At 65.3% G+C, this 52561-nt stretch carries 49 protein-coding genes and 1 pseudogene (1 of these 50 running past the window's edge); 36 read left to right on the forward strand and 14 right to left on the reverse strand.

The genetic code is table 11. The annotated features are described in order from the left end of the window. The 8 genes in view from ABEA18_RS18425 to ABEA18_RS18455 are tightly spaced (at most 12 nt apart) and all read left to right on the forward strand, a layout consistent with a single transcriptional unit that may run on beyond the window. Nucleotides 1-726, forward strand: the final stretch of a protein-coding gene (locus ABEA18_RS18425; protein ID WP_345451526.1) for a nickel-dependent hydrogenase large subunit. Its footprint begins 1050 nt before the window's first position; only the last 726 of its 1776 coding nucleotides appear in the window; its start codon lies beyond the left edge, outside the window; its stop codon occupies nucleotides 724-726. A gap of 7 nt (nucleotides 727-733) precedes the next feature. Then, on the forward strand, nucleotides 734-1681 hold the full coding sequence (locus ABEA18_RS18430) for a NifU family protein (protein ID WP_345451528.1): 948 nt from the start codon (nucleotides 734-736) through the stop codon (nucleotides 1679-1681). Nucleotide 1682: 1 nt separating this feature from the next. Next, entirely contained in the window at nucleotides 1683-2381 is a 699-nt protein-coding gene (locus ABEA18_RS18435; protein ID WP_345451530.1) for a DUF5947 family protein, read from the forward strand. Then, nucleotides 2378-3031, forward strand: a complete 654-nt coding sequence (locus tag ABEA18_RS18440; RefSeq protein ID WP_345451532.1) for a DUF6084 family protein — start codon at nucleotides 2378-2380, stop codon at nucleotides 3029-3031. Before ABEA18_RS18435 ends, ABEA18_RS18440 begins: the two co-directional genes overlap by 4 nt. Beyond that, a complete protein-coding gene (locus tag ABEA18_RS18445) occupies nucleotides 3028-4509 on the forward strand; it encodes a hypothetical protein (protein ID WP_345451534.1) in 1482 nt (493 codons plus the stop codon). Before ABEA18_RS18440 ends, ABEA18_RS18445 begins: the two co-directional genes overlap by 4 nt. Then, on the forward strand, nucleotides 4509-4628 hold the full coding sequence (locus ABEA18_RS24710; protein WP_028265800.1) for a DUF6893 family small protein: 120 nt from the start codon (nucleotides 4509-4511) through the stop codon (nucleotides 4626-4628). The genes ABEA18_RS18445 and ABEA18_RS24710 overlap by 1 nt, the downstream gene beginning before the upstream one ends. Further along, nucleotides 4625-5200, forward strand: a complete 576-nt coding sequence (locus ABEA18_RS18450; protein ID WP_345451536.1) for a hydrogenase maturation protease — start codon at nucleotides 4625-4627, stop codon at nucleotides 5198-5200. The genes ABEA18_RS24710 and ABEA18_RS18450 overlap by 4 nt, the downstream gene beginning before the upstream one ends. Before the next feature lie 12 nt (nucleotides 5201-5212). Next, a complete protein-coding gene (locus tag ABEA18_RS18455; RefSeq protein ID WP_345451538.1) occupies nucleotides 5213-5503 on the forward strand; it encodes a HypC/HybG/HupF family hydrogenase formation chaperone in 291 nt (96 codons plus the stop codon). Nucleotides 5504-5519: 16 nt separating this feature from the next. Here ABEA18_RS18455 and ABEA18_RS18460 read toward each other — a convergent pair whose 3' ends face one another. After that, nucleotides 5520-6293: a DUF6390 family protein gene (locus ABEA18_RS18460; protein WP_345451540.1), complete on the reverse strand. Its 774-nt coding sequence runs from the start codon at nucleotides 6291-6293 to the stop codon at nucleotides 5520-5522. Nucleotides 6294-6296: 3 nt separating this feature from the next. Between ABEA18_RS18460 and ABEA18_RS18465 the strand changes: the two genes are divergently transcribed. Genes ABEA18_RS18465 through ABEA18_RS18475 form a run of 3 tightly spaced genes read left to right on the forward strand, consistent with a single transcriptional unit; the run spans nucleotide 6297 to nucleotide 9505 of the window. Further along, on the forward strand, nucleotides 6297-7586 hold the full coding sequence (locus ABEA18_RS18465) for an ABC transporter substrate-binding protein (RefSeq protein WP_345451542.1): 1290 nt from the start codon (nucleotides 6297-6299) through the stop codon (nucleotides 7584-7586). After that, nucleotides 7579-8736: a FecCD family ABC transporter permease gene (locus ABEA18_RS18470; RefSeq protein WP_345451544.1), complete on the forward strand. Its 1158-nt coding sequence runs from the start codon at nucleotides 7579-7581 to the stop codon at nucleotides 8734-8736. Before ABEA18_RS18465 ends, ABEA18_RS18470 begins: the two co-directional genes overlap by 8 nt. Next, nucleotides 8729-9505 (forward strand): ABC transporter ATP-binding protein, encoded by a 777-nt coding sequence (locus ABEA18_RS18475; RefSeq protein WP_345451546.1) that lies wholly within the window; start codon nucleotides 8729-8731, stop codon nucleotides 9503-9505. Before ABEA18_RS18470 ends, ABEA18_RS18475 begins: the two co-directional genes overlap by 8 nt. Nucleotides 9506-9673: 168 nt before the next feature. On the opposite strand, the gene ppc is transcribed toward ABEA18_RS18475, so the two are convergent. Further along, nucleotides 9674-12472: a phosphoenolpyruvate carboxylase gene (gene ppc, locus ABEA18_RS18480; RefSeq protein ID WP_345451548.1), complete on the reverse strand. Its 2799-nt coding sequence runs from the start codon at nucleotides 12470-12472 to the stop codon at nucleotides 9674-9676. Nucleotides 12473-12770: 298 nt separating this feature from the next. On the opposite strand from ppc, the gene ABEA18_RS18485 reads away from it, so the two are divergent. Continuing rightward, nucleotides 12771-13607, forward strand: coding sequence for a DUF1684 domain-containing protein (locus tag ABEA18_RS18485; protein WP_345451550.1), 837 nt, complete (start codon nucleotides 12771-12773; stop codon nucleotides 13605-13607). A gap of 120 nt (nucleotides 13608-13727) precedes the next feature. Continuing rightward, nucleotides 13728-15800, forward strand: a complete 2073-nt coding sequence (locus ABEA18_RS18490; RefSeq protein WP_345451552.1) for a DUF6807 family protein — start codon at nucleotides 13728-13730, stop codon at nucleotides 15798-15800. 63 nt (nucleotides 15801-15863) lie between these two features. Here the strand turns inward: ABEA18_RS18490 and ABEA18_RS18495 are convergent, their stop codons facing one another. From ABEA18_RS18495 to ABEA18_RS18505, 3 genes are read right to left on the reverse strand one after another with little or no spacing between them, the layout of a single operon-like run. After that, entirely contained in the window at nucleotides 15864-16703 is an 840-nt protein-coding gene (locus ABEA18_RS18495) for a sugar phosphate isomerase/epimerase family protein (RefSeq protein ID WP_345451623.1), read from the reverse strand. A gap of 14 nt (nucleotides 16704-16717) precedes the next feature. Continuing rightward, nucleotides 16718-17932 carry a dihydrodipicolinate synthase family protein gene (locus ABEA18_RS18500; RefSeq protein ID WP_345451554.1) on the reverse strand — a complete coding sequence of 405 codons (1215 nt, stop codon included), beginning with the start codon at nucleotides 17930-17932 and terminating at the stop codon, nucleotides 16718-16720. Beyond that, nucleotides 17932-19101, reverse strand: a complete 1170-nt coding sequence (locus ABEA18_RS18505) for a Gfo/Idh/MocA family protein (protein ID WP_345451555.1) — start codon at nucleotides 19099-19101, stop codon at nucleotides 17932-17934. The genes ABEA18_RS18500 and ABEA18_RS18505 overlap by 1 nt, the downstream gene beginning before the upstream one ends. 170 nt (nucleotides 19102-19271) lie before the next feature. Between ABEA18_RS18505 and ABEA18_RS18510 the strand changes: the two genes are divergently transcribed. From ABEA18_RS18510 to ABEA18_RS18520, 3 genes are all read left to right on the forward strand, one after another. After that, nucleotides 19272-20327 carry a LacI family DNA-binding transcriptional regulator gene (locus tag ABEA18_RS18510; RefSeq protein WP_345451557.1) on the forward strand — a complete coding sequence of 352 codons (1056 nt, stop codon included), beginning with the start codon at nucleotides 19272-19274 and terminating at the stop codon, nucleotides 20325-20327. Between the two features lie 263 nt (nucleotides 20328-20590). Then, on the forward strand, nucleotides 20591-21985 hold the full coding sequence (locus ABEA18_RS18515; RefSeq protein WP_345451559.1) for an MFS transporter: 1395 nt from the start codon (nucleotides 20591-20593) through the stop codon (nucleotides 21983-21985). A gap of 65 nt (nucleotides 21986-22050) precedes the next feature. Beyond that, complete coding sequence (locus ABEA18_RS18520; RefSeq protein WP_345451625.1) at nucleotides 22051-22383, forward strand: L-rhamnose mutarotase; 333 nt, start codon at nucleotides 22051-22053, stop codon at nucleotides 22381-22383. 10 nt (nucleotides 22384-22393) lie between these two features. Here the strand turns inward: ABEA18_RS18520 and ABEA18_RS18525 are convergent, their stop codons facing one another. Together ABEA18_RS18525 and ABEA18_RS18530 are read right to left on the reverse strand one after the other, a co-directional pair. Beyond that, nucleotides 22394-23656, reverse strand: coding sequence for an acyl-CoA dehydrogenase family protein (locus ABEA18_RS18525; protein ID WP_345451561.1), 1263 nt, complete (start codon nucleotides 23654-23656; stop codon nucleotides 22394-22396). After that, complete coding sequence (locus tag ABEA18_RS18530; RefSeq protein WP_345451562.1) at nucleotides 23653-24444, reverse strand: SDR family NAD(P)-dependent oxidoreductase; 792 nt, start codon at nucleotides 24442-24444, stop codon at nucleotides 23653-23655. Before ABEA18_RS18530 ends, ABEA18_RS18525 begins: the two co-directional genes overlap by 4 nt. A 110-nt stretch (nucleotides 24445-24554) precedes the next feature. On the opposite strand from ABEA18_RS18530, the gene ABEA18_RS18535 reads away from it, so the two are divergent. Together ABEA18_RS18535 and ABEA18_RS18540 are read left to right on the forward strand one after the other, a co-directional pair. Beyond that, the gene (locus tag ABEA18_RS18535; protein WP_345451564.1) at nucleotides 24555-25766 is read left to right on the forward strand and encodes a glycoside hydrolase family 76 protein; all 1212 of its coding nucleotides are present in this window, start codon (nucleotides 24555-24557) and stop codon (nucleotides 25764-25766) included. Then, entirely contained in the window at nucleotides 25763-26272 is a 510-nt protein-coding gene (locus ABEA18_RS18540; protein WP_345451566.1) for a hypothetical protein, read from the forward strand. Before ABEA18_RS18535 ends, ABEA18_RS18540 begins: the two co-directional genes overlap by 4 nt. 10 nt (nucleotides 26273-26282) lie before the next feature. Here ABEA18_RS18540 and ABEA18_RS18545 read toward each other — a convergent pair whose 3' ends face one another. Further along, entirely contained in the window at nucleotides 26283-26885 is a 603-nt protein-coding gene (locus ABEA18_RS18545; RefSeq protein WP_345451568.1) for a YdeI/OmpD-associated family protein, read from the reverse strand. Between the two features lie 292 nt (nucleotides 26886-27177). Between ABEA18_RS18545 and ABEA18_RS18550 the strand changes: the two genes are divergently transcribed. The 4 genes from ABEA18_RS18550 (at nucleotide 27178) to tgt (ending at nucleotide 31035) form a co-directional block, all read left to right on the forward strand. Further along, a complete protein-coding gene (locus tag ABEA18_RS18550; RefSeq protein ID WP_059388553.1) occupies nucleotides 27178-27717 on the forward strand; it encodes an NUDIX hydrolase family protein in 540 nt (179 codons plus the stop codon). 89 nt (nucleotides 27718-27806) lie between these two features. Beyond that, nucleotides 27807-28862 carry a DUF6707 family protein gene (locus ABEA18_RS18555; RefSeq protein ID WP_345451570.1) on the forward strand — a complete coding sequence of 352 codons (1056 nt, stop codon included), beginning with the start codon at nucleotides 27807-27809 and terminating at the stop codon, nucleotides 28860-28862. Between the two features lie 61 nt (nucleotides 28863-28923). Beyond that, nucleotides 28924-29649 (forward strand): SRPBCC family protein, encoded by a 726-nt coding sequence (locus ABEA18_RS18560; protein WP_345451572.1) that lies wholly within the window; start codon nucleotides 28924-28926, stop codon nucleotides 29647-29649. Between the two features lie 51 nt (nucleotides 29650-29700). Continuing rightward, on the forward strand, nucleotides 29701-31035 hold the full coding sequence (gene tgt / locus ABEA18_RS18565) for a tRNA guanosine(34) transglycosylase Tgt (protein WP_345451627.1): 1335 nt from the start codon (nucleotides 29701-29703) through the stop codon (nucleotides 31033-31035). A gap of 63 nt (nucleotides 31036-31098) precedes the next feature. Here the strand turns inward: tgt and ABEA18_RS18570 are convergent, their stop codons facing one another. From ABEA18_RS18570 to ABEA18_RS18580, 3 genes are all read right to left on the reverse strand, one after another. Further along, entirely contained in the window at nucleotides 31099-32625 is a 1527-nt protein-coding gene (locus ABEA18_RS18570) for a DUF6297 family protein (protein ID WP_345451628.1), read from the reverse strand. 2 nt (nucleotides 32626-32627) lie between these two features. Beyond that, nucleotides 32628-33314, reverse strand: a complete 687-nt coding sequence (locus ABEA18_RS18575; RefSeq protein ID WP_345451574.1) for an ABC transporter ATP-binding protein — start codon at nucleotides 33312-33314, stop codon at nucleotides 32628-32630. A 187-nt stretch (nucleotides 33315-33501) separates the two neighbouring features. Then, entirely contained in the window at nucleotides 33502-34203 is a 702-nt protein-coding gene (locus tag ABEA18_RS18580; RefSeq protein ID WP_078106703.1) for a queuosine precursor transporter, read from the reverse strand. Nucleotides 34204-34441: 238 nt separating this feature from the next. Between ABEA18_RS18580 and ABEA18_RS18585 the strand changes: the two genes are divergently transcribed. The 3 genes from ABEA18_RS18585 to ABEA18_RS18595 are packed head-to-tail and all read left to right on the forward strand — an operon-like array spanning nucleotide 34442 to nucleotide 35949. Further along, nucleotides 34442-34738 carry an iron chaperone gene (locus ABEA18_RS18585; protein WP_345451577.1) on the forward strand — a complete coding sequence of 99 codons (297 nt, stop codon included), beginning with the start codon at nucleotides 34442-34444 and terminating at the stop codon, nucleotides 34736-34738. 31 nt (nucleotides 34739-34769) lie between these two features. After that, nucleotides 34770-35303 carry a DUF6036 family nucleotidyltransferase gene (locus ABEA18_RS18590; protein WP_345451579.1) on the forward strand — a complete coding sequence of 178 codons (534 nt, stop codon included), beginning with the start codon at nucleotides 34770-34772 and terminating at the stop codon, nucleotides 35301-35303. A gap of 52 nt (nucleotides 35304-35355) precedes the next feature. After that, the gene (locus ABEA18_RS18595) at nucleotides 35356-35949 is read left to right on the forward strand and encodes a dihydrofolate reductase family protein (RefSeq protein WP_345451581.1); all 594 of its coding nucleotides are present in this window, start codon (nucleotides 35356-35358) and stop codon (nucleotides 35947-35949) included. 22 nt (nucleotides 35950-35971) lie between these two features. Here ABEA18_RS18595 and ABEA18_RS18600 read toward each other — a convergent pair whose 3' ends face one another. Beyond that, nucleotides 35972-37483, reverse strand: a complete 1512-nt coding sequence (locus ABEA18_RS18600) for a helix-turn-helix domain-containing protein (RefSeq protein WP_345451583.1) — start codon at nucleotides 37481-37483, stop codon at nucleotides 35972-35974. 156 nt (nucleotides 37484-37639) lie between these two features. Between ABEA18_RS18600 and aceA the strand changes: the two genes are divergently transcribed. Both aceA and aceB read left to right on the forward strand, forming a co-directional pair. Then, the gene (aceA, locus tag ABEA18_RS18605; protein ID WP_345451585.1) at nucleotides 37640-38971 is read left to right on the forward strand and encodes an isocitrate lyase; all 1332 of its coding nucleotides are present in this window, start codon (nucleotides 37640-37642) and stop codon (nucleotides 38969-38971) included. A gap of 385 nt (nucleotides 38972-39356) precedes the next feature. After that, entirely contained in the window at nucleotides 39357-41009 is a 1653-nt protein-coding gene (gene aceB / locus ABEA18_RS18610; RefSeq protein WP_345451587.1) for a malate synthase A, read from the forward strand. A gap of 200 nt (nucleotides 41010-41209) precedes the next feature. Here the strand turns inward: aceB and ABEA18_RS18615 are convergent, their stop codons facing one another. Next, entirely contained in the window at nucleotides 41210-42406 is a 1197-nt protein-coding gene (locus ABEA18_RS18615; RefSeq protein WP_345451588.1) for an MFS transporter, read from the reverse strand. Nucleotides 42407-42552: 146 nt separating this feature from the next. Then, a complete protein-coding gene (locus ABEA18_RS18620) occupies nucleotides 42553-43773 on the reverse strand; it encodes an ROK family transcriptional regulator (protein ID WP_345451589.1) in 1221 nt (406 codons plus the stop codon). A 177-nt stretch (nucleotides 43774-43950) separates the two neighbouring features. Between ABEA18_RS18620 and ABEA18_RS18625 the strand changes: the two genes are divergently transcribed. The 9 genes and pseudogenes from ABEA18_RS18625 to ABEA18_RS18665 form a co-directional block, all read left to right on the forward strand. Beyond that, on the forward strand, nucleotides 43951-45036 hold the full coding sequence (locus ABEA18_RS18625; protein ID WP_345451591.1) for a Gfo/Idh/MocA family protein: 1086 nt from the start codon (nucleotides 43951-43953) through the stop codon (nucleotides 45034-45036). Next, complete coding sequence (locus ABEA18_RS18630) at nucleotides 45033-45833, forward strand: hypothetical protein (protein ID WP_345451593.1); 801 nt, start codon at nucleotides 45033-45035, stop codon at nucleotides 45831-45833. The genes ABEA18_RS18625 and ABEA18_RS18630 overlap by 4 nt, the downstream gene beginning before the upstream one ends. Before the next feature lie 133 nt (nucleotides 45834-45966). Beyond that, complete coding sequence (locus tag ABEA18_RS18635; protein WP_345451595.1) at nucleotides 45967-47283, forward strand: ABC transporter substrate-binding protein; 1317 nt, start codon at nucleotides 45967-45969, stop codon at nucleotides 47281-47283. Nucleotides 47284-47293: 10 nt separating this feature from the next. Then, a complete protein-coding gene (locus ABEA18_RS18640) occupies nucleotides 47294-48256 on the forward strand; it encodes a carbohydrate ABC transporter permease (protein WP_345451597.1) in 963 nt (320 codons plus the stop codon). After that, nucleotides 48256-49149, forward strand: a complete 894-nt coding sequence (locus ABEA18_RS18645; protein WP_345451599.1) for a carbohydrate ABC transporter permease — start codon at nucleotides 48256-48258, stop codon at nucleotides 49147-49149. Before ABEA18_RS18640 ends, ABEA18_RS18645 begins: the two co-directional genes overlap by 1 nt. Nucleotides 49150-49197: 48 nt before the next feature. Further along, the gene (locus tag ABEA18_RS18650) at nucleotides 49198-49947 is read left to right on the forward strand and encodes a sugar phosphate isomerase/epimerase family protein (RefSeq protein WP_345451601.1); all 750 of its coding nucleotides are present in this window, start codon (nucleotides 49198-49200) and stop codon (nucleotides 49945-49947) included. Continuing rightward, on the forward strand, nucleotides 49944-51080 hold the full coding sequence (locus ABEA18_RS18655; protein ID WP_345451603.1) for a Gfo/Idh/MocA family protein: 1137 nt from the start codon (nucleotides 49944-49946) through the stop codon (nucleotides 51078-51080). Before ABEA18_RS18650 ends, ABEA18_RS18655 begins: the two co-directional genes overlap by 4 nt. A gap of 9 nt (nucleotides 51081-51089) precedes the next feature. Next, nucleotides 51090-52274: a Gfo/Idh/MocA family protein gene (locus ABEA18_RS18660; protein ID WP_345451605.1), complete on the forward strand. Its 1185-nt coding sequence runs from the start codon at nucleotides 51090-51092 to the stop codon at nucleotides 52272-52274. 47 nt (nucleotides 52275-52321) lie between these two features. After that, a pseudogene (locus tag ABEA18_RS18665) lies at nucleotides 52322-52561 on the forward strand (sugar phosphate isomerase/epimerase); the annotation flags it as partial.

The following is a 52561-nucleotide window of genomic DNA, read 5'->3' on the forward strand; positions in this document are numbered from 1 at the left end:
CCGAGGCCGCAAAAGCGGGACCTTTCGGAGAAGTACAGCTGGGTCATGTCTCCGCGCTGGTTCGACGGCCAGGACAACCTGGCACTCGACACGGGCGGCGGACCGCTGGCCCGCCTCTGGGCAACGGCGCTGGCCGGGCTGGTTGACATCGGCTACATCAAATCCACCGGAAAGAGCGTGCAGATCAACTTGCCGAAGACCGCGTTGAAGGGCCCTGTGTCCTTCGAATGGAACATCCCGCAGTGGAGCAACACCATCGAGCGCAACCGCGCCCGCACGTATTTCCAGGCTTATGCCGCCGCTGCCGCCCTGCACTTCGCGGAGAAGGCCTTGGAAGAGATCCGCGCAGGCCGGACCAAGACGTGGGAAACCTTCACGGTCCCGGACGAAGCCATCAGCTGCGGCTTCACCGAAGCGGTGCGGGGTGTCCTGTCCCACCACATGGTGATCCGGGACGGCAAGATCGCCAACTACCACCCGTATCCCCCGACACCCTGGAACGCGAGCCCCACGGACTCCTCCGGAACCGCAGGCCCGTACGAGGACGCCGTCCAAGGACAGCCGATCTTCGAGGAGAACGACCGGGAACACTTCAAAGGCATCGACATCATGCGCACGGTCCGCAGCTTCGACCCGTGCCTTCCGTGCGGTGTCCATATGTATTTGGGCAACGGCCAGACCTTGGACAAGCTGCACTCCCCCACCCAAACACTGACTGGAGAGTAAGAACGCCATGCACGGCGGGGACCGGGCGCAGCAGGCGGGCGACAGAATCAGCACACTCCTCGATGCCCTTGGCGCCGGCGGAGCAGTTGCCCGCGGACGCGCCGAGGACCTCGTGCGCGAGGTGACAGATCTCTACGGCGCCGGACTCGAGCGGATCCTGGAAATCCTCGACGACCAGGGAAAGCTCGACGACGGCACTCTCGGCGCGCTGGCAGCGGACGAACTCGTCGCCGGCCTCCTGATCATCCACGGTTTGCACCCGCAAAACTTGGAAGAACGGGTGGCCGCCGCGCTCGACAGCGTCCGGCCGTACCTCGGTTCGCATGGCGGCGACGTGGAGTTGCTGGACATCAGCTCCGAGGGCGTGGTGCGGCTGAAGCTGCTCGGCACCTGCCAGGGCTGCCCGTCGTCGTCGGTCACGCTCAAGTACGCCGTCGAGGAGGCGATCGAAACCGCAGCACCGGAAGTGACCTCGATCGAAGTGGTAGAAGAGGAAAAGCACGCCGCCACACCGGCGCTCATCCCCGTGGAGGCGCTGTTGGTGCGCGTCGCCGATCACGGGCCTGCCGCCGTCGGGCACGGAGCACACCACGAGCTTTCCGGCTCGTGGGAGCCGGTGCCCGAAATCGCGGGCCTTGAGCCCGGCGAGGTTGCCGGCTTCCTGGTGGGCGATTACGCGGTCCTGGCCTGCCGGACGGGCCAGGATGTCTACGCCTACAGGGACTATTGCCCACGGTGCATGGGCCCCATGAAAGGGGCGGCCCTTCAGCGCGCGCTCGCGGCACCCACCGGCGGAGGCCTGTTGCGTTGCCCCACGTGCCGCGGCCACTACGACGTGCGTCGCGCGGGCGCCTGCCTTGAAGACAAGTCCCTGCACCTGGATCCCCTGCCGCTATTGGTCCGCGACGGCGTGATGTCAGTGGCTGTCCCGGCGACCTCCGGGCATGGGGGCTGACATGGCCGGCACGAGCGCGAATGGCTTGCCGGTTGCCCTGCTGCGAAAAATCTCCTCCGTGAGGCCGGCTCCGGTGGTCGGCGAGCGCTGCGAGATGTGCGGGGAGCCTATCCCCGACGAGCATCAGCACGTGGTGGACATCGAGAGCCATGCCATGATGTGCACCTGCCGCCCCTGTTATCTCCTCTTCACCGACAGCACCGCCCACTTGCGCTACCGTTCCGTCCCGGACAGGTACCTCTCCTTCCCCGACTTCGAATTGGGTCCGGGTCAATGGGATGAGCTGGAGATCCCCGTAGGGTTGGCGTTCTTTTTCCGGAGTTCCAAGCTTGACCGGACAGTCGCCTTCTATCCCGGTCCCGCGGGCGCCACGGAATCCGAGCTTCCCCTCAACGCCTGGGACGCGGTACTGGCCCGCAATCCCGCGCTTTCCGCGGCGGCTCCAGACACCGAGGCACTCCTTATCCGCGGCCCCGGCCCCGATCGTCCGCGGGCCGACTGCCATCTGGTCCCCGTGGACGCGTGCTACGAACTGGTCGGGCACCTGCGGCGCGTCTGGCGGGGGTTCGACGGCGGACAAGAGGCCCGCGAGCAACTCGCCGGTTTCTTCGAGCGGGTCGGCTCGCGCAGCAAGCCCCTCCGCGAGGACAACCGCGGGCGCGACGGCAACCGCGTGTCCGTGCCGGGAGGCCCGCAATGACGGACCTCGCCTTCACCGTGCTGGACCTCCAGCCCGAGCCCTACGCCGCCGCCCCGCAATTGACGGCCCGGCTGCGGGTGACGGAATCCACGGGGGCCGAGGTGCATGCCATCGCCCTGCGCTGCCAAGTGCGCATCCTCCCCCAGCGCCGTGGCTACACACCGGAGGAGGAACCGGGGCTGCTCGATCTGTTCGGCGAGCGCGGCCGGTGGCCCACCACGCTGAAGTCTTTCCTGTGGCTGCAGTGCAGCACCCTGGTGCAGGGATTCACGGGTACCGCGGACGTCGACCTCGCACTTCCGTGCACGTTTGACTTCGACGTCGCGGCCTCAAAGTACCTCCACGCCCTGCGCGACGGCGAGATCCCGCTCGAGTTCCTGTTCTCCGGCACCGTGTTCACGAAGGGCCTGACGGGATTCGGCGTGGAACAGGTGCCGTGGGACCTTGAGGCGTCCTACCGATTGCCGGTCGCCGCATGGCGCCAGTTGATGAACTTGTATTTCCCCAACACGGGGTGGATCCGCCTGGACCGGGAGGTGCTGGCGGCCCTGTCGCACTACAAATCGGTGCGGGGCCTGACCTCGTGGGACGCCACGGTGGAGTCCTTGCTCTCCGGCAACGCGGCGGTGGCGGGAGAACCTCTGACATGAACATGAGCCTGAGCCTTGCACGCGCCGTCGCGGACGCGGTCCTCTACGAGGGCTACCTTCTGTATCCCTACCGCGCATCCTCGCAGAAGAACCAGTCGCGCTGGCAGTTCGGGATCCTCGGGCCTCCCGGGGCCGCGCTGGCCGGGACGGGCGAAGAACCGGACATGTTCGCTGACTGCCTCCTCAGACCCGGTCAGCACGCCGCAGTGGAGGTCCACCTCCGCTTCCTGCAGCTTCAGACCCGTACGGCGGAAAAAGCGGACGACGGCGGAGGGTTCCGTCCCGTGGACGAGCTCACCATCGGGTCCAAGCGTTGGCTGAGCTGGGACGAGGCGATCGAGCACGAAGTCGCTCTTGGGCCGTTTTCCGTGGCCGGTCTAATCGGCGAGCCCTTGGTTCTGCCGGTCGAGATCGAGGGTGGCATCGACCTCGTGGATTTGGACGCTTCCGGGGTGGAAGGCGCGGCGCCGCTCGCAGGTCGCCTGGTGCGCCGCCGTCGTGCGCTCCACGGCGAAGTCCGGCTGGCGGCCACCGAGGTCGGGAACGGATTCTTGCGGTTGCGGGTGACCGCGGTCAACACCGCTGGCGCGCTGCCGGAGCCCATAGGCAAACAGGACGCCATAGCCGTCTCGTTTATCGGAACCCACCTGCTGCTGAGCGCCCATGATTCCGATTTCGTTTCGCTGCTCGATCCCCCTGACGAGGCACTCCAGGCTGCAAGGTCGTGCTCACAACACCGGGGCTGGCCCGTGCTCGCTGGTCCGGATGGGCAGCGCGATGTACTGCTGGTCTCGCCGATCATTCTTTATGACCACCCAGCGGTGGCCCCTGAAAGTTCGGTCGCCTTGTACGACTCCACAGAGATCGATGAAATCCTGACCCTCCGGGTGCTGACCCTCACGGAAGAAGAAAAGGCCGAGGCCCGGGCCACCGACCCGCGCGCGGCGGCGATCATCGACCGCTGTGAAGCGATGTCCCCGGAAGAACTGCAGCAGCTCCACGGAATCCTGCGCAATCCACATTCCCTGGCCGAACCGTCGCTCGCGGAACCCTCCTCTGGCGAGCCGCTCTTCGATTGGCCGGAGGCCAGGACCCTGGAAAGCTCCGTTGCTCCCGATGCCGCCGAGGACCTCGCGTGGTGGGAGCCCGAGGCTGAGGCAAGAGTCCAGCCGGAAGCGGACGCCGTCATGATCAAGGGTGTTCCGGTGGCGCGGGGTAGCCGGGTGCGGGTCAACCCCCGGAGGCGGGCCGATGCGCAGGACCTGTTTTTCGCCGGCCAAACCGGCAGGGTCACGAGCGTACATTTCGACGTCGACGGCAGCACCCACGTGGGTTTGGTGCTCGAGCAGGATCCCGCCGCGGACCTCCATGAAGGCTATGGCAGGTCCTTCTACTACGCGCCCGATGAGCTTGAACCGCTTGGACCGCTGCCGTCCGGCAGCTATCCCGAAACGCAGGAGGGAAAGGAAGGCCCGTGATGAGGGTTATTGGAATGGCCACCGTCTGGCTGCTGGCCGCTGTGGGTCTTGGCGCGGTCTATGTGGGACTTCGTTCGATCCCTGATATCCAGCGCTACATGAAGGTGCGCCGGATGTGAACCAAGTGCCCCCTGAAGCGTTGGCCGCGCCTGCGCCGCAGGCGGCAGCCCGGGTCCTGGTAGCGGGCGTGGGCAATATTTTCCTGCGCGACGACGGGTTCGGCCCCGAGGTGGCACGGCGGCTGGCGTCCGAGTCCAGGCTGTTGACGTCCGATGTACGAGTGGTGGACTACGGCATTCGCGGAATGCATTTGGCCTACGACTTGCTCGACCATGTGGACGTCCTGGTCCTGGTTGACGCGGTGCCGTCTGAGCCTGCGCCGTCCTTGGAAGACCCGGGGCAGTCGGGTTCCGCGGCTGGAAGTATCCGCGTGATGAGAATCCGTGCTGAAGATCTTGACGGCCGCGCGGCGTTGGACCCGCATGGCATGAACCCCGCGGCCGTGCTCGGGCGGCTTCGCACGCTTGGCGGCGAATTGCCCACCACCTACGTCGTGGGCTGCGTGCCCGCAGATGTGAGCGAGGGGATTGGATTGTCGGACCCCGTGTCGGCGGCCGTGCCAGAGGCCGTTTCCGCCGTCGTATCCCTCCTCGCACGTCACGCGCCCGTCAATCCATCCGTCGCTGCTTGAGGAGTACCCACCATGTGCCTCGGAATACCTGGCCAGGTCATCGAGCTTCTTGAAGGCTACGGCAACCAGCTCGCCCTTGTGGATGTCGCTGGCGTGCAACGGAAGATCAACATCGGGCTCTTGGACGAGGGCCCGCTGGAACCGGGGACTTGGGTCCTCATCCACATGGGATTTGCCTTGGAGCGCGTGGATGCCGCGGGCGCGGAACGTGCCCTCAGCGGCCTGGAACTGATGGGCCAGCCGCGGGAGCCTCAAGCGGAAGCCAGCACGGCGGAAGCCAGACGGGCCGCCGTCGAGGGCTGAACGTTAAATTCTGCATCTAGTGTTCGAGGGCGATCGCCGCGCCGCGGTGTTCAACGCCGGTGTTGGCGATCTTGAGATGGCGTGCCGTGAAGTGTTTCAGCTGCTGGAGCTGGTGCGGCGCGAGCCGGTCGCACACCCAGTCCCAGTGCAGCGAGACGGTGTCGCCGACGCTTAGTCCGGCGATAAACCCGCTTCCATTGACGGCGAACTTGGCCGACTCCACCACGGGTTCACCAACGCCCAGCGCCAAACCGTCCCATACGAGCGGCCTCGAACTGACCACGGCTTCGTCGCCGGTGATGGCCAGGACCTCGCCCCAGCGGATCCGGCACCGGTCAAGCACGTTCAAAGCGGTTGCGTAGCGTCGCTCGTCGCGGAGCAGGCCAAGCCACGGATAGATCTCGAAGACGTGGAAGCTGTGGTGCGGCACTCCGCCTGCCAGGACGCCTTCAACCAAGTGCGGGAACTGCAGGCCAGTGCGGGCCCGGAACCGGTCTTCCATCGAGTTGCCGATGTTCGTGATGCCGACGGAATCCAACAGGCTGTTGCCCACCCAATAAGCCTCCACAACGCGTGCATCAAGTGGATCAGCTATCCCGGTGGAACCCGCGATCAACTCAAGGTACGGCCACGCTCCCGCGAAGCCCTTGGCGAGCTGCCGCAGTCCTTGATCAGTGACGCCTGATTGGCCATAGTGAAGCAGCGCGTCGCTGTCCGGGGGCCCGCAACTGCCCCGGGCATTCGGCGGATAAGCGTAGCGGACGAACAACTGCGCACCATCGACGATCATCGCGTGGCCACCTTCTACAAGGGTCCCTTGAAAGTAGCACCGGGGCAGACCCGGAACAAGGGATTCGCGGTCCTTCGCGGCCCCAAAATCGTTGACACCCAAACCCTACGAGCGGATGCTGTGAAGACCGACGCACAGAGGGGTCAGACCATGGGAACCTCCGAGCTAGACCGCCGCACAGCCCTCCAGATCCTCATGGCTGGCGGCTCCGCCACGGTCCTCGCCGGATGCAGCAGCCCAGCCGGCTCCGCGTCGCCGTCGTCGGCTTCTGCAGTGTTGTCCGCATCGAGCATCAGCGTCACCGACCAGCGCGGCAAGACTGCGATCTTTGCCCGTCCCGTGACGCGGGTGGTCACGATCCCGATGCCGGCGGCATCGCTGCTGGTCGCCGTCGACCAAAGCTCGGATCACTTGGCCGCGATGCACAACGTTTCGTGGGTGGCCATGCGCGACGGCGTCATGGGAACCATGTTTCCGCGCGCCCTGGACATCCCGCACGATATCGCCGCGCAGGACTTCACTCCGAACGTGGAGAGCGTGCGCGCCCTGAATCCCGATGTCGTGATCCAGTGGTCGGATGCGCAACTCGTCGAGCCGCTTGAGAAAGCCGGCCTCACTGTCATTGGACTGAAGAACACAGGCACCCAGCAGGATGTGGACGCCTGGATCGCGATGTTCGCCGCAATGCTGGGAAAACCCGAGCGTGCCGTGCAGATCAAGGCCCGGAGCGATCAAGAACTGGCCGACATCAAGTCTCAGGCAGCCGCACGGACCAGCAAAGGGCCTAGCGTACTGTATTTCAACAGGTTCATGGGCGGCCTCAAAGTCGCGGGTGCCAACAGCTACAACGACTTCTACATCAAGCTCATCGGGGCCACCAACCCTGCTACCGGAAAGGACCCGCTGCCTGGCTCCGGGATGATCGGCCTGGACGTGGAACAGGTGCTCAAGTGGGACCCTGAGGTCATTCTGCTGGGCAATTTCGACAATGCGATGCCCAAAGACATCTACTCCGACCCCGTATGGCAGAACGTTTCCGCCGTGCGCTCGCGCAGGGTCTACAAAGTGCCGCTTGGCGGGTACCGCTGGGATCCCCCCGGGCAGGAATCGCCGCTCATGTGGCATTGGCTCGCCGATATCGCCTTCCCCCAGGACAAATCTCCGCTCCGGAGCAAGGTCGGCGACTACTTCCGCTTCCTGTACAACCACGAGCCTACGGCGGACGAACTGAACAAAATCCTCTGGACTTCCAACAACAGCGTCTCCGCCAACTACCAGCAATTCAATGCTTGATGAAACCAGCCCTCCCCGCCTGCGTCACCACCCCAGGCAACGCGGCCTGAACCGCAGCGGCCCAGGCCTCGAGCGCCGTCGTACTCCTCCCGCGCGCGCAGGAACCGGGCTGGCACCGCGCGACCAGCGGCGCGAACCCGCCGTCGTCGTCCCCATCGGCCTGGCGGCCCTGTTCCTCGTCGCGGCAGCGCTGGTCGCGCTCGCGGTGGGCCGCTACAGCGTTCCGCTGGGACACGTCGTCGAGATTCTGGCCTCCCGTCTGGCCCCATTCCCCAACGATGCGAGCGGCACGGAGCAGAACGTCGTGTTGCTTGTCCGGATGCCCCGGATCCTCCTCGCCGCACTGGTGGGCGGCGGACTGGCGCTCGGCGGCGCAGCCCTGCAGGCCGTTTTCCGTAACCCGCTGGTCAGCCCGGAAATCATCGGCGTCTCGGCCGGAGCCTCGTTCGGTGGGGCGCTCGCGTTGCTCCTGGGCCTGGAGTCCGCGCTCCTGGTCACAGGCTCTTTCGCGTTCGGCCTGCTCGCCCTCGCGACCCTGTTCCTGATCACCTCGGGCCGTGGAGGTACGCCGATGCTGATGGTCGTGCTGGGCGGCGTGGTCACGGGATCGTTCTTCTCGGCCCTCGTCGCGTTGGTGACATATGTCGCGGATCCCAACACCACCCTGCCCGCCATCGTTTTCTGGCTGCTCGGCAGCGTGGCCACAGCGACCTACACCAAAGTGTTGGTGGCCGTGATCCCCATCCTGGCTGGCGCCGTCGTACTCCTCGCCCTGCGCTGGCGGATCAATGTGCTGTCATTGGGCGACGACGACGCCGCGGCCCTGGGCGTGCGGCCGCGGTCACTGCGTTGGGTGGTGCTGCTTGCGGTGGCCCTGATCGTGGCCGGAGCCGTCGCCGTCAGCGGCGCGGTGAGCTGGGTGGGCCTCGTGATTCCGCACCTTGCCCGCATGTGGGTGGGGCCCGACCACCGGGTGCTGCTTCCAGTCTCGTTCCTGCTCGGCGCCGCCTACATCGTCTTGGTGGATACCGTGGCCCGCACGGCGACCGCCGGAGAGATCCCCCTGGGCGTCCTCACTGCGCTGATCGGCGCACCCGTGTTCTTCCTGCTCCTTCGCCGCAACCGGGAGAGGATCTGGGAGAGTGCTTGAGCTGGACCAGGTGGGCTTTGGCTACAACCCGCGGAACTGGGTCTTTCGGGAGGTGAGCTTCACGGTGTCCCCGGGCACCGCCACCGCAGTTCTCGGACCGAACGGAAGCGGCAAGACCACCTTGGTCCGGTGTGCTGCCGGACTGCTGGCACCTGTGGAAGGTGTGGTTCTTCGGGAGCAGAGCGCGGGGTTCGTGCCCCAGGCACATGGCAGCGCCTTCGCCTACCGCGCCCTCGACATGGTGCTCATGGGGCGCGCGAAGCATGTCGGAGTCTTCCGCACGCCGGGCAATGCCGATCGCGCGGCAGCCTTCGAAGCAATGGAACGGGTGGGCACCGCCGAGCTGCAAGACAGGCTCTTCCCCACCCTGAGCGGCGGAGAGCAGCAGCTGGTCCTGATCGCCCGCGCCATCGCCGCGGGCTCACCCCTCCTGGTCCTCGACGAGCCGGTCACCGGGCTCGACCTGAAGAACCAGGTGAGGGTCTTGACGCTGCTGCGCGAACTCATGGCCGACGGCATGGCGTTGCTCCTGAGCACGCATCATCCGGATCACGCGATGCACCTTGCCAGCCAAGTGGTCCTCTTGGGCCGGACCGGCGCGCGCGCCGGTGGCGCCGCAGAGCTGCTGACCGACGTCGAGCTCTCGCGCCTCTATGGCGTTCCGGTCAGCACCCTGTCGTATTCCGACGACGGCGTGGCCCGCATGACGATCGTGGTGGATTACGGACCAGATGTGAGCGAGCGTTCCGCTGAACGCCCGCATAAGTGAGCGAGCGTCGGACACCCCGGACGCTCGCTCACAAACAAGCCCTCCCGGCCGGACGCCCGCTCACAAACAAGCCCTCCCGGCCCGACGCTCGCTCACATGATGTGAGCGAGCGTGCGCCAAAAGACCCACATAAGTGAGCGAGCGTCGGAAGGGACTGGAGGGAACTGGCTATCCGGTGTTGCGGAGGCCGGCGGCCACGCCGTTGACGGTGATGAGCATGGCCCGCTGGAGGCGTTCGTCGATCTCGGCACCGGAAATGGAAGCTTCACGGACGCGGCGCAACAACTCCACCTGCAGGTAACTGATGGGGTCGAGGTATTGGTCGCGGATTTCGAGGGAACGCTTGAGCGTCGGCTGGGCTTCCAAGAGCTCGGTTTCGCCGCTCAGGAGTTCCACCTCGGCAACCGTGAGATCGTACTCAGCGCGGATTGCCTTGAACAGGTGATGCAGCTCTTCCGGAACCAGCGAAGACACGTAGTGCCCGGCGATGTCCATGTCCGTCTTGGCCAGCGTCATCTCCACGTTGGAAATCACGGACTGGAAGAAGTGCCAGCGCTTCATCATCTCTGCAAGCTCGGCGGTGTTGCCTGCCTCGCGCGCGGCCTTCAAGCCTGAGCCCACGCCGAACCAGCCCGGAACGATCTGCCGCGACTGGGTCCAACCGAACACCCACGGGATAGCCCGAAGACCGCCCAGTCCGGCACCGGAATCAGGACGCTTGGACGGCCGCGAGCCGATGTTCAAGGATCCGAGCTGCTCCACAGGCGTCGAAGCCAGGAAATACGCGGGCAGGTCCGGATCGTCGATCAGAGAACGGTACTGGGCAAACGCGGCGTCGGAAATGATCTCCATGACGTGTCCGTAGCGCTCACGCTCGTCGTCGGAAGTGCGCGGGGTGCGGTGCAGCGCGGACCCCTGCATCACGGCGGCCAGGGAGAGCTCAAGGTTTTCGCGGGCGAGCTCCGGCAAGGAGTACTTGTCCGAGATGACTTCGCCCTGCTCGGTGAACTTGATGGCCCCTTCGAGCACTCCGTTGGGCTGGGCCATGATGGCGTCGTAGGTGGGCCCGCCACCACGGCCCACGGAACCACCGCGGCCATGGAACAGCCGGACGTTCACGCCGTGCTTGGCGGCGACGTCGCGCAGCTTGCGCTGGGTCTTGTGGATCTCCCACTGGCTGGTCATGACGCCGGATTCCTTGTTGGAGTCCGAGTAGCCCAGCATGATCTCCTGGACATCGCCACGCAGCCGCACCAGGGAACGGTAGGACGGATCGGAGAGCAGCAGGTCCACGATTTCGGCCGAAGCGCGCAGCTCCTCCACGGTCTCCAGAAGCGGAGCGAACCCGATCTTGGCGTACGGAGCGGCGCCGAACAGGTCGATCAGTCCGGCTTCGCGGGCCAGCACGGCGGCAGCCAGGACGTCGTCCGCACCGCGCGTCATGGAGATGATGTAGGTTTCGACGACGTCGGGCCCGTACGTCTGGAGCGCGTGGCGGATGCTGCGGAAGACGTCGTAGGTGCGGTCGCCGTCGCCGTCGAGCTTGATGGGGTGGCCGGACAGCGGTCGGCGCGAAGCCAGCTCCGCGCTCAGCCGTTCGAAGCGCTCGGCGCGGCTCAACTCGCCGTAAGGAGTTCCGACGCCGATCCGGTCCACCAGCTGCCCGACGGCGTCATGGTGGTAGTCGGCGTGTTCACGGATGTCGAGGGTCGCCAAGTGCAGCCCGAAGGAAGCGATCGCGCGGCGGACCCGCGCAAGGGCGCCGTCGGCCACGAGCACAGCCGAGTGCTTGCGCAGCGAGGCTTCCAACAACTCGAGCTCTGCCAGGAGTTCCGAGGTGGAGGCGTAGTCGCGCCCAGGTTCATGGTGGCTCGATGCAGACACGCGGCGGCCCGTGTTGATGAGCTTGGCTTTGATGCAGGTCAGTTTGAGGCGGTAGGGCTCTTGCGCGTTCAGTTCCAGGATGCGCTTGTCCAAACCGGGCAGGTTCTTGAGGTCGACGGCGATCGAGTCCAGGAGGTCCTCTTCCGCGTCCACCAGGGCGGTCGAGTTGGAGAGGACGGAAATCAGTTCGTCGATCATCGAGATGCTGATCCGCACGGCGTGCTGGTTCTGCAGCTGCAGGATCTCTCGCGTGACGGAAGCGGTGACGTTCGGGTTGCCGTCGCGGTCCCCGCCGATCCAGGAACCGAAGCGGATGGGGGCGTTGTGAGCCGGCAGGACGACGCCGTGCTCCCCCAGCAGCTCGGAAAGGTCCGTGAGCATTTCCGGCATGGCATCGGTCAGGATGCTGCTCAGGTAGTAGATGGCGTTGCGGGCCTCGTCCACGGGAGTGGGGCGGACTTGGCGCAGCTCGTCGGTCTGCCACATCTGGTCGATGATCTCGGCGAGCTGGCGGTCCTGTCGGCGACGCGCGGCCGTGCCCTCAGCAGTGGATTCGGCCAGGACGTCCGAGAGCTTGCGGATCTTGTCCAGTACAGAACGCCGCGAGGCCTCGGTGGGGTGCGCGGTGAAAATAGGACGAACGTCCAGCTCGTTGACGACGTCCTGCAGGGCCTGGGTTCCAGCTTCGTCGGCGATCTCGGCCACGGCTTTGGCCAACCAGCCGTCCTTTTCCTGGCGGGTGCGCAGTCCGCGGACGCGGTGCACTTGCTCGGCGGCGTTGGCGAGGTGGAAATAGAAGGCGAAGGCGCGGACCAGCTCAGTGGCTTCCTCAAGGGGCAAGGACGCAAGCAACTCGCGGACCTGGGCGACGACGTCGTGCGCGCTCCACGGACCCGTGGCGTCAGCGCCGCCGCGGGCGGCTTCCTTGGATTCCTTGGTGAGCAGGCGCACTTGCTCGACAAGCTGGAGCAACTCGGGGCCATGCTGGCGGACCAACGACTCTCCGAGAAGCGTGGAGACGCGACGGACATCGGCCCGCAATTCCGCGGCAAGGTCGGTGCTGAGATGTGCAGTGTCAACCATGAAAAATACCTTCTGGCGTTGGGTGTGGCCCGTACACTGCGCTGGATACTGTGAGCCGGATTACTAATATTCCTAGGGAATCTTACCCGCAGCTCTTATAGGGGTGGCAATCCGTCTCAAATGTTGTCGCAGGTTCCGCCTGCGCGCCCTGGCCGCCTCGGGCCGCCCAACTGACTAGCAGTTGTTGTCGTTATGAGCCGTCAAAACGACATCTACTGCTAGTTAGTTGGGTTCCGGGAATGGTGGCGACGGGTGCATGGTTAAGCCAACGAACACCGCCCTACCCGCTGGAGGAACCATGAGCGCAACAGCCCCCGCAAGCAACGCCCAGCTGGAACGCTGGCAGCGTTTCCGCAACGGCCGCAACGCCGCCCTCGCAGCGGACCACGGCTGGCTGACCCTCACCTCCTTCCAGTGGCTCGAATCCGAACCCGCCGCCGTCGAGCTCGTCCCGGGGCTCTGGTCTACGGACGGCACGACGGCGACACTCACCGCTAGCGCGGCGGACGGACTCACGCTCGTGGAAACGGGAGCTCCGGTGGACGGCACGATTTCGGCTACCCTCCAGGACGAGGAATCGCTCATGTGGGTGCAGTTCGGCGGCGCGGATGGCACGGAGGTGGCGGTCGAACTGGCCATGCGCGCGGACAAGTACGCCATACGCACGAGGGACAACTCCTCGCCGGTACTGACGGAGTTCGACGCCGTTCCCACCTATGACTACAACCCGGACTGGGTGCTTGGAGGCCGTTTCGAGGCCTACCCGGAGCCGGTGGATGTACCCATCGGAACAGCCAACCCGTTGGTGGACGGGGTGCACCGATCGGTGGGTGAGGTCGTTTTCCGGGCGCCTGGCCTTCCCCACGAGATCCGCCTGCACGCCGAGGCCGAGAAACTCGGAGCACTCACCGTCACTTTCCACGACGAAACGAACGGCAACACCACGGACGAATGGCGCAAGCTGGCCGTCTCGCGGCCCCGGCCTGACGGTTCCGTAGTGCTCGACTTCAACCGCGCCATCAACTACCCCAGCGCCTTCACCCCTTATGGCACATGCCCCATGCCCGTGGCGGGAAATTCGATCGACGTGGCCGTCGAGGCCGGGGAGAAACTGCCGGCCGGCCGGATCGTCTAAACCAAGGGCGTTACATCTCCCTTAAGGCACGGTACACTCTTCTTGGAAAGCGCTTACCAAGCGCTCCTGGAACGACACCGACGTCAGCAACCCCACCCCCGGGGATAGATGAGGAGAGCCATGGGCACCCTGTCCACGCCCGTCCCGGCAGAACGCAAACAGCCCAGCCATGAAGCAAGCCGAGTGGCCCTCGTGGGGGTCCACGGCTTCGGCGCGCACCACCTGCAGAACCTCGAAAGGCTCCAGGCCAACGGCGTCGTGCGCCTTGTTGCCGTAGCGGATCCGAATCCGCCTGCCCGCGGCGCCCTCCCGCCCGGAACTGCAGTCTTCGGCACCTTGGACGAGCTTCTGGCGGGAACCCCCGCACTGGACCTGGTCATTGTGGCCACCCCCATCCAGACACACGCGCAGCTCGCCCTCTCAACGCTCCCCCACGCCGACCTGTACCTCGAGAAGCCTCCGGTCGCTTCCCTCGCCGACTTCAATCGTTTGCAGGAAGCCGCCACCGCAGCCGGCAGGAGCGTCCAGGTCGGCTTCCAAAGCCTCGGATCCCGGGCCCTCCAGGCCATCGAGGAACTGCTTGCGGCGGGAGAGATCGGCACGCTCCTGGGCATCACAGCTACGGGACGTTGGGTGCGTGACCGCGCCTATTACAAGCGCTCCCGATGGGCGGGCAAACGCAGCCTGGACGGTATCGACGTCGTGGACGGCGTGGCAACCAACCCGCTGGCGCACGCCATCGCCACCGCCCTGAGGATCGCCGGGGCGAAAACCGTGGACGATCTCGCTTCCGTGGAAACGGACCTGTACCGCGCCAATGACATCGAATCGGACGACACCTCCGTGATCCGGATCCGCACAGCCGCGGGCCTGCCGATCACATGCGCGCTCACTCTTTGCGCCGCCGAATCCGTGGAACCGTATATCACCCTGCAGGGTAGCGAGGGCACGGCGATGTTCTATTACACCGAAGACCGCCTCACGGTCAGCTCTGCCGCCGGAGCGCGCGAAACCGTATACAACCGGGTGGACCTCACCGAGGACCTGCTGGAGCATCGTCGCTCGACGCCGGTTACGGGAACGATCGGCTCCGCAACCGGCGCGCCGCTGATCAGCCCGCTCGCGGACAGCGGCGCCTTCATGCAGGTCCTGGAGGCCATCCGCACCGCAGAATCTCCCGCAATGATCCCGGAGCAGTACGTGACTTGGGAAGGCGAGGGTGAGGCCGCCCGAGCGGTGATCGTCGGTATCGAAGATGCGCTGGAACGCGCGACGGCGGCGCACGCCACCTTCAGCGAACTTGGCTTGCCTTGGGCGCGACCAGCCGTCGACGCCGAGCGGCCGGTTTTGAGTCTGCCTGGCGGCGGCGAGCAGGGCCGCGCTGCTGTGTTGGCAACCCTGCAGAGCGGCGCCGGCCTCGCCGCGCGGCTCTCCCCGCGGCCCTATCTGCACCCGGTCCGAACCCTCGCCGGAGTCACCGTTACCGACCATCTGCCAGCGGACCACTCCTGGCACCTCGGCGCGGGATTCGCATTGCAGGATGTGAACGGAACCAATTTCTGGGGCGGCAAGACGTACGTCCGTGCGTCCGGCCGTTACGAAGAACGGCAGGACCACGGGCGCATCATCGAGGTGTCCGCCACGTCCGGCCCAGGCCTTCTGGGGCAGGAATTGAGCTGGCAGGCACCGGACGGCACAGAACTTCTCCGCGAACGCCGCACCACCCGCTCCGGGCAGCTTGACCACCGCACGTGGCAACTGGAGCTAAGAACGGAACTGACCGCCGTCGTCGACTCCTCACTTGGCAGTCCCGGCTCGAACGGCGCCCTCGGAAGCGGCTACGGCGGCTTCTTCTGGCGTTTGCCCGCCCCCGCCGGGGCAGAAGTCTTCACAGCGGAAAGTCGCGGTGAACCCGAAGTCCACGGCTCGGCGTCGCCATGGCTGGCCTGGGCAGCAGACTTCCCTGAAGGTCCCGCCACACTGGTGTTCGCCGCCCCGGCCGAGGCGCAGGATCCTTGGTTCGTCCGGATGGCGGATTACCCAGCAGTGGGCTCGGCCCTGGCCTGGGAGCGGCCAGTGGAGCTCACCGCAGGCGAATCTCTCGTCCGTACCTTCACGGTCTGGATCGTCGACGGCAGGCTGTCTCCGGCCGAGGTTGCCGAGCTGATGGCCGGAGGTTTCGCCGCAGGATAGGCACGCAGAAAGGCGGGGGCTCAGTTCATTTCAAACTGAGTCCCCGCCTTTTGCGTTGGGTGTCTAGGCGTACGGCAGCAGGAGTTCCGCGTAGCGCTGCTTCATGGTTTCCAGGACCGAATCGCCGTCGGCGTCCCAGATTTCCTGGTTGAAGATCTCCACTTCGATGTCGCCGGTGTAGCCGGCGTCGCGCACCCAGGCGCCGATCGTCGGGAAGTCGATCACGCCGTCGCCCATCATGCCGCGGGAGAGCAGGGCGTCGGCGGCGATCGGAAGGTTGAAATCGCACACCTGGTAGGACGCGATCCGGCTTTCCCGGCCGGCCCGCTGGATCTGCTGCTTCAGTTCCGGATCCCACCACACGTGGAAGGTGTCGACGGCGATGCCGACGGCTTTTGCTTCGTAGGGTGCGGCAAGGTCGAGTGCCTGGCCGAGCGTCGAGATGAGGGCCCGGTCCGCGGCGTACATCGGGTGCAGCGGTTCGAGCACCAGCCGGACCCCGTGTTCGACGGCGAAGGGCACCAGGTCCTCAAGGCGGTCGGCCACGCGCTGGCGGGCCGCGACGACGTCCTTCTCTCCCGGGGCGAGTCCGCCGACCACCAGGAACAGCTCCTGCGTATCCAGCGCGACGGCTTCGAGGACGGCTGCACGGTTATCCGCCAAAGCGGCTGCCTGCCCTTCGGCGTCGGCCGCTGTGAGGAAGCCGCCGCGGCAGAGGGACGAGACACGAAGTCCGGCGTCCTTGATCAGCTTGGCGGCCTTCTCCAGGCCGGTGTCGGCAACGATGTCCCGCCACGGTCCGATCGCCGGAATTCCGGCCCGGACGCAACCGTCCACGGCTTCGGCGAGGGTCCATTTCTTGGTGGTGGCAGTGTTCAAGGAAAGCCGTGAAAAGTCCGACAATCGTGAAATGTCGCTCATGCGCTCACTCCGTTGATGCGAAGGTAATCCGACATCCGGAACGCGGCCAGCGCGGGATCACGCAGGAGCCCGGCCTGGTCGGCGAGTTCGAAGGTGCGCGCCAGGTGGATCACGGAGCGGCCGGAATGCAGTCCGCCGACCATCTGGAATCCGGGCTGCTTGCCGTTGAGCCAGGACATGAAGGCGATCCCGGTCTTGTAGTAGAACGTCGGTGCACTGAAGATGTGTTTGCCGAGTTCGCGGGTGGAGTCCAGGATGGCGCGCGCGTCAGCGGCGTCGCCGGCGTCGTACTTTTGCAGCGCCGCCGAAGCGGCAGGGTAGATCGCGGCGAAGATGCCCAGCAGCGCGTCCGAGTGGTGGGCGCCGTCGCCGTCGATCAGTTCCGGGTAGTTGAAATCGTCGCCGGTGTAGAGGCGGACGCCTTCCGGCAGGGCCGCGCGCAGGGCAACTTCATGCGAAGCGTCCAGCAGCGAGACTTTCACGCCATCCACTTTGTCCGCGTGATCGCGGATGAGGCCAAGGAAGGTTTCGGTTGCCTTGGCGACGTCGTCCGAGCCCCAATAACCGGCCAGTGCGGGGTCGAACATCGTCCCGAGCCAGTGCAGGATGACCGGTTGGTCCACTTCGCTGAGGAGCGTGGAGTAGACGTGAAGGTAGTCCTCGGGGCTTGCAGCCACTTTGGCCAGCGCCCGGGACGCCATGATGATGACCTTCGGTCCTGCTTCGCTCACGACGGCAATCTGCTCGCGGTACGCGTCCAGCACGGCCTTGATACCCGCGGGACCCTCGGGGACGGAGTCCAGGTCCAGCTGGTCCGTTCCGGCGCCGCAGGCGACAAGGTCCTGGACGCTCTTGCCGGCAGTGGCGGCGTTGCCGGACGCCACCACGGACGCAGCTTCGACGCCGGTTCGCTTGATGAGCTGCTGCGTGGCGGCCCAGTCCAGGCCCATGCCGCGTTGGGCGGTGTCCATGGCATCGGCAACGCCGAGGCCGTAGGACCACAGCTCATGCCGGTACGCCATCGTGGTGTCCCAGTCCAAGTGCGCCGGGGCGCCCGGGGTGTTGTCGGCCGTCGTTTCGGGGATGACATGTGCCGCGGCGTAGGCGCGCCGGGACGTCAGCGGTGCCGTCGGCCTGGACCACGACGTGGCCGGCTGCACCTTGTAGAGGCGGGTCCCGCCGTCGTGGTTTGGAAGGAGAAGGGAAGTCATCAGAGCACGATCTCCGGGATATCGATGGTGCGGCGCTCGGCCGAGGACTGCAGGCCGAGTTCGGCGAGCTGCACGCCGCGGGCGGCGGAAAGGAGCCCGAAGCGGTGTTCCCTGCCGGCGACGATGTCGCGCAGGAATTCTTCCCACTGCAGCTTGAAGCCGTTGTCCAGAGCGGCGTTGGCGGGGACTTCCTGCCACTGACTGCGGAAGGACTCCGTGACGGGCAAGTCCGGGTTCCAGACGGGCTTGGGCGTGTGGGCGCGCTGCTGCGCAACGCACTTGTTCAAGCCCGCGACGGCGGAACCGTGCGTGCCGTCGATCTGGAACTCCACGAGTTCGTCGCGGTAGACGCGGACGGCCCAGGAGGAGTTGATCTGTCCGACAACGTCGTCTCCGTCCGGGGTCTCGAGCTCGAAGATGCCGTAGGAGGCGTCGTCGGCCGTGGCCTTATATTCCTTGCCCTGCTCGTCCCAGCGGGTCGGGATGTGGGTGGCGGTCTTGGCGTTGACGCTCTTGACCTTTCCGATGATGCCTTCCAGGACGTAGTTCCAGTGGCAGAACATGTCCGTTGTCATGCCTCCGCCGTCTTCCTTGCGGTAGTTCCAGGATGGCCGCTGCGCTGACTGGACGTCGCCTTCGAAGACCCAGTAGCCGAACTCGCCGCGGATCGAGAGGATCCGGCCGAAGAATCCCTCATCCACGAGGCGGCGCAGTTTGACCAGGCCCGGCAGGTACAGCTTGTCGTGCACCACGCCGGCCGTGACGCCGGATTCCTTGCCGATACGGGCCAGTTCGATGGCTTCTTCCAGCGTCTCCGCCGTCGGCTTTTCGGTGAAGATGTGCTTCCCGGCGCGCATGGCTTTCTTCAGCGTCGCGGCACGAAGGCTGGTCATTGACGCATCGAAAACGACGTCGACGGTGGGGTCGTTGATGACGGCGTCCAGGTCGGTGGACCACTCGGAAACCTTGTGGAGTTCGGCGAGTTCGCGGATCTTGGCCTCGTTGCGGCCGACCAGGATCGGTTCGACCTGGACGCGGGTCCCGTCTGCCAAGGTGAAGCCCCCGGCGTCGCGGATGGGGAGGATGGAACGCAGCAAGTGCTGGCGGTAACCCATCCGCCCGGTGATGCCGTTCATGGCGATTCGGATCGTCTTTGTTTCGTAGCCCATGAGTCCTTCTTCGGGTGAAAAGTTATGAGGTGGGAAAGCGCATTCCCAATTCATTCATGATGACACGCCGACCCGGGTCTGGCAATCGCTTTCCCACGGCTAGTTGGGACTGCAATAATCGGATGTTGCCGAAGATGCCTGAGGCTCGGCCTTTTGAAGAGGAGTTGTCCGTGACTGCAAGCACGCTGTCCGAAGTGGCCAAACTGGCCGGCGTCTCCCCCGCCACAGCCTCCCGGGTGCTCAATGGTTCCGCCCGGACCCCCGCACCGGACATCGCCGAGCGCGTCCGGCAGGCGGCCGACACCCTCGGCTACATCGCGAATGCCCAGGCCCAGGCCCTGGCGAAATCCAGCACGGGCCTCATTGGCCTGATTGTGCACGACATCGCGGACCCATATTTTTCGGCGATAGCGCAAGGTGTGCAGGCCGCCGCGCGGCAGGAGCGCCGCATGGTGCTGCTCGCCACCACCAACGGGACGCCCGCCGAGGAGAAGGATGCCGTCGCTGCCTTCGCTGCACGGCGGGCCGAGTCGATCGTCATCGCCGGATCGCGTTCAACACGTTCCGAAGACGCCCGCGCGAACACCGAGCTAGCCGCCGAACTGGACCGCTACTGCCGCAACGGCGGGCGGGTAGGCGTCGTCGGGCAGGCAATTCTGGGCGTCGCCGAAACGGAAAGCTACCGCACCATCGCCGTGCCGAACGAACAACTTGCGCGGGATCTGGCACGGGAATTGGCGCGCACCCACAAAGGGCCGTTCGTCATTGTGGCGGGGCCGGAGGGGCTGACCACTTCGGATGAGCGCGTCAAGGGATTCCAAAGCGGCTTGTCCGACGCCGGCAAGCCCGCCGCGGATGTTGTGCACGTCGCGTTCAACCGGAACGGCGGCTTCGACGCGGGCATTGAACTTGCCTGGCGGATCAAGGCCTCCGGCCAGTCGGCGCCGGAGCAACGCTTGTGCATTTTCGCGACCAACGATGTGATGGCCATCGGCGTGGCCGCCGCGTTGCGGGACCAGGGGCTCAGGGTCCCCCACGACGCCAGCCTCGCAGGGTTCGACGACATCGAATGGCTCCGGGACTTCCGGCCGGCGCTCTCCACCGTAAGCCTGCCACTGGAGGAAATCGGACGGCTGGCAACCATGGCCGCCCTTTCCAACGACGACGGCGGTCCAGCGGCCGTCGCGGGCAGCGTCACCCTCCGCAGGAGCACGAGCTCGCCCTAGTTCCCCGGGTTCGCGGCGGCTCTACCGATGACCCGATCATGCCGGGCCCGATAGCCCGCGCCATTGTGACCGGCGTTACAACTTACCCTTGACAGCGGGGCCGCGCGGGTGTCTCATGGAAAGCGCTTACCAGATGGGAAAGCGCATACCAAGCGGAAGTTCAGTCCGATTCTTGCGATGGCGCCGCCCTCCTACTGGAAACCACACCCAAAGACGGGAAGGCCCTTCCAATGGCCCCAACGACTTGTCCAAAGGAGGACAATATGAAGATCGACGCGAGTAGGCAGCGAAGTTCAATCGAACCGCGACAGTCCAGCACCACGAGGAAAGCGGCAGCTAGCGGCTGGATCGGCAGCGCCCTTGAGTACTACGACTGGTTCATCTATGCACAGGCCGCTGCATTGGTCTTTCCCGGCGTTTTCTTCCCCGCCGGAAATCCAACCGTGGCGCTGATCGCTTCGCTTGGCACCTACGCCGTGGGCTACGTGGCCCGCCCCATCGGCGCATTCGTCCTGGGACAGTGGGGGGACAAACATGGCCGCAAGAACGTTCTGGTCTTGGCCATGTTGATGATGGGCGCGTCGACCTTCGCCGTCGCATTATTGCCCACCTACGGCCAAGTCGGCGTCTTGGCACCCGTCCTGCTGGTTGCCGTCCGGCTCATCCAGGGCTTTGCAGTTGCAGGCGAACTGAGCGGTGCCAGCGCCATGATCGTGGAGCACGCACCCTTCGGCCGCCGGGGCTTCTATGCAAGCTTCGCGCTCCAGGGTACCCAGGCCGGTCAGATTATCGCGGCCGCGGTCTTCCTCCCGCTCTCTGCCATGCTCTCCAGTGAATCGTTCAAATCCTGGGGTTGGCGCATTCCGTTCCTCCTCAGCGCCCTTGTGGTGTTCGCCGGGTACATGATCCGCCGCCGGGTCGAAGAAACCCCCATCTTCACCGAAGAAAAGGCGCATCAAGAGATCCCGAAGATGCCGATCGTCCGCGTGCTGCGCGAAAGCGGTCTCGACGTGGTTCGCGCAATCTGCATGACCCTGGTCAACGTCGTCGGCGTCACCGTGGCAGTCTTCGGTGCCGCGTACGCCACCCAGCCGGGCTACGGCGTCGGCATGAGCACCACCGTCTACCTCTGGATCCCGGTCCTGGCCAACGTCGTCGCCCTGGCCCTCATACCCCTGTTCGGAGATCTGTCGGACCGGTTCGGCCGCAGGCCGTTGATGATCTTCGGCTCATTGAGCTCCGGCGTGCTGGCCTACGCCTATCTGTACGCGGTCAGCCAGAACAACGTACTGCTCACGATCATCCTCTCGATCCTCATGTGGGGCACGCTCTACCAAGTCTGGAATGCAACGTTCGCCAGCTACTTCCAGGAACTCTTCCCCGCGCGCACCCGCGTCACGGGATTCGCCATCTCGCAGAACATCGGCCTCGTCATCACCGCGTTCCTTCCGAGTATCTTCGCGGCAATCGCCCCGCCAGGGTCCGCGAACGTACCGCTCATCATCGGGTCCATCTGCTTCGGAATCTGCATCATCGGAGCCGTGGCCGCCTGGTCGGCCCGGGAAACATACCGCATCCCCCTCAATCAGCTGGGCACCCCGGACGCGACGCCGGTTCCGCGCGAGGAGTACCGCCGGCTCAGGAGCGGCACCCGGTAAGCTGCGCAATTTGCGGCGATTCGTCCGCTTTGGATGAAACGATTCACAGAATGAGGAGAACCCACATGCGCGTCTGTTTCCGTTCGTCGGTCAAACCCAGCCAGATTCCCGAATATCGACGCCGCCATGCGGCCGTATGGCCGGAGATGCTCCGTGAACTCAAGGGGGCCGGCTGGAACAACTATTCGTTGTTCCTAGCCGACGACGGGCTGCTAGTGGGATACGTGGAATGCGACGATTTCGATGCGGCACGAGCCCGCATGGCCCTTACTGATGTGAACGCCCGTTGGCAGGCAGCAATGGCACTGCTGTTCGAAGACGACGCACGGGCGCCGGACCAAGGATTCGTCCAACTCCCGGAAATCTTCAATCTCGAGGACCAGTTGTCGAGTGGTTGAAGCGAAAACCTCAAACGATCGCGGAGACCCCTGTCACGGCCCGGCCCACGATGAGCGAGTTGATCTCGAACGATCCTTCATACGTGTAGATCGCCTCGGCATCAGCAAAGATCTTGGCCATCCGGTAATCGGTCACGATGCCGTTCCCGCCCAGAATGGACCGGCCCATGGCTACGGTTTCGCGCATCCGGGCGCTGCAGTACGCCTTGGCCAGTGCCACCTGTGCCATTTGGGCTCCGCCGTGCCGAACTCCCTTGCTGTCCGCGTAGATGTCCTCCTGCAGCTGGGCGATCCGCACCATCATGCCCATGCTGGCCACCGCATTTCCGAGCATGTCCACCAATTGCTGCTGGATGAGTTGGAACTTCGCCAGCGGGCGGCCGAACTGCTGGCGGTCAAGCGCATACTGGCGGGCGACGTCGAATGCCGCCAACTGCTGCCCCACGGCCTGCCAGGCCACCATCAGCCTGGATCCGCGCAGCAGGTGGTTGGTGTCGGTGAAACTGTTGATCCCGGAAAAACGATCCGCCTCGGCAATCCGGACGTCCTTGAGGACAATGTCGGCGTTTTGCACGGTGCGCAGGGCAATCTTGTTTTCGATCTTGGTCCGCGTCACCCCGGGCAGCGTGCCGTCCACGATGAAGCCGCGAATAGCGCCGTCGGCTTCGTCCCGGGCCCATACCAGCATGTGGTCGCAGAACGTCCCGTTGCCGATCCAGCGTTTGGCGCCGTTCAGCACCCAGTAGTCGCCGCCGTCGTCGGCTCCCCCGGCGACCCGGCGGGCCACCGTCTGCAGGCCGCCGGCCACGTCGGAGCCGTGGTCCGGTTCCGTGAGCGCGAACGCTCCGGTGGTCCGGAGGTTGGAGGCGTCGTCGAGGTAGCGGTCCTGCTGGTCTTTGGAGCCGAACTCGTAGAGCGCCTCGATGAAAAGGTCGTGGTGGACCATGAAGAACGTGGCAATGGAGGTGTCCACGCGGGTCATTTCCGCGATCACGAGCCCTGCAAACAGGTTGCTGTAGCCGCGGTGCGTGGGGGTGCTCAGGCGAAGCGCTGCGAGCTTGGGCAGGATGTGCGCCGGGAACTCAGCTTTGTCCCACCAATCCTTGGCATACGGCGCGATCTCCGCGGCCAGGAACTCCCGGAGCTCGTTGAGCTTGCGCTGTTCCTGGACGCTGAGGAGGGATTCGAAATCGAAAAAGTCCGCCCCGGGCAAATCGGGCAGGGAACCAGCCGAGTGTTCGACGGCGGCCGCTAGCTTGTGTGCCTCGCTCACTTCGGTGCCATCCGGATTGCGCCGTCGAGGCGGATGGTTTCACCGTTGAGCATGGCATTCTCCACGATGTGCGCCACGAGGTTGGCGTACTCGGCCGGGCGGCCAAGACGGGCCGGGTGCGGTACCTGCTGGCCGAGGGAGAGCTGTGCGTCCTGGGGCAAGCCGGCCAGCATGGGTGTTTCGAAGATGCCCGGCGCAATGGCCACGACACGCACCAGCGAGCGCGCGAATTCACGGGCCAGGGGCAACGTCATAGCGGCCACGGCTCCCTTGGACGCGGCATACGCAGGCTGCCCGATCTGCCCATCGAAAGCCGCCACCGAGGCTGTGTTGATGATGACGCCGCGTTCCTCCCCACCGAGCTCAGTGGACGCAGGTTCGTTTTGGGCCATGGCGGCGGCAGCCAGGCGGATCACATTGAAGGTGCCAACGAGGTTGATCTGGATGACCCTGTTGAAGTTCTCGAGCGGCAGCACGCCGTCTTTGCCGAGCACCTTCCCAGGGGTTGCTACGCCGGCGCAGCTGACCAGGATCCGGAGCGGACCCAGCGCGACGGCAGCGTCGACGGCGGCCTGCACTTGTTCTTCGTTGGTGACGTCGGCGGGGACGAACACGGCCCTGCCGTCGGCTCCCGAGGCATTGAGTTCGGCGGCGAGGGACTCGCCGGGAGATGAGTGGAGGTCAAGCAGCACTACCGATGCTCCGGCGTCGAGCAATCGCCTCGCGGTTGCGGCCCCCAGTCCCGAAGCCCCGCCGGTTATCAACGCAACTGCGCCCTTGATGTCCATCCATCCTCCTCGATGCAGAACCAAAATCCGTTAATGAATGTTAACTGAATCACTTTGATTGTGCACTGGGGAGGGGCCTGCGGCCAAGCGTGCGGCGTTAGGCTGTCACCATGTCCGCTCCCGACACGCCGCAGCGCACCTCCGGAACACCGGATTGGGCCGCGCGAGCCGACCACGCCGCTCGTTCGGTGACCCGGCATTTCGGGCGGCGCCTCCTTTTCCTTCCCGGAACGCACCTTGCGGCGTCAGTCCGGCCGTCCACGCGTTTTCCGGGTCAGCCGTGGAACTACTGGTGGCAGGCGCACTACGTCGATTGCCTCGTGGACGCCGGGTTGCGCGAACTGGCCTCGGGATCAAGGTTCGACGGCGGGGATCACCCGAGCGCGGGCAGGCTCGCTTCGCGCCTGGTCAGCACTATCCGCTTGCGCAACTTCCTGCGCTACATCAACGGCTACTACGACGACATGGCATGGCTCGCCCTCGCCGTCTTGCGTCTGGACGCCTTGGCCGAAAAGGCGCACAAGCCGGGCCGCCGACGCAACGCCCGGCTGCAGGAAGACCTCTCTCTGCGGTTCGAGTCGGCATCCACGGACGACATGGGCGGCGGCACCTTCTGGAGCACCAAACGCGATTTCAAGAACGCCCCGGCCACAGGGCCGGTGGCCCTGCACTTCGCCCGGACCGGCAAGCACGAGCGGGCACAGGGGCTCCTGGACTGGCTCGACGCCACGCTCTTCGAACCCACGCGCGGCCTATACCTCGACGGCGCGTGGATCAAGGAGGGCAAGCTCGTCGTCGCCGAAGAGATCTACACCTACAACCAGGGTCCAGCGCTCGGCGCCTTGTTGGAACTCGGTGGAGACGCGAACCTGGCACGCGGCGCCGCCCTGGTGGGCTCGGTGGCCGAACATCTGACGGTCCCCGGACCGCCTGACGGGGCGGGGAGGCTCGTTCTTCGCGGCGACGGCACCGGCGACGGCGGACTCTTCACCGGGATCCTCGTCCGCTACCTGGCGCTCGCCGCCGGAGACGTGCGGTTGCCCGCCCCCACCCGCGTTACCGCGCGGCAATTGGTGCTCGATACCGCGGAGGCGGTCTGGGCGGGGCGGACTGTGCGCACCGACGCTGCCAACTGGACGTCCGGAAAGTACGACGACGACGGCTGGCTCGTCTTCTCGACGGAACCACAGCGTCCGGCCGCCGAGACGTATCCGGAGGGCACCGCCGTCGAGCTCTCCTGCCAACTGCAGGCGTGGATGGTGCTGGAAGCCGCCACGCGCGTCCGGCAATTGTCAGTGCCGGGGCCTAGTCTGGAGCTGTGAACCCGATCCCGAGCCCGATACCTGTCACCGTGGTCGGTGCGCCGGCGGAATGGTGGCAAATCCTTGGCGCGCTCAGCCCGCTCGCTGTCCTTGTTGCGGCGATCGTTGCCGCAATCGTGGGCCTCTTGTCGCTGCGGCAGAAGGCGCGTGCGGATAACAGGTCCGAGTGGTGGCGGCGCGCTCAGTGGGCGCTGGACGCATCCCTGTCCCGCGGCCGCTCCGAGGCCGAAATGGGCCAGAAGGCCATCGAGATTCTGGGCCACAGCGAACTCGCGTCACGGGAGGAACTCGCGCTCCTCAAAGTCGGCACCGAGGATGAGCTCCTGGCAGCTGCCACAGCGTCCGAAACCCGCGCCGTCGCCCCCTCGCAGCGTCCCGATTCGGTGACCGCTGAAGACCGCAAGGTCCAGATCGCCGCTGCCAAGGCCAGGGTCGTGCTGGACCAGCGGCTCGGGGAAGACACTCCAGGCTGGATCGTCGCTCTATCCCGAGAGAAGCCCGAGTAGGTCCACGCGGTTATTCCGCCACCGCGGGCTTTTTCTTCTGCGGATACGGTGTCTCCTGCCGAGCCAACATCTCGACAAAGCCAGCGATCTTCCTTGCCCTCGTTTCCGCCTTCTTCACTGAGTTGGTGCGGTAGATGAGGGAATAGCGGTTGACCGCAGTGAGCACATCGAACATCGCCTGGGCCTCGGGAACTGCGGCGATGGCGGCAGCGAGGTCCTCCGGGACTTCCGCGTCCGCTTGGCCCACGTAGGCAGCTTCCCAACGCCCGTCAGCCTTGGCGCTGTCGACGGCGGCCCATCCGGCTGCGGTCATCTTGCCCTCGGCTTCCAAACGGGCAATGTGCCCCACGTTCCGTTTGGACCATGGGCTTTTGGGGCCGCGACGGGTCATGCGCTGGAAGACGCTTTCGTCGTCGCGCCTTCTGCCTTGGCCGTCGATCCAACCGAAACAAAGCGCCTCATCCAAGGCAGCGGCGTAATCCAGTTCCGTCACGTTGCCGCCCTTCTTGTGCAGCACGAGCCACACGCCAGGGCTATCGCCGCCGTTCTTTTCGAGCCAGGACCGCCATTCGGCGGCATCTTTGACGATCAGTTCTTCAAGTTCAACAGCCATGGCCCCATTCTGGTGCCAGCTAGGCTGTGGCGAAAGCCCACTGACTACATACCCAACCCTCGCTCACCTATATCGGCCTTTCCCCAAACGCCCGCTCAGATCATCTGAGCGCGGGATCCCGATTTTGGCCACACACGTGAGCGAGCGTCGCCCGATTGGACACCAGAAGTGAGCGAGCGTCGCCCGATTGGACACCAGAAGTGAGCGAGCGTTCCGGGTTTTGGGCTCGACGCAATCCTGGCTGTCTGATTCGTACGGCATGGAACGGCATGGGATGGGGTAGAACTTAACCATGAGTGTTCGTACCCCTGACCCGTACTCCGGCTGGCTTTCCGATGAAGACCTCTTCGAAGCCCGCGGCCGCCTCCCCATGGTTTACGTGGAGGCGGTTCCCGTGCGTCTGGATCCACTCGGATTCGTCAACGAGGTAGGTACCCTGCTCCAGGGCGACGCCGACGGCACCATGGTCCGATCCTTCGTGTCCGGCCGCGTGCTGTACCGCGAAACCATCCGGGCCGCGCTGTTGCGGCACATGGAAAAGGACCTCGGGCCGCTGGCATTCCCCCAGTTGCCCGTCAGTCCCGTGCCGTTCACGGTGGCCGAATACTTCCCGGCGCCGTCGCAGACCGGCTTCACGGACGACCGCCAGCACGCAGTGTCCCTCGTCTATGTCATCCCCGTGACCGGCGAGTGCGAACCGCGCCAGGACGCCCTCGAGCTGACGTGGATGACTCCGCAGGAAATCCTCAGCGACGACGTCCAGCAGGAATTCAGCGGCGGTCGAGGCAATCTGGTGCGCCAGGCCTTGGCTTTTGCCGGCGTCGGACAGTAGCCGCATCCCGGGCAGTAGCCGCCTCCCCGATTTGTCGGGTGGGTTTTATAGACTGTTGGGCGGACCCCAAGAGAACCAAAGGACTTCCGATGACTCACAGCCCGGCCGACCAGCAGTACCGTGAAAAGCAAGCTGGGGCCCTAAAAATTGGGGACTTCCTGTTCCTCCCTGGGGATGGTCCCGCGGAGGAAATCACGGACATCGAGCTCGAACACGACGATTTTGGCGTGCCCGCACTCATTCTGGTGACCACGCTCGACGGCGGAAAAGTGCGGATCGCGATCGGGTCCAGCGTCCCGGTGGGCGAAGCAGCTGTCGTTCCCGACGACGACACGCTCGCCGAAGAGCCGGCCCTGCTGGCGGAACCGGCTTCCGGCGACGCGCCCGCCGGCGCCGAGCCCGACGCTGTTACCCCCGACGCCGGTGACTCACCCGTGGAAACCGTTCCCGCCGTCGTCGTACCTCCTTTGCCTGCGGTGGCACCGACTGTGAGCGGATCCCTTGCGCCCTCGACGGCACCGAGTCCCGAGCAGCTCGCGCTGATCCCGGAACCGACCGACTCGCCGGAGGACGTCGTGGCCGCCGCTGGCGAAGCGCACCCCGGCCGGAATGGGGTCGCGGTACTGAGCGAACGCCTCGTGAAGGGCATCAACACGAAGTCGGGAAGTTGCCTGCGGGATCTGAGCGACCTGGCCCACGACCTTTTCATCGAACTGCGCGATCCGGACCACGCCCTTGCGGTGGCGGATATTCTCAACGTGCTCCCCTACGACGGAAACCGCGACCGGTGGATGTCTGTTGAACGTTCCCTCGCACTTTCCAGCTTCATTTGCCGCGAGCTCGGCCAGACGGAACGCGCGGAAGTCTACGATCAGCTCCTGCAAGCCCCGGACACCGTGGAGACGGACCCGTTCAAGGCCCGGATTGCCGCCAAGGTCCGGCAGCGCGGGCTCAACGAACCGAACTTGTACGACAAGGAAATCTTCCGCTCCATCGACAACGGCAACCGCGACGCCGAGCGTGAATGGCGGCTGCTCCGGCTCGAAACCCTGCTGTTCCTGCGCTCGCACGGCGGCTCGAACACCCTTGGCGTAGGTGAACTCGATCACCGGATCGCGAACGAACTCGAGGCCGTGCGGGCCTAGGCGCTATCGGAGGATTTCGCAAGACCTGTCGCGTTCACGCCAACGGCGGTAGATTCGGGCCATGACGAACAATCTGAGCGTTGTTGTTAATGCCGACGCGCAGCAAGTTTGGACTTCGCTGCGCGAACCGTCGCTCGTGGCTCAATGGCACGGCTGGGAGGCCGACGAGCTCGGCGACGAAATCAACCAAATCTACTTCAGCACCGACGTGGTCGAGGGTCCCGACCACACAAGCCTCACTGTGAACGGCGGGGACGTCTTCGAGCTCACCCCGGTCAGCGCAGGCACCGAGGTCCGCGTGACTCGGGCAGCCCTGGACCACGATTCCGAATGGGCCGCGTGGGACGAGGACATCACCCAAGGCTGGCTGACCTTCCTGCACCAGCTCCGATTCGCCCTGGAACGCCATCCACACGGGCACCGGCGTACGCATTTTGTCTCCCTGCCCGGCGGTAGCGGCTCCGGGATCCAGAAACTTGGCCTGGCCGACGTCCCGGCTCCCGGGGAGGAATACTCGCTCACGCTCCCCACAGGCGAGGCCCTTTCCGGCAAGGTCTGGTTCCGGAGCAACCACCAGGTGGGCCTCACCGTGCACAGTTACGCGGAACACGGCGACGGGCTGCTGATTGTGGCTGACCAGCCGGTGATTCCGGAGAAGAGGCCCGACGGCGGCACTATCGTGATCGCTTCAACCTACGACCTCGGCGCGGCCAGCCTGGACTCGATCCGCTCCCACTGGGACGGCTGGAAGGCTGAGAACTACCCCACAGAGGTGCATTCGCACTGACGATTCACGCTCCGGGGCTGGCAGACTGTAACGGTGCCAGCCGATTCTTCACTGCCTGCTTCCGGGTCTAACTCCAAGTCCGATCCTTCCGCGCTCGGGGCTGCCCGGCAGTCCGCATTTTCCTTCGAGGTAGGTACGCGGCTCAGCGAAACGCGCCCGCCGTCGTCGGGCCTTTTGAACGCCGACGGCGGCAGCCGGCACGGCGGCGGCAAGCGCGGAGAGTTCCTGGGCCGCACCGGAACCATCACCACCCCGCACGGCCAGATCCAGACGCCCGCATTCATTGCCGTCGGGACCAAAGCCACTGTCAAAGCCGTGCTGCCCGAATCCATGAAGGAACTCGGCGCGCAGGCTTTGCTGGCCAACGCGTACCACCTGTACCTGCAGCCCGGACCGGAGATTCTGGACGCCGCCGGAGGGCTCGGCGCATTCATGAACTGGGACGGACCCACGTTCACGGACTCGGGCGGATTCCAGGTCATGAGCCTCGGCTCGGGGTTCAAGAAGGTCATCGACATGACCTCCGTGGATGCGTCGGGACCAGACGATGCCGTGGCCCCCGGCAAGGAGAGGCTGGCCCACGTGGACGAGGACGGCGTCTGGTTCAAGTCGCACCTTAACGGGGACAGGCACCGTTTCTCGCCGGAGATCTCCATGCGGGTGCAGCACCAGATCGGCGCAGACATCATGTTCGCCTTCGACGAGCTGACCACCCTGCAGAATTCCCGCGGCTACCAAGAGGAATCCCTGCAGCGCACGCGTCGTTGGGCCGAGCGCTGTGTGGTGGAGCATGAGCGGCTGACGGCCGAGCGGGTGGGCAAGCCGTACCAAGCCCTGTTCGGTGTCATCCAGGGTGCGCAATACGAGGACCTCCGCCGCAAGGCCTGCCGGGACCTTGGCGGGATGCCCTTCGATGGTTTCGGCATCGGGGGCGCCTTGGAGAAGGAGAACCTCGGCACTATTGTGCGCTGGTGCAACGAGGAACTTCCCGAGAACAAGCCTCGGCACCTCCTGGGCATCTCCGAGCCGGACGATATCTTCACGTCCATCGAAAACGGCGCCGACACCTTCGATTGCGTCTCCCCCACCCGGGTGGCCCGCAACTCGGCCTTTTACACTCCGTCCGGTCGGTACAACCTCTCCGGGGCACGCTACAAATCGGATTTCGGACCCTTGCAGGATGGTTGCGACTGCTACACCTGCGCCAACTATTCGCGCGCGTATATCCACCACCTGTACAAGGCCCACGAACTGCTCTCGCACACGCTCATCTCCATCCACAACGAGCGCTTCGTGGTGAAGATGGTGGACGACGCCCGTCTGGCTATCGAATCCAGGGACTTCTTCGAGTTCAAGGCCGAGACCTTGGGGCAGTACTACTCGTAGCTTCGCGGTCGCTGCCGCCGAGCTCGCCGTCGCCTCCCGCCGAGTTCGCGCAGGGGAGCCCCTTCAGGGGCGGTCCGCCGTCGTCACGCCGATCACCAGGAGCACCACATTGAGCACGACGGCGGGCGTCACCAAGAGTTCCGGAGCGTTGAAGAGCATGCCCAAAGCCAAAGGGACCAGGGCGAAGAGGCACAGCACGTAGCCTCGGATCCTGGTTCCCAGCATGGCCGGTCCGCTCCGTCCAAGCTGCATCAGGTACACCAGCTTGGTCAGGTCTTCCTGCTGGCGGAAGGCTCGTCGCAGCATCCCCGCGCCCAAACCGCCGCCCGCCGCCGCGCCCAGGACGAGGAGCTCCACCCGGAAGCCGCCCGCCAGCACGAAGAATCCGGCAGCCGCCGTCGTCCACAACCCCATCAGGATGACTGGCAGCGCGACGTGGACCCAGCGCGAGGTTGTCCTGGAAATGGGGAGGAGGGCGTCGAGGCTGGGGGCCATCCGCAACTGCCAAAGCGGCCCGGCCGCCGCCGTCGATGAGAAGATCGCCGCGGCAAGCAGCACGGGAAGCAGGATGACGGGTGAATCGAACGTCCGGACCAGCCCAGCAAAGGGAACGACGGCGAGACCCAGGCCCCAGCGCCACAGCCGGCCAGGCTGCCGGGCGAGTACCGTTGCCTCCGCGTGGAAGAGCGCGCCCGCTGCCGTGCGCGGCGTTCCCGGGAGCTTCACCCTGCTCCGTTTGGCGCCGCTGGAAAGCGATGCACTGAGCTCCCCCGTGTCCATTAGTGTGAGCGCAGCCTGGACATGTCCCCTCGCGGACCCCGCCTTGAGCAGCGATGTCGTGCGGACGCTGGAGAGCTTGTTTCGCATGCCGAGTGCCGCGGCGACCAAGGCGACTGCAGGGGCGACGGCGAAGATCCAGTTGCCCTGCAACGTCCCGAACAGCATTGCGCCGAGTGCCGCCGAAGCGGCAGCCAACAGCCACGAGGTTGCCCGGCCTTGCGGCCGCGCCGGCCTCTGGATCCTGGCCGGCCCGGCCAAGCGCGTCTGGGCGAACGCGGCCAACGCGAGAATAGCCGCACCGGTCAGCGCCCCTGCCAAGACGCGCCCGGCAAACACCATCGCGGTCGAGCCGCTGATGACTGCTACCGGAATGGTGGTGAGGGCTCCGACGACGGCGGCAGCCGAGACTGCGCGGCGCAATCCTCGGGCTAGAAGCGGCTCGCGGTCGATAGCCAGTGAGTACCACCAGTGCCGCTGATTCGCCGTGATGGCGAGTGGCCCGAGCCTGCCCGCCACCCAATAGGCCGCGAGGCCCAAGAGCCCGAATCCGGCCACTAGGCCGTACTCAACTTGGACCACACCGTAACTGGCCGAAATCAGGTGGCCGCCGAAGCCGTGTTCGGCGGCGGCGGTGAGCCCGTTGAGGAGGCCAATCGCGTAGATCAGGCCGACGCCGAACGTCAGGAACTGGATGTACAGTTCGTTGAGCCTGGAAAGCAAGGACTGGCCGCGCGGGCGGATGACCTTTCGCGTGGCACTCTCGGGGTCGAAGTCCACGAACTCCGGCTGCGCTACGGCAGCAGTGGACATGCTCACCGGCGAATCCTCGCCACAGCCTCGTCCGTACTAACCACGCGCGCACCGCCGTCGTCGACTATTACCGCTCTGGTACACGCGGTCTGGGCGACGTCCGCATCGTGAGTGACCATGACGACTGCGGCACTCTTCTTGGCAGTTCTGGCGATCCGCTGGGCGAGCAAGCCGCGCATGCGGGTATCGAGCCGCTGCTCCGGCTCGTCCAGGACCAGAAGTTCGAAGGGGCGGATGAATGCCGAGGCCAAGAGGAGCTTGCGGCGCTGTCCTGAGGAGAGCTGATCGGGAAACGCATCCGCCACAGTTTGGAGCTCGAAGAAGCCGATCTCTCCCTCCACGGCAGCATCGGGGTTGCCGAGGCCATGCCCCCGGGCCACCAAGGAAAGATGCTCGCGGACGGTGAGTGAATCAAAGTAGGCATCTTCATCCAGCAGCACCGAGACCTTGCTGCGAAAGAGGGCCGAGCGGTCGTCCGGCATCAAGCCAAGAACGTGGGCATCGCCCTCAATGGCGGCCTGGGCGCCGATCATCGTGCGCAGCAGGGTAGATTTGCCGGCACCGTTTTCGCCCACCATCCCGAGGACTTGCCCGGGGAAAACCTCGACGTCGAGCGGCCCGCACACTGCATGCTCGCCATAGCCTGCAACAAGATTCTCGGCCGTCAGGACGGCGTTTCCCAGCTTCATCCTCTGAAACTACCGGACTTCCCTGCGGTTCCCCTGAGCCAAGGACGACGCTCGCTCACATAAATGCCCTCCCGGCCAGACGCTCGCTCACATAAATGCCCTCCCGGGCAGACGCTCGCTCACATAAATGCCCTCCCGGCCGGACGCTCGCTCACATGTATTGCGTCCCGCGACCCGGATTTCGTGCTCAGGCCCAATAGCTGGGCTCTCGCTTCTTGATCCAGCCAATGACCAACGACGTCACGGGAACGAGGATGTATTGGACGCCGACCTTGTATACGAAGCCAACCAGCACATAGTTGACGAAGCTTCCGAAGTCCGTGATGCCAATGACCGAGGCCGCGATGCTGCAGAAGATGAGCGTGTCCACGAATTCGCCCACCCCGGACGAACCCATGAGCCGGGCCCAGAGGGTTCTCTCACCCGAACGGGCTTTCATCTTGACCAGGATCAGGGAGTTGATGGTCTGGCCGGCCAGGAACGCGAGAAGGGAAGCAAGGACGATCTGGGGAACCGGCCCCAGTGCGCCTTCGATGGCAGCCTGCTTGGCGTTGCCGTAATCGTCATTGAAACCGGGCAGCGCGATGATGATCCAGTAGCAGAGCGATGCGAATGCTGACAGTGCGAACGAGGTGATGATCGCTTTGCGGGCAACTTTGAATCCATAAATCTCGCTCATCACATCGCCGAGAATGTACGCAAGCGGGAAGAGGAAGAATCCGCCGTCGGTGATGATCGGACCGAAGACGACGCCTTTGGCAGCGCCGATGTTGGACAGGATCAGCACGACGGCCATGCACGCCAGCATGATGCCGAAGTACGGGGAGCCTATCGAGGCGAAACGCGGCGCGGGTTTACTCAGGGTCTGGGATTCTGATGCTGACGTCATCGCTTGTCCGTTCGTAGTGGTTCGCGCAAGCGGCCGGAGTTAGCACGGCGCCCCGCTGTATTAGCACTGGTGGTGGACCCGCCTGCAAGACCGCGGAGCCTCCACCATTCTCGCATCGAGGAATCACGAATGGTCAGGCAAACTCGCCACCGTCCATGACACTCGTCACCCCCAGGGAGCGAGCGTCCGGCCAAAACCCGACATACGTGAGCGAGGGTCCCGCCAAGACCGAATATAAGTGAGCGAGCGTCCCCGGGCCCTGGCAGCGGTGCCCGGAGCCGCGGACAGGATCAGTTACGGTATTCCCACCATCACGCTCGACGGCCACTACGTGGTGTATTTCGCGGCGTGGAAGCACCACATCTCCGTCTATCCAGTGCCCGACGGCGACGAGGCCTTCGAGAGCGAAATCTCCCCTTTCCGGGCGGCCAAGGGGACGTTGAAGTTCCCCTTGGGAAAGCCGATTCCGCACGAGCTCATCGAAAAGGCAGCAACGCTGCTGGCTGAACGCGCGCGGCAGCGGGGCGGCTACTGACAATCGAGCTGTGCGGGGGTACGGTACAGCCATGCGCCGCGATGAGCTTGAGCACGCCATTCGGGCCGCTACGGATATCATCCACGGCGACCGGGTGATCGTGATCGGCAGCCAGTCAATTCTGGGATCCTTCACGGAGGACCAGCTGCCTGCGGCAATCACCATGTCGGATGCGGTCGACATCGCTCCGTTTTCCGATGACGACGCCGGCACGCTGGCGGACAGCATTGATTCCGCGCTGGGTGAGTGGTCGCCTTTCCACAAGGAGTTCGGCTTCTACGTCCAGGCGGCCGAAAGGGAGACTGCGGTGCTCCCGGAGGACTGGGAGTACCGACTCGTCGGTGTGCGCAATGAGCGGACCCGGAACAGCACAGGGCTTTGCCTGGACCCATACGATCTCTGCGCAGCGAAGCTCATTGCCGCGCGACCCAAGGACCACGCGTTCGTTCTGGCACTCATCGAGTCATCCCTCATCGACCGTGTCCGGCTCGTGGACAGAATCAGGCTGATAGACCCTTCTGAGCCGCGACGGGATGCGGCTTTGTCTTGGGCCATGTCCGTCTGACCCGGCCGGCCCCGGCTGGCCCAAGCCCGTCCGAAACCGAAGGAGCAAAGTAATGACCAAGGTGGTGGCGTTCATGTCGATGTCCCTCGACGGCTACGTGGCGGATCTCGAGGATGGCGTCGACGAAGTCTTCGACTGGTACTTCGCGGGCGACGTCGACGTCCCGACCTTCAACCCGGGGTTCACGTTCCATGTTTCCGAGGCGAGCGCCGAACACCTTCGGGCTTTGATGGGCGAGGTAGGCTCGATGCTCACCGGGCGACGCACCTCCGACCGCGCCGACGCTTGGGGCGGCCAACACCCGTTCGGCGTGCCCGCGTATGTGGTGACGCATCAGATGCCGGAGGGCTGGCCCCGTTCCGACTCTGCAGTGCATTTCGTTACCGACGGGCTGGAAAGCGCCGTCGCGCAGGCAAAGGCCGCGGCCGGCGACAAGATCGTAGGCATGCACGGGCCGGACACCATTCGGCAGTGCCTCGATGCCGGCCTGCTCGACGAAATCCGCATCGACCTGGTTCCGCTGCTGCTCGGATCCGGTATCCGGATGTTCGATCGCGTTGAGAACGCGCCGGTCACTTTGGGCAACCCGACCGTCGTCGAGGGTGTCGGCGTCACGCACTTGAGCTACCCGGTCCTTAAGGAGTAGCCCCCAAACGCCTCGCACGAAACTACCCCGAGTGCGCCTCCAGGAACGCGTACACCTCGGTCTCGTCGACGCCGGGGAACGCGCCCGGCGGCATGGCGGCCAGGAGGTGCGAGTGGGCCCGGGCGGACGGCCAGGCATTGCCTGCCCAGGATGAAGCCAACGACGCCGGCGGGCGCTTGCAGCAGTTCGGGTCCGGACACGTCGAGGTAGCCCGCGCCGTCGTCTCCCTCCCGCGGAACCACTTCACGTGCTGGTACGGCACGCCGATGCTGAGCGAGAACTCGCCGGCCGCGGAACGCTCTGTGCGTGCCGTGCACCAGTAAGTGCCGGAGACGGTGTCGGTGTATTGGCTGTAGGCGCTGAACTTGTCCGGAACGTCGAACACGGCACGCGAAGTCCAGGCTTTGCACGCCGGCTGGCCCTCGATGGCGCCGGTATGGTCCTGGGGAAAGGCGACGCCGTCGTTCTCGTAGGCCTTGTAGATGATGCCGCTCTGGTGGGTCTTCTGGAAGTGAGTGGTGATGCCCAGGTGCTTTGTGGCCAGGTTGGTGAAGCGGTGTGCCGCGGTTTCGTAGGAGACGGCGAAGGCGTCGCGGATGTCTTCGACTGCGATCTCCTTGGCAGCTTTCGCCTTCTGCAGGAACTCCAGGGTGGCGTGTTCGGGCAGCAGCAGCGCCGCGGCGAAGTAGTTGGTCGCGACCCGCTGTGCCAGGAAGTCGCCGTAGTTCTTGGGCGTCTCGTGGCCCAGGACGTAGTGGCCCAGGGCCTGCAGGAGGACCGAGCGGGGATCGTGGTCCTGCCGCTGGCTCTGCGTTAGATAAATTCGGTGATTCTTTAGATCGGTCACTGAACGGGTGGAATGGGGCAAGTCGCCCACGTGGTGCAGCGTGAATCCGAGGTGGTCAGCGATGTCCGCAATGACGTGCTGGCTCAAGGGCCCGGTCGTGTAGCCAACGCCCTTGAGGACCTTCTGCGCCTCGGCCTCGTACTCCGGAAAATAGTTGCCGCGCTCGCGCATCATGGCACGCAGTTCGCCGTTCGCGCGGCGAGCCTCTTCCGGCGTCGCGACCTGCTCATTGAGCTTGCGTTCAAGCTCCTGCAGGAGGCCCACTTGCGACTCGAGAACATCGAGCGGAAGCCGCGAGCTGACGCGGATTTTCGGCAGGTTCAGCGACTCATAGAGAGGCCCGCGCTGGTACCGCTCCAACTCGATTTCCAGGGCGGCCCGTCTGCTGGGCGGTTCCGCTCCGAGCAGCTGTTCGATGCCGACATTCAGTGCGGCGGCGAGCTGCTTCAGCAGGCCCAGTTTGGGCTCGCGCTTGCCGTTCTCAATAAGGCTCAGCTGACTGGGGGCGGTCCCGACGGCGGCGCTCACGTCGTCGAGGGTCAGCCCGGCCTGCTTGCGCAGATACCGCACGCGGCGGCCGAGGCTGATGACGTCCAGTTCCGCGTCAGAGGCGGACGACGACGGCGGCGGTACTTCGCGGTTCCAGCTCACAGGTGACATTTCTTGAGGATACGCGAAGAAGTGCATTTCTTTCCATGCTTTTTATCTAGCAAGCCTCTTGGAAGTACTGAAAAGTAAGAACTACGGAAACCCCGGCCGACCGGAACTGCAAAGGCGCAGCGATGATCGGCCGGGGCTACATACACAGCAACACGCCAAAGTAGCGTCAAAGGAGACAGAACAATGACCGCAGCATTTGAACCAGAGCAGCCCACCTCCGCTCAGCAGGCCGCCGCACTGGAGCTCGAATGGGCTGCCAACCCGCGTTGGGAAGGCGTCACCCGCGATTACTCGGCCACCGACGTCGTCCGCCTCCGCGGCCGCGTCTCCGAGGAACACACCCTGGCCAGGCGCGGCTCCGAGAAGCTGTGGAAGCAGCTCAGCGAAGAGGCCAAGACCGGCGGTTACACCAACGCCCTCGGTGCGCTGACCGGCAACCAGGCCGTGCAGCAGGTCAAAGCCGGGCTGCGGGCCATCTACCTTTCCGGCTGGCAGGTCGCGGCCGACGCCAACAACTCCGGCCACACCTACCCGGACCAGTCGCTGTACCCGGCGAACTCGGTCCCCACCGTGGTCCGGCGCATCAACAATGCCCTGCTCCGCGCCGACCAGATCGAATTCTCCGAAGGCATCCAGACCGTCGAGGACTGGCTGGTCCCGATCGTCGCCGATGCCGAAGCCGGTTTCGGCGGCCCGCTGAACGCCTACGAACTCATGAAATCCATGATCCAGGCCGGCGCAGCGGGCGTGCACTGGGAAGACCAGCTCGCGTCCGAAAAGAAGTGCGGCCACCTCGGCGGCAAGGTGCTCATCCCCACCCAGCAGCACGTCCGGACCCTGAACGCCGCCCGCCTCGCGGCCGACGTCGCGGGCACCCCTTCGGTGATCATCGCCCGCACCGACGCCGAAGCAGCCACCCTGATCACTTCCGACGTCGACGAGCGCGACCAGGAATTCATCCTCCGCGAAGGGGGACAGCCGGTCCGTACCGCGGAGGGCTTCTACAAGGTCCGCAACGGCATCGAACCCTGCATCGCCCGCGCCAAGGCCTACGCCCCGTACTCCGACCTCATCTGGATGGAAACGGGCACCCCGGACCTTGAGCTCGCCCGCAAGTTCGCCGAGTCCGTCAAGTCCGAGTTCCCGGACCAGATGCTCTCCTACAACTGCTCGCCGTCGTTCAACTGGCGCAAGCACCTGGACGACGCCACCATCGCGAAGTTCCAGCGCGAACTCGGCGCCATGGGCTTCACGTTCCAGTTCATCACCCTGGCCGGCTTCCACGCCCTGAACTACTCGATGTTCGACCTCGCCCACGGCTACGCCCGTGAAGGCATGAGCGCCTACGTCGAACTCCAGGAAAAGGAATTCGCCTCCGAGTCCCGCGGCTACACCGCAACCAAGCACCAGCGCGAAGTCGGCACCGGCTACTTCGACGACATCGCAACTGCGCTCAACCCGAACGCATCAACCCTGGCCCTGGTGGGATCCACCGAAGAAGGCCAGTTCCACTAACCTCCCGACGGCGGGCCGCTCCCCCAGCGGTGCGGCCGACAAAGGCAATCCTCCGCGTGCTATTCCCCATCCCGGTCCTGTGGCCTCGCAAAGCTCGGCCGAGGACGGGGACAGGGCCCCTTTTACGCACGCTTCCGGATCACCTTCGCCGACCTTGCGGCGCTTGGCGACTGGCGCACGAGGCCGAAGAGTCCGGTATTGCGGCAGCCTGCGTAAAAGGGGCCCCGTTTCCGGGTCCGTCCTCGCTCAGCGAGGTCGGACCCGGAAACGGGGAATAGCAGGCAGAGCAATGCCGGTCCGAAGGCCGGACCCAGCCACGCACCGTATCGAACCCCCAGCTAAACAGCCCGCCGTCGAACATTTGCTTCTCTGAGGAGAGATTGAAATGAACAGTTTCACCGACAATTACACGATCAACGGCATCACGCTGACCGCACAGCCCATCCACCGGCAGAACGAGGTTCTTACCCCGGATGCCCTCGAGTTCGTGGCAACCCTGCACCGCGCGACGGCGGAGCGCCGCCAGGAGCTGATGCAGGCGCGGCACGCCCGCCGCGGCCAGATTTCCGCCGGACAGGATCCGCGGTTCCTCCCGGAGACGGCGGACATCCGGAATGACCCGAACTGGCGGGTCGCTCCCCCGGCCCCTGGCTTGGAAGACCGCCGCGTGGAGATCACCGGACCCGTTGACCGAAAGATGACCATCAACGCGCTCAACTCCGGCGCCAAGGTCTGGCTGGCCGACATGGAAGACTCCTCCACCCCCACGTGGCGCAACGTCATCCAGGGCCAGCTGAACCTCACAGACGCCCTGGAACGGCGCATCGACTTCACCTCCCCCGAGGGCAAGGAATACAAGCTCCGTGCCGCCGAAGAACTGCCCACCATCGTGGTGCGGCCCCGCGGCTGGCACCTGCCGGAGAAGCACATGCTCATCGACGGGAAGCCCGTTGCCGGTGGAGTGGTCGACTTCGGCCTGTTCTTCTTCCACAACGCACGCCGCCTGCTCGCACAGGGCAAGGGCCCGTACTTCTACCTCCCCAAGATCGAGAACCACCTCGAAGCCCGCCTCTGGAACGACATCTTCATCCAGGCCCAGGACCTGCTCGGCATCCCGCAGGGCACCATCCGCGCCACCGTGCTGATCGAGACCATCACCGCGGCGTTCGAAATGGAGGAAATCCTCTATGAGCTGCGCGATCACGCCTCGGGCCTGAACGCCGGCCGCTGGGACTACATCTTCTCCGTCATCAAGAACTTCCGCACCCGCGGCCCCCGATTCGTGCTCCCGGACCGCGCCCAGGTCTCCATGACCCAGCCGTTCATGCGCTCCTACACCGAGCAACTGGTCCGGGCCTGCCACCGCCGCGGCGCCATGGCCATCGGCGGCATGGCCGCTGCCGTCCCCAACCGCAAGGACGAGGCCGCCAACACGGCAGCTTTCGAGAAGGTCCGCGCGGACAAGACCCGCGAGGCCGGCGACGGTTTCGACGGCTCCTGGGTGGCCCACCCGGACCTGGTTCCGGTGTGCCGGGAAGTGTTCGACGGCGTCCTCGGCGAGCGTCCGAACCAACTGGACCGCTCACGCGAAGACGTCACCCCCGACGACCGTGCCCTGATCGACGTCGCCTCCACCACCGGCACGATCACCGAGACCGGCATCCGGAACAACATCGAAGTGGGCATCCGCTACATCGAGTCCTGGCTGCGCGGCAACGGCGCCGTGGCCATCCACAACCTCATGGAAGACGCAGCAACGGCGGAGATCTCCCGTTCACAGCTGTGGCAGTGGATCTACTCCCACGCCATCACCGACACCGGCGAAGTCATCACCCGCGAGTGGATCAACGACCTCCTTGACGAAGAGTTCGCACGCCTGGAACGCTTCGACGACGACCGCTTCAACGATGCCCGCAGCATCTTCGAAGAAGTCACCCTGGCCGAGGAGTTCCCCACCTTCCTGACCATCCCGGCCTACGCCCGCTACCTCACCGAAGCCCGCGAGGAAGCGACCAAGGAAGAACTCGTAGCGGCCTAGGACAGTAGACAAAAGCCCCCGCCGCTGGGCTGCCTGCACTCTTCGCAACAAGTGACCCCGATGGCCGGGGAGGCAGCCCAGCGACGGAACCCCTTCATCAACGCTCGCGCGAACTGGCAGCAGATGACCCCAAAACGCTTGGGAACGGTCATCTGCTGCCAGTTCGCGCGGTGTTAAGGGACGACGACGTTCGCGCGGGGCTAGCGTTGCCGGGCCACCCAGCGCACCGAGAGGGTGGTGCAGACGCAGAACGCGGCGACCGAGCCAAGGATCACCAAGAGCGGCACGGTCCAGCTGCCGGAGATGCTGTGCACGTAGCCGATGATGGTGGGAGCCAAGGCCGCGAAGCAGTAACCCACCCCTTGCACGACGGCGGACATCTTCCCTGCCGAGGCTTGGTCGCGGGCGAACTTGATGATGGCGATGAAGATGACCGTGATGCCCCCACCCTGCGCTACTCCACCGAGGGACGACCACACCCACCACCAGCCCGGGGCCAACAACAAACCCAGGGGCACCGTGAGCCACAAGGCACCCAAGGTGGCCGCCACCGCCGTCGTGCTGGCGAAACGGGCGAGCAGCGGCACGCCGAGCCCGCCCACAATCGCGAAAATCTGGAAGAGCGACGATCCCGCGCCGGCTTGCGCTGTGCCCATGCCAAGCTCATCGGCCAGGAAGCTTGGGAGCCACGCCGTCACGCCGTAGTACGAAAACGCCTGGCCGGCGAAGCCGAGCGTCAGGCCAACGGTCAGCCAGCCAACACCGGAAGCCTTGCCGCCCCGCGAGCCCGAGGCGGCCGGCACCGCAGCGGGAACGAAAGCTTGCCGGGCGCCGACGGTGGGGATCCAGAACAGGATGGCCGCCAAGGCCAGGAGGGCACTCGCGGCGAGGGCAAGCCGCCAGCCCACAAGTTCTGCGAGCGGGGCTGTGGCCACCGAGGTCAGGAAGGACCCGATGTTCAGCGCCGCCGTGTACACGCCCATCGCGGTTGCCTGGCGTCGTGGGGCGAAGTCCCGGCGGATGATGAGCGGCACTGCGATGTTGCCGATGGTGATGGCGAGGCCGATGAGGACGGTGCCCACCATGACCGGGACACCGCCGCCGCTGGAGCGGATGACGACGCCGGCCAGGACACCCACCAGCGTAAGCATCACCGCGAATTCGGCGCCGAACCTGCGTCCGGCCGTTGAGGCCAGCGGCGCGGCAAGCGAGAAGCAAAGCACAGGAATGCCCGTCAGCAGCCCGAGTTCCACGGGCGAGAATCCAAGATCCCGTTTCAGGGAATCGACCACCGGCGCCACCGCGACGAACGGTCCTCGCATGTTGAGGGCAATGAGGCCGATGCACGCGAGGATCAGCCAGCCTCGCGGGACCTTGGCGAGGAATTGGCCGGTCATGGGGCGCAGTGAATGGCAGGGAAAGTAGGCATCACCTTCATTGCTATCACGCCTCCACGGCGCGAACTGGCAGGCGATGACCCCAAAATCCGCGGCAAGGGTCATTTGCTGCCAGTTCGCGCGGGGGTTAAAAGCCCATCAGCCCCTCAGCCCGTTGCTTGGAGCGTGGCTTCAATCACGGCCGGGGACAAAACGTGTTGGGTGACCATCTGGCTCGCACCGAGGATCGCGGCCTGGTCGCCCGCCATCGAGATGCCGATGCGCAAATGCGAGGTGGCCAAGGGAAGGGAGCGCCGGTAGACAACTTCGCGGATGCCGGCCACGAGGTGCTCGCCGGCCTCACCCACGCTGCCGCCGATGACGATCATGGAGGGGTTGAGCAGGTTGACCACGGTTGCCAGGACATCGCCGACGTCGCGCCCGGCCTGCCGGAGTGCCTGGATGGCCTGCAGGTTCCCCTCGGCTACGAGCCGCAGCACGTCGCCCCCGTTGCTGGCCACGAGTCCTTGGGCTTGTAGTTGGCGGGCGATGGCGGGCCCGGAGGCGAGGGCTTCAAGACAGCCGTAGTTCCCGCATCGGCAGAGGACCTCGTCGCCGCGGGGAACCCGGACGTGGCCGAGGTCCCCGGCAGTGCCGTTGGCGCCGCGCTGCAGCTCACCACTGCTGATGATGCCGGCGCCGATGCCCGTGGCGATTTTGATGAAGAGCAAATTGTCGTGGTCCGGCCAATACGCTGTGCGTTCGCCCAGGGCCATGATGTTGACGTCGTTGTCCACCAGGACCGGAACCGGCATCGAGCGCTGCATGTAACGGACCACGTCGAATCCGTCCCAGCCGGGCATGATCGGCGGTTTGATCGGCCTGCCGGTGTCGTGTTCCACCGGGCCGGGCAGTCCGATGCCGATCCCGGCAAGGTCTTCAGGGTTGCGGTCGGCTTCGGCGAGAAGCTCCCGCCCTGCCGCCACCACCCTGCCGAGCACCACGTCGGGACCGTCTGCGACTTCCTGCGCGAGGCGCCGCTCGGCCAGGACTTTTCCACCGAGATCGGTGACCGCGACGATCACGTGCGTCGCTCCGACGTCGACCGCCAAGACAACCCGGGCCGCAGGGTTGAAGGCAAAGCGCGACGGCGGCCTGCCGCCACTGGAACTCGCCTCACCGGCCGGGCCCACGAGTCCCGAATTCATGAGTGCGTCGATGCGCGAAGCGACCGTGGAGCGGGCCAGTCCGGTGGTGAGGGCGAGTTCGGCCCGGGTCCGTGCCTGGCCGTCGCGAAGAAGCTGAAACAGGTCTCCTGCACGCGAGAGGCTTCCGGCGTCCTGTACAGGGCCGTCCTTGCCGGGCTCTTTTCCGGGTGCTGAGGTCATGCATCAGTGATAGCACGATTGCTTATGGGTGTCACGCGGCAAAAGATTGTCGATCTATTTTCAACTTTTGCTTGCTCATCGACAAAAGTCGTCGTAGGTTGTGTGTGAGAAGGGTCACGCAGCCCACGAAGCCGCGCTGAAACTCCCGAGACTCCGTTTACGAAGAGGTAACTGATCTTGTCCAGCCAGTCACAGGCAACAACCAGACCCCTCGGCGTCGGCATCCTTGGCGCCGGCCCGGTCACCCAAGCAATCCACCTTCCTTCCCTCGCCCGGCTCCGGAATATCCTGGAAGTCCGCCACATCATGGACGTCGACGCTTCTGTCGCCGAATCGGTCGCAGCCCGCGTCGGCGCCAACTACAGCACCAGCATGGAAGCGCTCCTGGGCGATCCCGACGTCGACATCGTGACCATCTGCAGCCCCCACCAGTTTCACGCGGACCAGGTCATCGCCGCATGCCGTGCAGGAAAGAAAGCCGTCCTCTGCGAAAAGCCCTTCGCCATGAGCGGCGAGGAAGCGGCCCGGATTTCGGCGGTCAGCGAGGAAACCGGCGTGCCGATCATCGTGGGCGCCATGCACACATTCGATCCAGGTTGGCTCGCAGCCGAAGCCAATTGGGGCGATCTCCCCGAGAACGCCCACACCATCCGTTCCTCCATCGTCCTTCCGCCCAACGCCCGCTTCGAAGACTTCGCCACCGAAATCATCACCCGGCCCGCAGGCGGCACCCCTGACTACAGCGACGTCGAGGTCATCAAGAACGCCCTCCGCGGCGGCATCATGGGGCTCGCCATCCACGACCTTCCCCTCGTCCGCCGCTTTACCCCGGATTTCGAAGACCTGGAAGTGCTGCAGGCACGCCACGTACGCCCCTTCGGCTACGTGATCTCCCTTCGTGCAGGTGGCCGCATTATCGAGCTCAGGGCAGCGATGAACAAGACGTGGAAGCCGGAATGGGCCTTCGAGGCGATCTCGGACGACGCAGCCCTTCGCATGGACTTCACCCCTTCCTACGTGCAGGCGGGTTCCGCCGTCGCAACCATCACCCGCGGCACCACAAGCACAACGTACGGACCGTTCGAGCACAACGGCTATGAGGGCGAATGGCGCGAACTCGCCCAGCTGGCCCTCGGAACCAAGCAACCGCCGTCCACCGAAAGCCTCATCAATGACCTCACCTTCGCGATAGCCATTGCCGACGCCACAGTGGACATCGCCGCGGCCGAGCACGCAAACAGCCATGCAGGAGTCCGCTCATGAGCCCCCAGTACACGGTCAGTGCCACCGCGCAGGCAGAAGAGAGCGGCGCCGTGGCACTCGCGGTCGCTTCGCTTCCGGCGAGCTTCGGCCCGATGGCAGCCGGGGAGGCCGCACGGGTATCCGCGATCGACGGCGCTCCTGGCTGGACCACTGAGGCAGTCAAGGCGATCGACACCGGCGCGTCGGGCATCGTCGTCGTCAACCCGGTTCCGGAAAACACCGCCGCCCTGATCAACGCCGCCGGGGCAGCCGGCGTCGCGGTTGTCCTGGACCAGCGCTGGGCATCCAATCCCGGTCTCGCCGGAGCAGAAGACGCCGTCCGCTCGGTAGCCGGCCGCGCCGCCATGCTGGACACTGTCGCGACGGCCGCGGCAGGCACGGATCCGGAACGGCTGCTGACCGAGCATCTCGCCGCCGTCGTACGCGTCACCGGTCAGCTGGACGCGCTTCGCGTCCTCCGCCGCGGCACGCACGGCTACACGGTTTCCGGGCGCCTCGCCAACGGCGCTCCGGTTTCGCTCCACGGCGTACTGAGCAACTCCCGGCCCGCCGGCGTCGACTTCCGCCTCTACACCGACGACGGCGGTGTCAGCATCGCGGTCCCGGAACCGCTTGCTGCCTGGCCGGCGGAAGTCCGGGCCACCGGGCCCCAAGGAGAATTCCTCCTGCCCACGCTTTACGAATCCGCCCACCGCACCACCTGGCGCCGCCTCAAGGAACACCTCGACGCCGGTACTCTCACCTCCGATCTGGCTCGCTTTGCGCGGCTGACGGAATCCATAGCGCACCTGACCTGAACCCACACTTCTCCTCAACTACGCAACCAGCACCATCGAGCAAACAGCACCAAAAGCAATCATTAGCCTTCTCGACGACGAGCCGGACCGCACCGAACGCGAAGACCACGCAGCGGTCCCGAAAGGAATCATCATGAATGTTCAGTCCGAAGCCAGCCGCAATTTCTCCCGCAGGGGTTTCCTCGGCCTCACGGCGGCGGCAGCGGCTGTCCCCCTGCTCGCAGCCTGCGGAGGCGGTTCCAGCTCGAGCTCCGCTGGCGGCGCCATCAAGTTCTGGGACATGCCGTGGGCCACCCCGGCCTATAACGATGCCGCGAAGAAGATCAGCGAGTCCTACGTCCCGACTGGCAGCAACAGCAAGGCCGGTTACCAGATCATTCAGTGGAACAACTTCTACCAGACCTTCTCCTCGGCCATTGCGTCCAAGACCGGTCCCGCCGTGTCCACCGGTGGCGGTTTCCAGGCCTTCCAGTTCGACCAGCAGGGTCAGATCGCGTACGCGGACAAGGTCATCGACGCGCTCAAGAAGAACGGCCAGTTCGACGACTTCCTGCCCGGCGTGCTGGACCCGTTCAAGTCCGACAAGGGCTACGTCGCCGTTCCGTGGCAGCTGGACATGCGCGTCTTCTGGTACCGCAAGTCCCTCTTCGACCAAGCCGGCGTCGCGCTGCCCACCGACTGGGCCTCGCTGCTTGACGCAGGCAAGGCACTGAAGAAGATCGGCGCCTTCGGCTTCGCCACCGGGTCCGGTGCCGGCAACAACATCGGCAACCACTCGATGATCATGATGATGGTCAACAACGGCGGTGGCGTCTTCACCAAGGACGGCCAACTGGACGTCATGAACGACCGCAACGTCGAAGCCACGGAGTACCTTCTGGAACTGGTCTCCAACGGCATCATCGACCCTGCTGCAGTCAGCTACACCACGGACAACCTCAACGCGCAGTGGAAGGACAAGAAAGCCGCCTTCGGCCCGTACGTCCTGGGCGTGCCGGCTCGCGTCGGCGACACCTCCGGCGACATCATGGTGGCCAGCCCGATTGCAGGCCCGCACGGCGACAAGCACGGACTCGTTTTCCCGAACAACATCATGATGTACAAGAACACCCCGTCCCAGGAATCCTCCGAGGCCTTCCTGACCTACTACATGGGACAGCTCAAGGAGCTGTGGCGCCAGAAGCTCATGAACGCCCTGCCGGTATTCAAATCCATCACGGAGATGCCCGAATTCACGAGCGACGCCAACAACGTCAAGATCGTCAAGGAATGGCAGCCCATCGCCAAGACCTTCGCGGCGCAGGGAACCTCGCTCAACGCCAACCTCGCTGTCCTCGACGGCGGCCAGGCACTCAACCAGTTCACTCAGACCATCCTGACCGGCAAGACCGACGCCAAGACGGCGCTCACGGCCTTCAAGACCGGCCTCGAGTCCGTCATGAAGAAGTAAAGCCGTCGCCATGTCAACCACCACAACACAGTCCGGCCTCGCCCGGGCGCGTCGGGGGCTCGCTCCCGGCGGGTCCGGCGGCGGGTCCCTGAACCGCAAGAGCAAACTTTCGGGACAGACCAAGCGGACGTTCTTCTGGCTCTTGCTGCCCTCGGTCATCCTGCTGGTCCTGATCCACGGGTACCCGCTGGTCTATGCCGGCGTCCAGGCCACCCACGACGGCTCCCTGATCGACACGGGCAACTTCGTCGGAGTCGACAACTTCGGCCATGTCCTGACTTCCCCGGCTTTCTGGAAGGCCGCCCAGTTCACCCTGTGGTTCACGATCGTCGGCGTCTTCGGCTCCTGGCTGGTTGGCCTTGGCCTGGCCCTGCTGCTGCGCACCAAAATCCCGGCGGGCGGGACCTTCAAGGTCCTGCTCCTGCTGCCCTGGGTGGTTCCGATCGTGGTCTCCTCCACCGCCTGGAACTGGCTCGTCGCTACCCCGGACAGCCTGGTCCCCTCCATCTTCCGGAACCTTGGACTGGGCACGCCCCTGTTCCTGGCGGACCCCCACTTGGCCGCGGTCATGGTCATGGTGTTCAAGGTCTGGGTCAGCTTCCCTTTCATGATGATGATGATTTCGGCAGCACTGGCCTCGGTAGACACCACCGTCTATGAAGCCGCCAGCATGGACGGCGCCAGCAAATGGCAGCAGTTCACCCAGATCACCCTGCCGCTGATCGCCCGCTCCACCTACATCAGCTGGATCCTGATGACGATCTTCTGCGTCAACGACTTCCCCACGATCTACCTCCTTACCGGCGGCGGCCCCGTTGACGCCACTACCTCCCTCGTGGTCCTGGCCTACCGCACGGTCTTCCAGGACTTCCAGACCGGTCCCGGCGTTGCCATCGCCTTCCTCATGACCCTCACCCTCGTCGTCGTGTCGGTCTTCCTGTACCGCCAGATCCGAAAGTCGAGCGTCGAATAATGAGCGCAGTACTCCACGCCCACCCCGAATCCGGCCCCGCGCTCGGTGTCGCGGGACCCGAGAAATCCCGCCGCGTCCTCTCCGAAGCAGGCATGCGCGGACGCTGGTGGCGGTTTGTCCTGATCCTGGCCATCACTGCCATCGTCCTGGTCCCCATCATGGTCACCGTGGTCCTGGCCCTGACCCCGGGCCCCAACAGCACCGCCACCGGTCTCACCTTTGAGAACCTCAGCAACGTCTTCTCCGAGACCTTGGCGGCCACCTGGCTCAAGAACAGCCTCATCACCACCGTCAGCACCGTGATCGTCGCCGTCGCCGTGGCCGCACCTGCCGGCTATGTCCTCTCCCGCGGCCGATCCAGGGCCGTTTCCGGCTACTCCCTGCTGCTGTTCGTCATGCAGTCCCTGCCGATCATCACGTCCGTGGTGCCGCTGTTCATCCTGTTCGCAAACCTGGGGCTCGTGGACAACCTCATGGGCCTGATCATCATCTACGTCGGCTCGACCATGACAGTCGCCACCTGGATGATGGCGGCCTACTTCGACTCCATCCCGGTCAGCCTCGAGGAAGCATCCTGGATCGACGGCTGCTCGGTCTTCGGATCGTTCACGAAGGTGGTGCTGCGCAACTCCCTGCCCGGCATCCTGTCCACGGCCATCTTCGCTTTCCTCCTGGCCTGGAACGACTACCTCGTAGCGATCGTGTTCCTGCGCTCGAACGAAATTTTCACCCTCCCCATGGGCGTCCAGTCGTTCTTCCAACAAAACCAGACCGACTGGTCCGGCGTCATGGCCCTCGCGGTCATCATGATGCTCCCGCCGATCATCGTCTTCGCCACCCTGAACAAGTACTTCAGCGTCGGCGGCATCGGCGGATCCCTCGCCGGCCGCTAACAGCCGGTAATCGAACTTTTCACGCAACTGACAACGCAAAGGAAAACCATGTCTTACTCCATCCAGCTGTACACCCTGCGCAATGCCATGCAGGAAGACCTGCCAGGCACCATCAAGAAGGTTGCCGAGATCGGTTACACGCAGGTTGAACCCTACAATTTCGTGGCCACGGCGAAGGAGCTCGGCGCCGCGCTGAAGGAGAACGGGCTGAGCGCCCCGTCCGGGCACGCGCCGTTGCTGAGCCAGGACCAGGATGAGATCTTCGCAGCCGCCAAGGAGCTGGGCATCAGTACGGTCATCGACCCGTACCTGCCTGCCGAGCACTGGCAGAAGGCCGAGGACATCCAGGCCACCGCGGCCAAGCTCAACGCCGCGGCGAAGAAAGGTGCCGAATACGGCATCCGCGTCGGCTACCACAACCACGCCTGGGAACTCGAGTCCACCATCGAAGGCCAGACCGCCCTGGAGTACTTCGAAGGCCTCCTCGACCCGGAACTGGTCCTGGAAGTGGACACCTACTGGGCATCCGTCGGCGGCCAGAACCCCGTGGAACTACTCGCCCGCCTCGGTGACCGCGTGAAGTTCATCCACATCAAGGACGGCCCCGGCACCACGGACACGAAGGCCCAGTTGCCGGCGGGCCAGGGCACCATTCCGGTGCTCGACGTCGTTGCTGCCGTAAAGTCCCTGGAAGTGGGCGTCGTGGAGTTCGACGACTACGCCGGAGACATCTTCGAAGGCATCGCCGAAAGCCTCGCCTTCCTTCAGGACAACGCAGCACAGGAAGTGAACGCATGAGCGCCGCAACGCACCAGTCCACCCCGTCCACCCGCAAGGGACCGGTGGGCGTCGCCGTCATCGGTGCCGGCAACATCAGCAAGGCTTACCTGGACAACCTGACGGTCTTCCCTGACCTGAAAGTCCACGTCATCGCCGACCTGTTCGAGGAGGCCGCGGAAGCGCGGGCCAAGGAATACGGCATCCCGGAGTGGGGTGGCGTTGACGCGGCACTTAACCATCCCGACGTCGAGATCATCGTCAACCTGACCATCCCGGCCGCGCACGTCGAGGTGGCCACGGCTGCCGTGAATGCCGGCAAGCACGTCTGGACCGAGAAGCCGTTCTCCCTGGACCGCGAATCCGGGCTGGCGCTGTTGAAGACGGCCGACGCCGCCGGCATCCGCCTGGGCTGCGCACCGGACACCTTCCTGGGCGCGGGGCTGCAGACGGCCCGGCGGATCATTGAACGCGGTGACATCGGCACCCCGCTGACCGCCCTGACCATGTTCCAGACGCCCGGCCCGGAGTCCTGGCACCCGAACCCGTCCTTCCTCTTCGCCCACGGCGCGGGTCCGCTCTTCGACATGGGCCCCTACTACATCACCGCCCTGGTCCAGACCTTCGGTTCGGTCCGCAAGGTCGCCGCCGTCGGCTCCAAAGCCAAGGACGTCCGCGTGGTCGGTTCCGGGCCCAAGGCCGGGGAGGAATTCCCCGTCGAGGTCCCCACCCATGTCTCCGCGATGCTGCAGTTCGAGGGCGGGGCCTCCTCGCACAGCGTCTTCAGCTTCGAATCCCCCCGCCTGCGGATGGGCTTCGTGGAGATCACCGGCACCGAGGGCACCCTGGAGCTGCCGGATCCGAACTACTTCGACGGCGACCTCAAGCTCTGGCGCGCCGGAGCCGAGGAAGCAGAAACCATCCCCGCCACGGGACCGGCCAACGGCCGTGGCATGGGCGTGCTGGACATGGCCCGGTCCCTGCGCGCCGGTGTTCCGCACCGCGCCCAGGGAGCCCTCGCCTACCACGTGGTCGATACCTTGGTTTCCATTTCCGAGTCCGCCGAAACCGGCACCTTTGTAGGCGTCGACAGCTCCGCCGTGACCTCCCAGGCCCTCCCCGAGGACTGGGACCCGATGGCCGCCACCCTCTAGGAATCACTCATGACCAGCTCCGCCCCAACCCCCACCACCCCCCAGAACGGCGCACCGGGCAAGAAAACCCTGGGTGTTGCCGCGATCGGTTACGCGTTCATGGGCAAGGCCCATTCGAACGCGTGGCGGAACGTGGGCAGCTTCTTCGACGTTCCGGCCTTCGAGCAGAAAGTGCTCGTGGGCCGGGATGCGGAACAGGTCGCCGAGGCCGCGGCCAGGTACGGGTGGAGCGAGTCCGCCACGGACTGGCGTTCGGTCCTGGAACGCGACGACGTCCATATCGTGGATATCTGCGCTCCGGGCTGGATGCACGCCGAAATCGCCATCGCCGCGCTGGAAGCGGGCAAACACGTCCTCGTCGAGAAGCCCCTCGCGAACACCCTGGCCGAGGCCGAAGCCATGACGGAAGCCGCGCGCGCCGCCCGCGCGCGCGGCGTCCAGTCCATGATCGGCTTCAACTACCGCCGCGTCCCGGCCCTCGCCTTGGCGAAGGAACTGATCGCCGAGGGCCGCCTGGGCACGGTCAGGCACGTCCGCGCCGCCTACCTGCAGGACTGGCTCGTGGACCCGGACTCCCCCATGACCTGGCGGCTGAACAAGGAAAGCGCCGGATCCGGGGCACTCGGCGACATCGCCTCCCACGCCATCGACCAGGTCCTCTTCCTGCTCGGGGACACAGTCACCGAGGTCTCCGGCCGGCTGCACACCTTCGTGGACAGCCGCCCCGGCGCGGACGGTCCGGAACAAGTAACGGTCGACGACGCCGCCTGGGCCACGCTGACCCTCGCCTCCGGGGCGGTCGCCTCCGTGGAAGTCTCCCGCATGGCCACGGGCAAGAAGAACTCGCTCACGATGGAAATCTACGGCGACAAGGGCTCGCTCCTGTTCGACCTGGAATCCATCAACGAACTGGGTTTCATGGACGCCACGGTGCCCGTCCGGGAGCAGGGCTTCCGCCGGATCCTGGTCAACGAACCCGAACACCCCTACATGGACGCCTGGTGGCCCCAGGGCCACGTCATCGGCTGGGAACACACCTTCACCCACGAAATCCGTGACTTCCTGACCGCCATCGACGCCGGGACCCCGCCGTCGCCGTCGTTCGAGGACGGGCTCGCCGTCCAGCAGGTCCTGGCCGCCATCGAAGAATCCGCCGATGCCAAGTCCGCCATCATCCAGGTCTCCGGCCACTGACAGCCCTGGCCTGAACCACGCCCCGAAACTTTTCCCAAGGAGAACCCATGCCCCGCCCGTACACCTTGTTCACCGGCCAGTGGGCCGACCTGCCCTTCGAGGAAGTCGCGCGCCTGGCCTCCGGCTGGGGCTACGACGGCCTGGAAATCGCCGTCTCGGGCGACCACCTGGACGCCTGGCGCTGGGACGAACCCGGCTACGTCGAATCCAAGCTCGCCGTCCTGGACAAATACAACCTCAAGGTCTGGGCCATCTCCAATCACCTCAAGGGCCAGGCCGTGTGCGAT

This window comes from Arthrobacter gyeryongensis (assembly GCF_039543785.1).
Taxonomy (GTDB): Bacteria; Actinomycetota; Actinomycetes; order Actinomycetales; family Micrococcaceae; genus Arthrobacter; species Arthrobacter gyeryongensis.

Bases quoted from the DNA above. Each gene is read 5' to 3' on its own strand.
- ABEA18_RS18430 (WP_345451528.1), top strand. From the start codon at position 734: ATGCACGGCGGGGACCGGGCGCAGCAGGCGGGCGACAGAATCAGCACA.
- ABEA18_RS18435 (WP_345451530.1), top strand. From the start codon at position 1,683: ATGGCCGGCACGAGCGCGAATGGCTTGCCGGTTGCCCTGCTGCGAAAA.
- ABEA18_RS18440 (WP_345451532.1), top strand. From the start codon at position 2,378: ATGACGGACCTCGCCTTCACCGTGCTGGACCTCCAGCCCGAGCCCTAC.
- ABEA18_RS18445 (WP_345451534.1), top strand. From the start codon at position 3,028: ATGAACATGAGCCTGAGCCTTGCACGCGCCGTCGCGGACGCGGTCCTC.
- ABEA18_RS24710 (WP_028265800.1), top strand. From the start codon at position 4,509: ATGAGGGTTATTGGAATGGCCACCGTCTGGCTGCTGGCCGCTGTGGGT.
- ABEA18_RS18455 (WP_345451538.1), top strand. From the start codon at position 5,213: ATGTGCCTCGGAATACCTGGCCAGGTCATCGAGCTTCTTGAAGGCTAC.
- ABEA18_RS18460 (WP_345451540.1), bottom strand. From the start codon at position 6,293: ATGATCGTCGATGGTGCGCAGTTGTTCGTCCGCTACGCTTATCCGCCG.
- ABEA18_RS18470 (WP_345451544.1), top strand. From the start codon at position 7,579: ATGCTTGATGAAACCAGCCCTCCCCGCCTGCGTCACCACCCCAGGCAA.
- ppc (WP_345451548.1), bottom strand. From the start codon at position 12,472: ATGGTTGACACTGCACATCTCAGCACCGACCTTGCCGCGGAATTGCGG.
- ABEA18_RS18485 (WP_345451550.1), top strand. From the start codon at position 12,771: ATGAGCGCAACAGCCCCCGCAAGCAACGCCCAGCTGGAACGCTGGCAG.
- ABEA18_RS18490 (WP_345451552.1), top strand. From the start codon at position 13,728: ATGGGCACCCTGTCCACGCCCGTCCCGGCAGAACGCAAACAGCCCAGC.
- ABEA18_RS18500 (WP_345451554.1), bottom strand. From the start codon at position 17,932: ATGACTTCCCTTCTCCTTCCAAACCACGACGGCGGGACCCGCCTCTAC.
- ABEA18_RS18505 (WP_345451555.1), bottom strand. From the start codon at position 19,101: ATGGGCTACGAAACAAAGACGATCCGAATCGCCATGAACGGCATCACC.
- ABEA18_RS18515 (WP_345451559.1), top strand. From the start codon at position 20,591: ATGAAGATCGACGCGAGTAGGCAGCGAAGTTCAATCGAACCGCGACAG.
- ABEA18_RS18520 (WP_345451625.1), top strand. From the start codon at position 22,051: ATGCGCGTCTGTTTCCGTTCGTCGGTCAAACCCAGCCAGATTCCCGAA.
- ABEA18_RS18530 (WP_345451562.1), bottom strand. From the start codon at position 24,444: ATGGACATCAAGGGCGCAGTTGCGTTGATAACCGGCGGGGCTTCGGGA.
- ABEA18_RS18535 (WP_345451564.1), top strand. From the start codon at position 24,555: ATGTCCGCTCCCGACACGCCGCAGCGCACCTCCGGAACACCGGATTGG.
- ABEA18_RS18545 (WP_345451568.1), bottom strand. From the start codon at position 26,885: ATGGCTGTTGAACTTGAAGAACTGATCGTCAAAGATGCCGCCGAATGG.
- ABEA18_RS18550 (WP_059388553.1), top strand. From the start codon at position 27,178: ATGAGTGTTCGTACCCCTGACCCGTACTCCGGCTGGCTTTCCGATGAA.
- ABEA18_RS18555 (WP_345451570.1), top strand. From the start codon at position 27,807: ATGACTCACAGCCCGGCCGACCAGCAGTACCGTGAAAAGCAAGCTGGG.
- ABEA18_RS18560 (WP_345451572.1), top strand. From the start codon at position 28,924: ATGACGAACAATCTGAGCGTTGTTGTTAATGCCGACGCGCAGCAAGTT.
- ABEA18_RS18570 (WP_345451628.1), bottom strand. From the start codon at position 32,625: ATGTCCACTGCTGCCGTAGCGCAGCCGGAGTTCGTGGACTTCGACCCC.
- ABEA18_RS18575 (WP_345451574.1), bottom strand. From the start codon at position 33,314: ATGAAGCTGGGAAACGCCGTCCTGACGGCCGAGAATCTTGTTGCAGGC.
- ABEA18_RS18580 (WP_078106703.1), bottom strand. From the start codon at position 34,203: ATGACGTCAGCATCAGAATCCCAGACCCTGAGTAAACCCGCGCCGCGT.
- ABEA18_RS18590 (WP_345451579.1), top strand. From the start codon at position 34,770: ATGCGCCGCGATGAGCTTGAGCACGCCATTCGGGCCGCTACGGATATC.
- ABEA18_RS18595 (WP_345451581.1), top strand. From the start codon at position 35,356: ATGACCAAGGTGGTGGCGTTCATGTCGATGTCCCTCGACGGCTACGTG.
- ABEA18_RS18600 (WP_345451583.1), bottom strand. From the start codon at position 37,483: ATGCACTTCTTCGCGTATCCTCAAGAAATGTCACCTGTGAGCTGGAAC.
- aceA (WP_345451585.1), top strand. From the start codon at position 37,640: ATGACCGCAGCATTTGAACCAGAGCAGCCCACCTCCGCTCAGCAGGCC.
- aceB (WP_345451587.1), top strand. From the start codon at position 39,357: ATGAACAGTTTCACCGACAATTACACGATCAACGGCATCACGCTGACC.
- ABEA18_RS18615 (WP_345451588.1), bottom strand. From the start codon at position 42,406: ATGACCGGCCAATTCCTCGCCAAGGTCCCGCGAGGCTGGCTGATCCTC.
- ABEA18_RS18620 (WP_345451589.1), bottom strand. From the start codon at position 43,773: ATGACCTCAGCACCCGGAAAAGAGCCCGGCAAGGACGGCCCTGTACAG.
- ABEA18_RS18630 (WP_345451593.1), top strand. From the start codon at position 45,033: ATGAGCCCCCAGTACACGGTCAGTGCCACCGCGCAGGCAGAAGAGAGC.
- ABEA18_RS18635 (WP_345451595.1), top strand. From the start codon at position 45,967: ATGAATGTTCAGTCCGAAGCCAGCCGCAATTTCTCCCGCAGGGGTTTC.
- ABEA18_RS18640 (WP_345451597.1), top strand. From the start codon at position 47,294: ATGTCAACCACCACAACACAGTCCGGCCTCGCCCGGGCGCGTCGGGGG.
- ABEA18_RS18645 (WP_345451599.1), top strand. From the start codon at position 48,256: ATGAGCGCAGTACTCCACGCCCACCCCGAATCCGGCCCCGCGCTCGGT.
- ABEA18_RS18650 (WP_345451601.1), top strand. From the start codon at position 49,198: ATGTCTTACTCCATCCAGCTGTACACCCTGCGCAATGCCATGCAGGAA.
- ABEA18_RS18655 (WP_345451603.1), top strand. From the start codon at position 49,944: ATGAGCGCCGCAACGCACCAGTCCACCCCGTCCACCCGCAAGGGACCG.
- ABEA18_RS18660 (WP_345451605.1), top strand. From the start codon at position 51,090: ATGACCAGCTCCGCCCCAACCCCCACCACCCCCCAGAACGGCGCACCG.